Annotated in this window: 56 protein-coding genes, 1 rRNA gene and 1 riboswitch (1 of these 58 running past the window's edge); of the genes, 16 read left to right on the forward strand and 41 right to left on the reverse strand. The window is 51.2% G+C overall.

Going from position 1 to position 57,671, the window contains the following annotated elements:
• From VFA_RS20125 to VFA_RS20140, 4 genes are all read right to left on the reverse strand, one after another.
• Positions 1-456: ribosomal RNA gene (locus tag VFA_RS20125) — 16S ribosomal RNA — on the reverse strand; the annotation flags it as partial.
• Positions 457-942: 486 nt separating this feature from the next.
• Positions 943-1,467, reverse strand: coding sequence for a menaquinone-dependent protoporphyrinogen IX dehydrogenase (hemG, locus tag VFA_RS20130; RefSeq protein ID WP_004728697.1), 525 nt, complete (start codon positions 1,465-1,467; stop codon positions 943-945).
• 10 nt (positions 1,468-1,477) lie between these two features.
• Positions 1,478-2,935: a TrkH family potassium uptake protein gene (locus tag VFA_RS20135; RefSeq protein WP_004728698.1), complete on the reverse strand. Its 1,458-nt coding sequence runs from the start codon at positions 2,933-2,935 to the stop codon at positions 1,478-1,480.
• A gap of 33 nt (positions 2,936-2,968) precedes the next feature.
• Positions 2,969-3,592, reverse strand: coding sequence for a YigZ family protein (locus VFA_RS20140; protein ID WP_004728699.1), 624 nt, complete (start codon positions 3,590-3,592; stop codon positions 2,969-2,971).
• 217 nt (positions 3,593-3,809) lie between these two features.
• Between VFA_RS20140 and fadB the strand changes: the two genes are divergently transcribed.
• On the forward strand, positions 3,810-5,981 hold the full coding sequence (gene fadB, locus VFA_RS20145; RefSeq protein ID WP_004728700.1) for a fatty acid oxidation complex subunit alpha FadB: 2,172 nt from the start codon (positions 3,810-3,812) through the stop codon (positions 5,979-5,981).
• A gap of 25 nt (positions 5,982-6,006) precedes the next feature.
• Positions 6,007-7,170, forward strand: a complete 1,164-nt coding sequence (fadA, locus tag VFA_RS20150; protein WP_004728701.1) for an acetyl-CoA C-acyltransferase FadA — start codon at positions 6,007-6,009, stop codon at positions 7,168-7,170.
• Positions 7,171-7,224: 54 nt separating this feature from the next.
• On the opposite strand, the gene punR is transcribed toward fadA, so the two are convergent.
• On the reverse strand, positions 7,225-8,130 hold the full coding sequence (gene punR, locus VFA_RS20155; RefSeq protein WP_004728702.1) for a DNA-binding transcriptional activator PunR: 906 nt from the start codon (positions 8,128-8,130) through the stop codon (positions 7,225-7,227).
• A gap of 153 nt (positions 8,131-8,283) precedes the next feature.
• On the opposite strand from punR, the gene punC reads away from it, so the two are divergent.
• Positions 8,284-9,486, forward strand: coding sequence for a purine nucleoside transporter PunC (punC, locus tag VFA_RS20160; RefSeq protein ID WP_004728703.1), 1,203 nt, complete (start codon positions 8,284-8,286; stop codon positions 9,484-9,486).
• Between the two features lie 91 nt (positions 9,487-9,577).
• Here punC and VFA_RS20165 read toward each other — a convergent pair whose 3' ends face one another.
• Positions 9,578-10,351 (reverse strand): transporter substrate-binding domain-containing protein, encoded by a 774-nt coding sequence (locus VFA_RS20165; RefSeq protein WP_004728704.1) that lies wholly within the window; start codon positions 10,349-10,351, stop codon positions 9,578-9,580.
• A gap of 93 nt (positions 10,352-10,444) precedes the next feature.
• On the opposite strand from VFA_RS20165, the gene VFA_RS20170 reads away from it, so the two are divergent.
• Entirely contained in the window at positions 10,445-11,182 is a 738-nt protein-coding gene (locus tag VFA_RS20170) for an amino acid ABC transporter permease (RefSeq protein WP_014204196.1), read from the forward strand.
• 34 nt (positions 11,183-11,216) lie between these two features.
• Here VFA_RS20170 and glmU read toward each other — a convergent pair whose 3' ends face one another.
• From glmU to VFA_RS20275, 23 genes are all read right to left on the reverse strand, one after another.
• Positions 11,217-12,578, reverse strand: coding sequence for a bifunctional UDP-N-acetylglucosamine diphosphorylase/glucosamine-1-phosphate N-acetyltransferase GlmU (glmU, locus tag VFA_RS20175; RefSeq protein ID WP_004728706.1), 1,362 nt, complete (start codon positions 12,576-12,578; stop codon positions 11,217-11,219).
• 153 nt (positions 12,579-12,731) lie between these two features.
• Positions 12,732-13,154 (reverse strand): F0F1 ATP synthase subunit epsilon, encoded by a 423-nt coding sequence (locus VFA_RS20180; RefSeq protein WP_004728707.1) that lies wholly within the window; start codon positions 13,152-13,154, stop codon positions 12,732-12,734.
• Between the two features lie 18 nt (positions 13,155-13,172).
• A complete protein-coding gene (atpD, locus tag VFA_RS20185) occupies positions 13,173-14,576 on the reverse strand; it encodes a F0F1 ATP synthase subunit beta (protein WP_004728708.1) in 1,404 nt (467 codons plus the stop codon).
• Between the two features lie 34 nt (positions 14,577-14,610).
• Positions 14,611-15,477 (reverse strand): F0F1 ATP synthase subunit gamma, encoded by an 867-nt coding sequence (atpG, locus tag VFA_RS20190; protein ID WP_004728709.1) that lies wholly within the window; start codon positions 15,475-15,477, stop codon positions 14,611-14,613.
• A 43-nt stretch (positions 15,478-15,520) separates the two neighbouring features.
• Positions 15,521-17,062 carry a F0F1 ATP synthase subunit alpha gene (gene atpA, locus VFA_RS20195; RefSeq protein WP_038152645.1) on the reverse strand — a complete coding sequence of 514 codons (1,542 nt, stop codon included), beginning with the start codon at positions 17,060-17,062 and terminating at the stop codon, positions 15,521-15,523.
• A 13-nt stretch (positions 17,063-17,075) separates the two neighbouring features.
• Positions 17,076-17,609 (reverse strand): F0F1 ATP synthase subunit delta, encoded by a 534-nt coding sequence (gene atpH / locus VFA_RS20200; RefSeq protein ID WP_004728711.1) that lies wholly within the window; start codon positions 17,607-17,609, stop codon positions 17,076-17,078.
• 15 nt (positions 17,610-17,624) lie between these two features.
• The gene (gene atpF, locus VFA_RS20205; protein ID WP_038152647.1) at positions 17,625-18,095 is read right to left on the reverse strand and encodes a F0F1 ATP synthase subunit B; all 471 of its coding nucleotides are present in this window, start codon (positions 18,093-18,095) and stop codon (positions 17,625-17,627) included.
• Positions 18,096-18,173: 78 nt separating this feature from the next.
• Positions 18,174-18,428 (reverse strand): F0F1 ATP synthase subunit C, encoded by a 255-nt coding sequence (gene atpE, locus VFA_RS20210; protein WP_002540812.1) that lies wholly within the window; start codon positions 18,426-18,428, stop codon positions 18,174-18,176.
• Between the two features lie 59 nt (positions 18,429-18,487).
• A complete protein-coding gene (gene atpB, locus VFA_RS20215) occupies positions 18,488-19,300 on the reverse strand; it encodes a F0F1 ATP synthase subunit A (RefSeq protein ID WP_004728713.1) in 813 nt (270 codons plus the stop codon).
• Positions 19,301-19,308: 8 nt separating this feature from the next.
• Positions 19,309-19,698 carry a F0F1 ATP synthase subunit I gene (locus tag VFA_RS20220; protein ID WP_038152649.1) on the reverse strand — a complete coding sequence of 130 codons (390 nt, stop codon included), beginning with the start codon at positions 19,696-19,698 and terminating at the stop codon, positions 19,309-19,311.
• A 187-nt stretch (positions 19,699-19,885) separates the two neighbouring features.
• Positions 19,886-20,767, reverse strand: coding sequence for a ParB/RepB/Spo0J family partition protein (locus VFA_RS20225; RefSeq protein WP_004728715.1), 882 nt, complete (start codon positions 20,765-20,767; stop codon positions 19,886-19,888).
• Positions 20,768-20,790: 23 nt separating this feature from the next.
• Positions 20,791-21,564 carry a ParA family protein gene (locus VFA_RS20230; protein WP_014204191.1) on the reverse strand — a complete coding sequence of 258 codons (774 nt, stop codon included), beginning with the start codon at positions 21,562-21,564 and terminating at the stop codon, positions 20,791-20,793.
• A gap of 15 nt (positions 21,565-21,579) precedes the next feature.
• A complete protein-coding gene (rsmG, locus tag VFA_RS20235; RefSeq protein WP_004728717.1) occupies positions 21,580-22,215 on the reverse strand; it encodes a 16S rRNA (guanine(527)-N(7))-methyltransferase RsmG in 636 nt (211 codons plus the stop codon).
• The gene (mnmG, locus tag VFA_RS20240) at positions 22,215-24,110 is read right to left on the reverse strand and encodes a tRNA uridine-5-carboxymethylaminomethyl(34) synthesis enzyme MnmG (RefSeq protein WP_004728718.1); all 1,896 of its coding nucleotides are present in this window, start codon (positions 24,108-24,110) and stop codon (positions 22,215-22,217) included. Before mnmG ends, rsmG begins: the two co-directional genes overlap by 1 nt.
• A gap of 488 nt (positions 24,111-24,598) precedes the next feature.
• Positions 24,599-25,033 (reverse strand): FMN-binding protein MioC, encoded by a 435-nt coding sequence (gene mioC / locus VFA_RS20245; RefSeq protein ID WP_004728719.1) that lies wholly within the window; start codon positions 25,031-25,033, stop codon positions 24,599-24,601.
• A gap of 299 nt (positions 25,034-25,332) precedes the next feature.
• Positions 25,333-26,694, reverse strand: coding sequence for a tRNA uridine-5-carboxymethylaminomethyl(34) synthesis GTPase MnmE (gene mnmE, locus VFA_RS20250; RefSeq protein ID WP_004728720.1), 1,362 nt, complete (start codon positions 26,692-26,694; stop codon positions 25,333-25,335).
• Positions 26,695-26,788: 94 nt separating this feature from the next.
• Positions 26,789-28,411, reverse strand: a complete 1,623-nt coding sequence (gene yidC, locus VFA_RS20255) for a membrane protein insertase YidC (RefSeq protein WP_004728721.1) — start codon at positions 28,409-28,411, stop codon at positions 26,789-26,791.
• Between the two features lie 2 nt (positions 28,412-28,413).
• The gene (gene yidD, locus VFA_RS23550; protein WP_081454181.1) at positions 28,414-28,671 is read right to left on the reverse strand and encodes a membrane protein insertion efficiency factor YidD; all 258 of its coding nucleotides are present in this window, start codon (positions 28,669-28,671) and stop codon (positions 28,414-28,416) included.
• A complete protein-coding gene (gene rnpA / locus VFA_RS20260; protein ID WP_004728722.1) occupies positions 28,638-28,961 on the reverse strand; it encodes a ribonuclease P protein component in 324 nt (107 codons plus the stop codon). Before rnpA ends, yidD begins: the two co-directional genes overlap by 34 nt.
• Positions 28,962-29,007: 46 nt before the next feature.
• On the reverse strand, positions 29,008-29,145 hold the full coding sequence (rpmH, locus tag VFA_RS23555; RefSeq protein WP_004728723.1) for a 50S ribosomal protein L34: 138 nt from the start codon (positions 29,143-29,145) through the stop codon (positions 29,008-29,010).
• A 254-nt stretch (positions 29,146-29,399) separates the two neighbouring features.
• Positions 29,400-30,137: an amino acid ABC transporter ATP-binding protein gene (locus tag VFA_RS20265; protein WP_004728724.1), complete on the reverse strand. Its 738-nt coding sequence runs from the start codon at positions 30,135-30,137 to the stop codon at positions 29,400-29,402.
• Positions 30,134-30,805, reverse strand: coding sequence for an amino acid ABC transporter permease (locus VFA_RS20270; RefSeq protein ID WP_004728725.1), 672 nt, complete (start codon positions 30,803-30,805; stop codon positions 30,134-30,136). Before VFA_RS20270 ends, VFA_RS20265 begins: the two co-directional genes overlap by 4 nt.
• A 72-nt stretch (positions 30,806-30,877) precedes the next feature.
• Entirely contained in the window at positions 30,878-31,624 is a 747-nt protein-coding gene (locus VFA_RS20275; RefSeq protein ID WP_004728726.1) for an amino acid ABC transporter substrate-binding protein, read from the reverse strand.
• A gap of 310 nt (positions 31,625-31,934) precedes the next feature.
• On the opposite strand from VFA_RS20275, the gene dnaA reads away from it, so the two are divergent.
• The 7 genes from dnaA (at position 31,935) to VFA_RS20305 (ending at position 39,646) form a co-directional block, all read left to right on the forward strand.
• Positions 31,935-33,341, forward strand: coding sequence for a chromosomal replication initiator protein DnaA (dnaA, locus tag VFA_RS20280; RefSeq protein WP_004728727.1), 1,407 nt, complete (start codon positions 31,935-31,937; stop codon positions 33,339-33,341).
• A gap of 63 nt (positions 33,342-33,404) precedes the next feature.
• Complete coding sequence (gene dnaN / locus VFA_RS20285; protein ID WP_004728728.1) at positions 33,405-34,505, forward strand: DNA polymerase III subunit beta; 1,101 nt, start codon at positions 33,405-33,407, stop codon at positions 34,503-34,505.
• A gap of 17 nt (positions 34,506-34,522) precedes the next feature.
• Positions 34,523-35,602 (forward strand): DNA replication/repair protein RecF, encoded by a 1,080-nt coding sequence (gene recF, locus VFA_RS20290; RefSeq protein ID WP_004728729.1) that lies wholly within the window; start codon positions 34,523-34,525, stop codon positions 35,600-35,602.
• An 18-nt stretch (positions 35,603-35,620) separates the two neighbouring features.
• A complete protein-coding gene (gene gyrB, locus VFA_RS20295; protein ID WP_038152652.1) occupies positions 35,621-38,038 on the forward strand; it encodes a DNA topoisomerase (ATP-hydrolyzing) subunit B in 2,418 nt (805 codons plus the stop codon).
• Positions 38,039-38,381: 343 nt separating this feature from the next.
• Positions 38,382-38,798 carry a GreA/GreB family elongation factor gene (locus tag VFA_RS20300; protein WP_004728731.1) on the forward strand — a complete coding sequence of 139 codons (417 nt, stop codon included), beginning with the start codon at positions 38,382-38,384 and terminating at the stop codon, positions 38,796-38,798.
• Between the two features lie 258 nt (positions 38,799-39,056).
• Positions 39,057-39,179 carry a hypothetical protein gene (locus VFA_RS24180; RefSeq protein WP_004728733.1) on the forward strand — a complete coding sequence of 41 codons (123 nt, stop codon included), beginning with the start codon at positions 39,057-39,059 and terminating at the stop codon, positions 39,177-39,179.
• A 29-nt stretch (positions 39,180-39,208) separates the two neighbouring features.
• Positions 39,209-39,646, forward strand: a complete 438-nt coding sequence (locus VFA_RS20305) for an Hsp20 family protein (protein ID WP_038152653.1) — start codon at positions 39,209-39,211, stop codon at positions 39,644-39,646.
• A gap of 40 nt (positions 39,647-39,686) precedes the next feature.
• Here VFA_RS20305 and VFA_RS20310 read toward each other — a convergent pair whose 3' ends face one another.
• The 3 genes from VFA_RS20310 to glyQ form a co-directional block, all read right to left on the reverse strand.
• Positions 39,687-40,937 carry a valine--pyruvate transaminase gene (locus tag VFA_RS20310; protein WP_038152658.1) on the reverse strand — a complete coding sequence of 417 codons (1,251 nt, stop codon included), beginning with the start codon at positions 40,935-40,937 and terminating at the stop codon, positions 39,687-39,689.
• Positions 40,938-41,123: 186 nt separating this feature from the next.
• Positions 41,124-43,190, reverse strand: a complete 2,067-nt coding sequence (gene glyS, locus VFA_RS20315) for a glycine--tRNA ligase subunit beta (protein WP_004728736.1) — start codon at positions 43,188-43,190, stop codon at positions 41,124-41,126.
• Positions 43,191-43,204: 14 nt separating this feature from the next.
• On the reverse strand, positions 43,205-44,122 hold the full coding sequence (glyQ, locus tag VFA_RS20320) for a glycine--tRNA ligase subunit alpha (protein WP_004728737.1): 918 nt from the start codon (positions 44,120-44,122) through the stop codon (positions 43,205-43,207).
• A gap of 212 nt (positions 44,123-44,334) precedes the next feature.
• Positions 44,335-44,450, forward strand: a riboswitch (yybP-ykoY riboswitch).
• 90 nt (positions 44,451-44,540) lie between these two features.
• Here glyQ and VFA_RS20325 point away from each other — a divergent pair.
• Positions 44,541-45,095 carry a TMEM165/GDT1 family protein gene (locus VFA_RS20325; protein ID WP_004728738.1) on the forward strand — a complete coding sequence of 185 codons (555 nt, stop codon included), beginning with the start codon at positions 44,541-44,543 and terminating at the stop codon, positions 45,093-45,095.
• 141 nt (positions 45,096-45,236) lie between these two features.
• Positions 45,237-45,497 carry a hypothetical protein gene (locus tag VFA_RS20330; RefSeq protein WP_014204166.1) on the forward strand — a complete coding sequence of 87 codons (261 nt, stop codon included), beginning with the start codon at positions 45,237-45,239 and terminating at the stop codon, positions 45,495-45,497.
• A gap of 34 nt (positions 45,498-45,531) precedes the next feature.
• On the opposite strand, the gene tusA is transcribed toward VFA_RS20330, so the two are convergent.
• A complete protein-coding gene (tusA, locus tag VFA_RS20335) occupies positions 45,532-45,780 on the reverse strand; it encodes a sulfurtransferase TusA (protein WP_004728740.1) in 249 nt (82 codons plus the stop codon).
• Between the two features lie 137 nt (positions 45,781-45,917).
• Between tusA and VFA_RS20340 the strand changes: the two genes are divergently transcribed.
• Positions 45,918-46,103 (forward strand): hypothetical protein, encoded by a 186-nt coding sequence (locus VFA_RS20340; RefSeq protein ID WP_038152659.1) that lies wholly within the window; start codon positions 45,918-45,920, stop codon positions 46,101-46,103.
• A 104-nt stretch (positions 46,104-46,207) separates the two neighbouring features.
• Here VFA_RS20340 and VFA_RS20345 read toward each other — a convergent pair whose 3' ends face one another.
• Both VFA_RS20345 and VFA_RS20350 read right to left on the reverse strand, forming a co-directional pair.
• On the reverse strand, positions 46,208-47,704 hold the full coding sequence (locus tag VFA_RS20345) for a sensor domain-containing diguanylate cyclase (RefSeq protein WP_038152660.1): 1,497 nt from the start codon (positions 47,702-47,704) through the stop codon (positions 46,208-46,210).
• Positions 47,701-48,891, reverse strand: a complete 1,191-nt coding sequence (locus VFA_RS20350) for a sensor domain-containing diguanylate cyclase (RefSeq protein ID WP_232281757.1) — start codon at positions 48,889-48,891, stop codon at positions 47,701-47,703. Before VFA_RS20350 ends, VFA_RS20345 begins: the two co-directional genes overlap by 4 nt.
• 476 nt (positions 48,892-49,367) lie before the next feature.
• Here VFA_RS20350 and VFA_RS23945 point away from each other — a divergent pair, with 476 nt between their 5' ends.
• Together VFA_RS23945 and VFA_RS20355 are read left to right on the forward strand one after the other, a co-directional pair.
• Complete coding sequence (locus VFA_RS23945; RefSeq protein WP_004728745.1) at positions 49,368-49,508, forward strand: hypothetical protein; 141 nt, start codon at positions 49,368-49,370, stop codon at positions 49,506-49,508.
• A 173-nt stretch (positions 49,509-49,681) separates the two neighbouring features.
• Positions 49,682-50,638, forward strand: a complete 957-nt coding sequence (locus tag VFA_RS20355) for a LysR family transcriptional regulator (RefSeq protein ID WP_038152669.1) — start codon at positions 49,682-49,684, stop codon at positions 50,636-50,638.
• Positions 50,639-50,672: 34 nt separating this feature from the next.
• Here VFA_RS20355 and acuI read toward each other — a convergent pair whose 3' ends face one another.
• The 6 genes from acuI to ilvG all read right to left on the reverse strand — a co-directional run.
• Positions 50,673-51,653 carry an acrylyl-CoA reductase (NADPH) gene (gene acuI, locus VFA_RS20360; RefSeq protein ID WP_004728747.1) on the reverse strand — a complete coding sequence of 327 codons (981 nt, stop codon included), beginning with the start codon at positions 51,651-51,653 and terminating at the stop codon, positions 50,673-50,675.
• 160 nt (positions 51,654-51,813) lie between these two features.
• Positions 51,814-53,346: a threonine ammonia-lyase, biosynthetic gene (gene ilvA, locus VFA_RS20365; RefSeq protein ID WP_004728748.1), complete on the reverse strand. Its 1,533-nt coding sequence runs from the start codon at positions 53,344-53,346 to the stop codon at positions 51,814-51,816.
• Between the two features lie 6 nt (positions 53,347-53,352).
• Positions 53,353-55,194, reverse strand: a complete 1,842-nt coding sequence (ilvD, locus tag VFA_RS20370) for a dihydroxy-acid dehydratase (RefSeq protein WP_004728749.1) — start codon at positions 55,192-55,194, stop codon at positions 53,353-53,355.
• Between the two features lie 12 nt (positions 55,195-55,206).
• Positions 55,207-56,148, reverse strand: a complete 942-nt coding sequence (gene ilvE, locus VFA_RS20375; protein WP_004728750.1) for a branched-chain-amino-acid transaminase — start codon at positions 56,146-56,148, stop codon at positions 55,207-55,209.
• Between the two features lie 11 nt (positions 56,149-56,159).
• The gene (gene ilvM, locus VFA_RS20380) at positions 56,160-56,444 is read right to left on the reverse strand and encodes an acetolactate synthase 2 small subunit (RefSeq protein WP_004728751.1); all 285 of its coding nucleotides are present in this window, start codon (positions 56,442-56,444) and stop codon (positions 56,160-56,162) included.
• Between the two features lie 11 nt (positions 56,445-56,455).
• Positions 56,456-57,671 carry the 3' portion of an acetolactate synthase 2 catalytic subunit gene (gene ilvG, locus VFA_RS20385; protein WP_038152661.1) on the reverse strand. 431 nt of this gene lie beyond the right edge of the window, so 1,216 of the gene's 1,647 nt are visible here — the last part of the coding sequence; its start codon lies beyond the right edge, outside the window; the stop codon is at positions 56,456-56,458.

A 57,671-nucleotide genomic window follows, 5' to 3' on the forward strand; every position in this document is an offset into this window, starting at 1 on the left:
ACTGCTGAAAGTACTTTACAACCCGAAGGCCTTCTTCATACACGCGGCATGGCTGCATCAGGCTTGCGCCCATTGTGCAATATTCCCCACTGCTGCCTCCCGTAGGAGTCTGGACCGTGTCTCAGTTCCAGTGTGGCTGATCATCCTCTCAGACCAGCTAGGGATCGTCGCCTTGGTGAGCCCTTACCTCACCAACTAGCTAATCCCACCTGGGCATATCCTGACGCGAGAGGCCCGAAGGTCCCCCTCTTTGAGCCGAAGCTATCATGCGGTATTAGCCATCGTTTCCAATGGTTATCCCCCACATCAGGGCAATTTCCCAGGCATTACTCACCCGTCCGCCGCTCGCCGCCCAACAAATCCCCCGAAGGTTCAATGTTGTCGCTGCCGCTCGACTTGCATGTGTTAGGCCTGCCGCCAGCGTTCAATCTGAGCCATGATCAAACTCTTCAATTTAAGATTTTGTGGCTCAATGAATACTGACTTCAAATTACCTTAGTAATTCAAAGCTATTATCGTTCCAACAGAACGATAATGAATTGACTGTGCCGATACCGAAGTATCGATTGGTCACTCAGTTCATTGATACCTAAGTTGATTCTTTAGAATCATCTTCGATTATCATCAACGAGTGCCCACACAGATTGATAGGTTTATATTGTTAAAGAGCTTTGCTTTTCGAAGCTTTCTTCTCAAAGCGGACGGCCATTTTAGCGAGTTAAGTTTTAGTGTCAACCACTTTTTTCAAAACTTTTTTCATCACATTTGATGAAGCTAAATGACCCGCTAATCAAGGACTTTTCTAACGAACCGTTCCCGTGTCAGCGAGGCGGCATTATAGGGAGACCTCGATTTTTGGCAATAGTTTTTTTGCCTAATTTTATGCATTTTTTATCGTTCGACTAAAAAAGAGTCAAAAGGCCACAAATCTGCTGGTTTTCTTTACATCTTTTTAAATTTTAGCGCGAATTGACTCACTTTTTCCCAATTGGTGTACTCCACTTCTTTGGTGGTGTCCGTTTCGCCCCCAGTCATGCTCATGATGAAACGAATCATCATTTTGTCGAAGAAACGGTATCTTGGGTAATACAGCGCCCCTGCAAACACGCCAATCAGTGCAGGCTGCCAAGGTGACTTTTTCAGAAAGGTTTGGATATAGACACTGCCTTCCGGCGTATCTTTACCTTGTTCTTCTTTACGTGCCGTCAGATTCACACAGAAGAAAGCGGCTTTGCTTTGCGTCAGTTGCGTTAAATGACGTGTGATGAAGTGATAGAGCTTTTTGTTTAGGTGACCGTAACGAATAGACGCCCCAATCAAAACTTTGTCGTACGCAGCGAAATCCACGCGCTCACATTCGTGCAGATTCTGAATGTCACACTCATACTCGCTCAGCTGCGCTGCGATGGCGCGAATGATTTTTTGGGTTTGCCCTTCTCGGCTGGAATACAACAATAATGCTTTCACAACTTCTTCCTTAGCTACGCCAGAACGTTGGCGTCAGCAATATTAATAACGTGAAGATCTCTAAGCGCCCAAACAACATCGACACCACCAGAATCCATTTGGCCGTATCGTTGACGTTGGCAAAGTGCATTGAGACTTCACCCAAACCGGGACCAAGGTTATTTAGCGTTGCCGCGACTGCGGCAAATGCGCTCAATTCATCCATCCCCGTCGCAATGAGTGCCAACATGCACACCACAAATACCAATGCGTAGGCGGAGAAGAACCCCCACACCGCATCCACGACGCGTTGTGGCAGCGCACTATCGCCAATCTTGATGTGATAAATCGCGCGCGGGTGCACCAAGCGCTTCATTTCACGTGCGCCTTGCAGGGTCAGTAGGAACACACGAATGACTTTCATCCCGCCTCCCGTCGATCCGGCACAGCCACCAATAAAAGAAGAGAACAACAGTAGCACGGGTAGAAACAGTGGCCAGTCCGCAAATCCTGTGGTGGTAAACCCTGCTGTGGTTGAAATCGACACGGTTTGGAACAACGCTTGGTCAAAGGCATCGTAAAGCGAATCGTAGGAGTGATGCTTGAGTAACATCAAAAAGCAGATGGCAAACAAAATCGCTTGAATCACCACAAAGGCGCGAAACTCTGGATCTTTCCAGTAGTACTTGGGATGCACCCCCCCCGTCGCAAAAGCAGCATAGTGCAACGTGAAGTTACACGCGGAGATCAGCAAGAACACCACCGTAATCATGTTGATGGCATAACTGTCAAAATAACCAATGCTGGCATCGTGCGTGGAGAAACCACCAATCGCAATGGTCGAGAAGCTGTGACAAATCGCATCAAACAGCGTCATTCCCGCCATCCAGAACGAGCCCGCACAAGCGATGGTTAAACTTAAATAGATGTACCACAACGCCTTGGCGGTTTCCGCGATCCGCGGCGTCACTTTATTATCTTTCACCGGGCCGGGGATTTCGGCGCGATACAGCTGCATTCCCCCGATCCCCAGTACGGGTAAAATAGCCACGGCCAAGACGATGATCCCCATCCCGCCAAACCATTGTAAGAACTGACGATAAAACAGTATTGCCTTGGGAAGGTTATCCAAGCCGACGATCACCGTCGCGCCGGTGGTGGTCAATGCCGAGAAGGATTCAAAAAAAGCATCGGTGACCGAAACATTGGGATTGTCGGCCAGCAGAAATGGCAGTGAGCCAGCGCTACCGATAACCGTCCAGAACAGCACCACAATCAAAAAGCCATCGCGGGCTTTGAGTTCATGACGGTGACGTCGATTGGGAAACCAAAATACGCCACCGCACAACAGCAGCACAAAGAAAGTCGATACGAAAGGAACGCCAGCGCCGTCGCGATAGATCAAAGCCACCAGCGCAGGGGCCAGCATCGATACGCTGAACAAAGCGAGCAACAGCCCGACGATTCGAATGATTGAACGAAATTGCATGAATAGACTTAACGAAGCTGTGCTTCTGACTTCCTAATTGTTTTCCACACGGGCCACCACAATTTTGGCGCCGCTCTTATTGATCAGACTTTGAGTAAAGTCTTCGGCATGAAGACATTCCAGTTCCACCGTCAGTTGAACGCATTCTCCATACTGCGCGTCCACTTCCACCGCGTCGAATTGCGCCATGATCGATTGCGCCAATGCAACTAATCCGTAGTCTAGCGTCAGGTGTCGTTGAGTGGTGATTTTTTTCTCAATAGTTTGAAGCAACTTAAGCGCTTGTTGCACACCGCCCCCATACGCTTTCACTAAACCGCCGGTTCCCAGACGAATTCCACCATAATAACGGGTCACCACCGCTGTCATTTCCCCGACGCCCGATCCCGACAACTGCGCCAAAATCGGTTTCCCAGCCGTGCCCGAGGGTTCGCCATCATCACTGAATCCCCACAACATTGAGTCTTGTGGCCGCCCGGCAACAAACGCCCAGCAGTTATGACGCGCGTCCGCATGGCGCGCTTTGATCGCATCCACAAACGCTTTGGCAGCTTCCATATTTGGCGTATGCGCTAAATACGTAATAAAGAGGCTCTTTTTGATTTCTTCTTCAAAACGAACCGGAGCCGCAGGAATGAGATAAGGCTGAACGTTCATATTTCTCGCGCCGTGGTGAAAAGGTCGGCAAGTGTATCACGAGCTGGCAAAAAATGACCTAGGATTGGGATGAGCGCACAATGTTAAACAGATGTTTAAAAAATGTATTGAAATTAACCAATCTCAAGTTCACACTGAGTTTACTGGTCAAACCAGAACATTAATACAACAAAAACTCTCACACACAATCGCGGATTGTATGTCACGGAGATAGACAATGATTTACCAAGCCAAAACCCTACAGGTAAAGGAATTACATGATGGTATTGCGGAGTTAAGTTTCTGCTCACCCGAATCCGTCAATAAGCTTGACCTCGCCACCCTGCAATCGCTTGATGAAGCGCTGGATGCCCTGAGTGCGCATGCCGGACTAACCGGGGTTGTGTTAACTTCAAACAAAGACGCCTTCATCGTCGGTGCCGACATCACCGAATTTCTCGGCTTATTTGCCAAGCCAGAATCCGAGCTCGATGACTGGTTGATCTTTGCCAACCGCATTTTCAATAAGCTGGAAGATTTGCCCGTTCCCACCTTATCCGCACTGAAAGGCTTCACGCTCGGCGGTGGATGTGAGTGTGTACTCGCGACCGACTTCCGCATCGGCGATCAAACCACCAGCATCGGTTTACCAGAAACCAAACTCGGCATCATGCCTGGCTTTGGTGGCACAGTTCGTTTGCCACGCCTTGTAGGCGCAGACAGCGCGATGGAAATCATCACGCAAGGAAAAGCCTGCCGCGCAGAAGAAGCCTTAAAAATCGGCCTGCTAGACGCGCTGGTCGACAGCGACAAACTACTGGAATCGGCGCTGGCGACATTAACACAAGCCATCAATGAAAAAGTCGACTGGCAAACGCGTCGTCAGCAAAAAACATCGCCGCTGACGCTCAGCAAGCTCGAAGCGATGATGAGTTTTACCATGGCCAAAGGCATGGTCGCGCAATTGGCAGGCCCACATTACCCGGCGCCAATGACTTCTGTCGTAACGATTGAAGAAGCCGCTCGCTGCGCGCGCGATGAAGCGCTGGCGATCGAACGCAAACATTTCATCAAGCTGGCGAAATCTCAGGAAGCACAAGCGTTGGTCGGTATTTTCCTCAACGATCAATACATCAAAGGCCTGGCGAAAAAATCCGCCAAAGCAGCCAGCAAAGCCACAGAGCGTGCAGCGGTACTGGGTGCCGGCATCATGGGTGGTGGCATTGCTTACCAGTCTGCGAGCAAAGGCGTGCCGGTACTGATGAAAGATATCGCGCAGACATCACTGGATTTAGGCATGACCGAAGCATCCAAGCTGCTGAATAAACAGCTGGCACGCGGCAAAATTGATGGTTTTAAAATGGCTGGCGTTCTGGCTTCCATCACGCCAAGCCTGCATTACGCAGGTATCGAACAAGCCGATGTGATCGTCGAAGCAGTGGTGGAAAATCCAAAAGTTAAAGCTGCGGTATTGAGCGAAGTGGAACAAAACGTCTCTGCTGAGACCATCATTACGTCCAACACCTCAACCATTCCAATTAATCTGCTGGCCAAATCGCTGCAGCGCCCGGAAAACTTCTGTGGCATGCATTTCTTCAACCCGGTACATCGCATGCCGCTGGTTGAAATCATTCGCGGCGAGCACACCTCTGAAGACACCATTAACCGCGTTGTGGCTTACGCCGCCAAGATGGGTAAATCGCCGATTGTGGTCAATGACTGTCCGGGATTCTTCGTCAACCGCGTGCTGTTCCCCTACTTTGGCGGCTTTAGCCTGCTGATGCGTGACGGTGCGGACTTCACTCAGGTTGATAAAGTGATGGAACGTCAGTTCGGTTGGCCCATGGGGCCGGCGTACCTGCTGGATGTGGTCGGTATCGATACCGCGCATCACGCGCAAGAAGTGATGGCGCAAGGTTTCCCGCAACGTATGGGTAAACAAGGCCGTGACGCGATTGATGCCCTGTATGAAGCGAACAAATATGGTCAGAAGAACGGTTCAGGCTTCTATCAGTACACAATTGATAAGAAAGGCAAACCGAAAAAAGCGTTCTCAAGCGATATTCTGCCCGTACTGGAAACCGTGTGTGGTGAGAAAGCGGCATTTGACGCACAAACCATTATCGCTCGAATGATTATTCCGATGATCAACGAAGTCGCCCTGTGTCTGGAAGAAGGCATTATCGCCACAGCACAAGAAGCGGATATGGCGTTGGTCTACGGCCTCGGTTTCCCTCCTTTCCGCGGCGGCGTGTTCCGTTACCTCGACAGCATTGGCCTAGCTAACTATGTCGCGATGGCGAAACAATATGAACACTTGGGTGCCATGTACCAAGTCCCACAACTGCTGATCGACAAAGCGGCAAAAGGCGAAAGCTTTTACCAGTCACAGCAAGCCAGCTCGCTATAATCCCGTTTGGAAAAGGAATGACAAAATGAATAATGTAGTGATTGTTGATTGCCTTCGTACTCCGATGGGTCGCTCCAAAGGCGGGGCATTTCGCCACCAGCGTGCGGAAGATTTGTCGGCGCATCTGATGAAAGGCCTGCTATCGCGTAACCCTCAGGTAGACCCGCACGACATCGAAGACATCTATTGGGGCTGTGTACAGCAAACCTTGGAGCAAGGCTTCAATATCGCCCGAAATGCCGCGCTGCTGGCGGGGCTGCCGATTGAAATCGGCGCGGTCACCGTCAACCGTTTGTGTGGTTCATCCATGCAGGCGCTGCATGATGCCACGCGTGCGATCATGGTCGGCGATGCGGAAATTTGTATCGTCGGCGGTGTTGAACACATGGGTCACGTCCCGATGACGCATGGCGTGGATTTCCACCCGGGCATGTCGAAAAACGTCGCCAAAGCCGCAGGTATGATGGGTTTAACAGCAGAAATGCTGGGTAAACTGCACGGCATCAGCCGTGAACAGCAAGATGCGTTTGCCGCCCGCTCTCATCAACGTGCGCAGGCAGCAACACTGGAAGGGCGTTTTAAAAACGAAATCCTGCCAACTGAAGGCCATGCGCCAGACGGCACGCTGTTCACGCTCGATTACGATGAAGTGATTCGTCCGGAAACCACCGTGGAAGGCTTGTCGGAACTGCGCCCGGTGTTTGACCCGGCCAACGGCACCGTGACGGCGGGCACCTCATCGGCATTGTCGGATGGTGCATCTGCGATGCTGGTGATGAGTGAAGCCAAAGCCAACGCACTGGGCCTGACCATTCGCGCGCGCGTGAAGTCGATGGCCATTGCGGGCTGCGATCCCTCCATCATGGGTTACGGCCCAGTTCCAGCGACGAAAAAAGCGCTGCAACGCGCCGGTCTGAGCATCGACGATATGGATGTGGTGGAACTCAACGAAGCGTTTGCGGCTCAGTCGCTGCCCTGTGCCAAAGACCTCGGCTTGTTGGACAAGATGGATGACAAGGTGAACCTCAACGGCGGCGCGATTGCGCTCGGCCACCCGTTAGGCTGTTCCGGCACACGCATCTCCACCACGCTGATCAACCTAATGGAAGCCAAGAACGCCAAATACGGCTTAGCGACCATGTGTATCGGCTTGGGCCAAGGGATTGCCACCATCTTTGAACGCCCATAAGCGGCAACTGAAAAGCCAGCAAACGCTGGCTTTTTTATTTCCTGTGATTCTGGCTCAATACGCCTGCAACCAATCTTGATGTAGCTGCTCACTGCTGCCGAGATAGTTCACCATCCACTCAATCAATTTGTGATTGTCGTCTTTACGCCACACCAGACAACATTGGCTGAGCGGCAGTTCATCCGGTAAGCGCTTTTCCACCAACTGACCGCTGGCCAATAACGGCTGCGCCATATGCCGCGGCATATACCCCACACCCACACCATTTTTCAGGCATTCAATGGCGCTGTACCAATTGGGCAGCAGCAGACGTCGCTGCTGCGGATAATGACCCGTGTGGCGCTTGGGCAACACACTCGAAGTATCATCAAGGCAGATCGCCGGAAACTGGCTGACAAATGCTTCAGTGAGCGCTTGCTCACGCACACACGGATGCGCAGGCGACATCACAAATGCCCAATCCAAAACGCCCATGTCACGTACTTCGAAATCGCCCCCCACCGGTACGGCAGACGTTGCGCCGATCACGATGTCAGCGCGCCCTTGAGAAATCGCTTCCCATGAGCCGTTGAACACCTCCATGTTGATTTGTAACTCAGCAAATTCAAACGTGCGGTAAAAATCTTCCACCATCGGCTTCATCCGATCCAATTTCACCACATTGTCTAACGTAACCTTGAGCGTTTTTTGCCAACCGTGCGCCGCCCGCCGCGTTTGCGCTTTCAGCTCTTCCATCTGCCGTAACAGTTGCCGAGCCTCTTGCATAAACAGTTCACCCGCTGGCGTCAGTGCCACCTTACGGGGCAGACGGCGAAACAGCACCACACCAAGCTCAGTTTCAACCTGTCGCACGCTGTAGCTGATCGCAGAAGGCACTTTATGTAGCACATCCGCCGCCGCGGTAAAGCTGCCCAAACGAGCCACCGTATCGAGCAGCTCCAGCGAGGATTTAGAAAACATGATTTTTACCTATCAAATTTTTTGAACGATAACTAACAAATTTCGCGTTTCATTTCATCTTAAACCAAAAATAAAATAATAACGCTTAGAAATCCTGGTTGGCGCCCAAAGAGACAGGATCAAATTGAATTAATTTTTTTGATGAGAAGAACAATGAAAGTATCGCCATTACAACTGTTTTATTTAGCCGCGCTCTCCATGCTCGGCTTTATCGCCACCGACATGTATCTGCCGGCGTTCAAAATCATGGAACAAGACTTTGCCACCGGGCCGGAACAAATTGCGCTCTCTCTGACGGTATTTCTGGTTGGGATGGCTTCTGGCCAATTGCTCTGGGGCTTGGCATCGGACAAATTCGGTCATCGCAATACCCTGATCACCGGGTTGTTGGTGTTTACTCTCGCGTCGGCAGGCTTGGCGTTCTGCGATCAAGTGTGGCAGCTGCTCTCTTTACGGTTCGTGCAAGCGATCGGGGTTTGTGCGCCCGCGGTCATTTGGCAAGCCATGGTGATCAAACGTTACCCAAGCCAAACCAGCCAACAAATTTTTGCCACCATTATGCCGCTGGTCGCGCTGTCTCCGGCGCTGGCACCTCAATTAGGCGTGGTGTTGGCGGATCATTTCGGCTGGCACAGTATTTTTATCGCCCTGACAATCATTGGCCTTGCCTTGGTGATCAGTACTGGCATGCAAAAAAATGTCATCAGTGAACCCAAAACGACATCCATTACACAAGACATCAAACACCTGTTGAGCAGTAAATCTTACCTTGGCAACGTGTTGATGTTCGCCACTGCATCCGCCGCGTTTTTTGCCTACCTTACTGGTATGCCAGAAATCATGGCGCAGTTGGGCTATGAAGCAAAAGACATCGGTTTGAGTTTTATTCCACAAACCATCGCGTTTATGGTCGGTGGCTACATGGGGAAACTGTGCGTTCGTAAGTTTGGCGATGAAGCCGTACTGAAACAGTTATTGGCGCTATTCACGCTCTCCACGGTCCTGATTTTTATTGCGTCACAATGGACACTGACGTCCATCTGGCCAATTCTGGCCCCGTTCTGCCTGATTGCTGTGGCTAACGGCGCGTTGTATCCGATTGTGGTGAACCGCGCATTGTCGAGCGCGAAAGAGAGCCCAGCGACTGCCGCGGGTTTACAAAATAGCCTACAAATCTGTGTAGCCAGTTTGGCCAGTGCCTTGGTGGCCGCTTTTGCCAGCCAAGCACAGATGGTGACGGGAATTGCGATTGTGGTCAGCATGTTCGGCCTGTGGATTGGCTACATTCTGGCAAATCGCGAGTTGAACAAACACTTCACGACGCCAGACAATGCACGCGTCGTGCAGGACAAATAAAAACGCAGCGCCTCAATCGAGGCGCTTTTTTTGTTTCCGAAAATCGAGAGCTCCCGCGAATCAAAAGTTGCCGCGCATCAAGCAGCACTGTTTAGAGACTTTTCAGCCCCCACTTTTCTGCCGTTTGACGAAAAAAGCCCTGCGTCTTTTTCAGTTCCACCCAATGGTTGATGTAATTGATCCACACCTGATCATCCTGAGGTAACAGCATTGCAATCGGGGTGGGACGGCGCGCCGCTTTCACTGGCACAATCGCCAACTGGCTGAATTTGTCCACCAGCGTGGCGGCCTCTACATTGGAGGTCACCGACACATCAGCACGTTTGGCCAACAGTTCCTGATAATCACGGGCTGGCGCTTCAATCACAATGTGCTGCGCATTGGGGAAGAATTCTTTCACCATCTTCTCTTGCACCGTACCAAGCGTGGCGGCCACTTTCACGTTCGGCTGATCAAAGTCCTGCCAATCCTGATAACGGCTCAGTTCACTTTTTTGCACCACGGGCACAAACGCCAGATAGAAATAAGGCTGACTGTAACCGGCCACTTTGGCCCGCGACATGTTAAGTGAGGCGCTGCCGGTGATGTCATATTTATTGGCCGTGATGCCATTCACCAAAGTTTTCCAATCGGTGGCCACGTACTCGACCGTCACCCCAAGATCGTTGGCCAATTCAGTGGTCACATCGATATCAAACCCTCGATAACGATTGGTTGCCGGATCTTTGATGCTCATCGGATTCCAGTCACCAGTCGTTCCAACACGCAGCACGCCGGTATTCAACACCGTCTGCAGACGACTTTGTGCATAACTCGGCACGGCAACCAACAAACACAGCCCCAAGAGCGCGATTCGTTTTCTCATCATTTCATCCTTAAATAGCGGGTCATTCAATATCTTGCACTATGGTTAACATAGCAGTATCTCTGCTGTTTTTTTAGTCAACTGAGGTGGCGTGTGATTCGACAATACAGTGTTGGCCTATGTACGCTGCTGCTCACCGGATGCAGCCAATACCAATGGGGCTGGTATGTTCTCGATCCGTTCACGGCTCAAGGTGTACGGAATCTTACATTTCTCATTGCAGGCTTTGGTGACACGCTCAGTCTGTCATTGCTGAGTATGGTACTGGCCATGGGATTGGGGCTGATGGTGGCTCTACCTGCGCTGTCGCCGCGTCGCACGTTGCGCCAAGCCAATCGCGTGTATGTTGAGGTGGTGCGCGCAATTCCGCTGTTAGTGCTCCTGCTGTGGATCTATTACGGCTTGCCCGTGTTGTTTGACCTGTCACTCAACCATTTTACCGCCGGGGTCATGGCGCTGAGTCTAGCGGAAAGTGCCTTTATGGCCGAAGTGTTTCGAGGCGGGATTCAGGCCATTGATCGTGGCCAGCACGAAGCGGCCCAAGCCCTCGGGTTACGTGATTGGCAAAAAATGCGTTTGGTGATTCTGCCTCAGGCATTGCGGCACATCCTGCCGCCCTTGGGCAATCAGTTTATCTATATTCTGAAGATGTCATCGCTGGTGAGCGTGATTGGGTTGAGCGATCTGACCCGCCGCGCCAATGAGCTGGTGGTGACGGAATATTTGCCGCTCGAAATCTACACCTTTTTGGTTCTAGAGTATCTGATACTGATTCTGCTCGTGTCGTACGGCGTACGCCGCTTGGAGAAGAAACTCGCACTGCCGCAATAAATAAAAAAGCCTGCTTTACAGCAGGCCTTACGTTTTATTTTTGCTTCACTGGGCGTTGCCAGCCCGTGACAATCTTCTCTTTAGCGCGAGTGATCACTAACTCACCCTCACCCACATTGCGCGTCAATGTGGTGCCCGCACCAATCGTGGCGCCGTTCGCAATGGTGACCGGTGCCACCAGCTGGCTATCCGATCCGACAAACACATCATCGCCAATCACGGTTTTGTGTTTGTTTGCGCCATCGTAGTTGCAAGTGATTGCGCCCGCACCAATATTGACGCGTTGACCAATTTCAGCATCACCTAAATACGTCAGATGGTTGGCTTTTGAGCCCTGACCCAAACGCGCGTTTTTCACTTCGACAAAGTTGCCAACGTGCGCATCGTTTTGCAATTCAGCGCCCGGACGCAGACGAGAGAAAGGCCCCACGGTACAATCTTCACCGACAGTCGCGCCTTCAATCACGCTGTACGGACGAATCACGGTATTGTCGTCGATTTCACAATCTTTCAGAATTGAACCTGCACCGATCACCACATTATTGCCGATCGACACCGATCCTTCGATGATCACGTTCACATCGATTTCAACGTCCGTACCGCACTGCAACTCACCACGCAGATCAAAGCGCGCCGGATCGCGCAGCATCACGCCTTGCTCCAGCAGCTTGTTCGCCTGACGCGCTTGGAAAGCACGCTCAAGACGCGCCAATTGAATGCGATCGTTGACACCTTCCACTTCAATGGAACTCACGGGATGCACGGCTTCGACCGCACGGCCTTCATTGTGCGCTGCTGCAATCACGTCGGTCAGGTAGTATTCACCTTGTGCGTTGTTGTTATTTAACCCAGCCAACCAACGTTTCAGATCGCCACCTGTCGCGACCATCACACCCGTGTTGATCTCTTTAATCAGTTTCTGCTCTTCAGTGGCATCTTTCTGTTCGACGATCGCCACGACGGGGCCATTCTTACGCACAATACGACCGTAGCCGGTTGGGTTGTCCAGCACTACTGTCAGTAGCGCAATGCCGCCTGTTGGCTGAGCATCCAATAAACTGTCAATGGTCTCTTCTGAAATCAGCGGCACATCGCCGTACAACACCAGAATCTTTTCATCATCTTCAAACTGAGGCGACGCTTGATCCACCGCATGCCCGGTGCCCAACTGTTCTGCCTGCAATACCCAGTTGACGTTTTCATCCGCCAGCGCTTGCTTCATTTGATCGCCACCGTGGCCATACACCAGATGGATGTTGTGCGCACCTAAGCTATTACAGGTGTCGATGACGTGTTTCGCCATCGGTTTGCCCGCAAGCGTATGAAGCACTTTGGGCATGTTGGAATGCATACGGGTGCCTTTACCCGCAGCAAGAATCACTGCACTAAATTTCATTGGGAACCTAACTTACCTGACGTAAACACAAATAATGTCAGCATTTTAGCGGCTTAATTTGAGGGTGTTAAATGATTGACGTAAATTTCTGATAAAAATTAAGCAAAAAGGCGACCGAGCGGTCGCCTTTGGGTCTCAACATCGTTAATGGGATTAACGACGTTTCTTTGTCAACTCGATCACTCGAAGCTGAGCAATGGCTTTAGCCAGTTCACTGGCCGCTTGCGCGAAGTCCATGTCGCCATGCTGATTCTGAATGTGTTCTTCAGCGCGACGTTTGGCTTCTGCTGCCTTCGCTGCGTCTAGGTCTTCACCACGGATTGCTGTATCAGCCAGCACAGTCGCTGTGCCAGGCTGAACTTCAATGATACCACCAGAAACATAAATGATTTCTTCGTGGCCGTGCTGTTTCACAATACGCACCATTCCCGGCGTAATAGCGGTCAGCAGCGGAGTGTGGCCGTGGAAAATACCCAGCTCACCTTCGCTACCGGTCACCTGGAACGTTTCAACGAGACCGGAGAAGATTTTCTTCTCAGCACTCACAACATCCAGATGAAAGGTTATTGCTGCCATATCGCCTCCTAGTTAGCCTTATAGCTTCTTCGCATTCTCAAGAGCATCTTCGATTGCACCGCAGTACATGAACGCTTGCTCTGGAACATCGTCGTAGTCACCAGCTAACAGGCCTTTAAAGCCACGTAGAGTTTCTTTTAGTGGTACGTAAACACCTGGGTCGCCTGTAAAGACTTCCGCTACGTGGTAAGGCTGAGTAAGGAAACGCTCAATCTTACGCGCACGAGCCACAACTTGCTTATCGGATTCAGACAGTTCGTCCATACCCAAAATCGCAATGATGTCTTTCAGCTCTTTGTAACGTTGCAGTGTTTGCTGCACGCCACGCGCGATGTCGTAGTGCTCTTGACCCACAACCAGTGGATCAAGTTGACGAGATGTCGAATCCAATGGGTCGATCGCTGGGTACAGACCCATCGCTGCGATGTTACGGTTCAATACAACCGTTGCATCCAAGTGCGCAAATGTGGTTGCTGGTGACGGGTCGGTCAAGTCATCCGCAGGTACGTATACCGCCTGTACAGACGTGATAGAACCTTTCTTAGTTGACGTGATACGTTCTTGAAGTACACCCATCTCTTCAGCCAGTGTTGGCTGGTAACCTACCGCAGATGGCATACGACCCAGAAGTGCCGATACCTCTGTACCCGCAAGGGTATAACGGTAAATGTTATCGATGAACAGCAGTACGTCACGACCTTCGTCACGGAAGCGCTCAGCCATCGTCAGACCAGTCAGAGCAACACGCAGACGGTTGCCTGGTGGCTCGTTCATCTGACCGTAAACCATCGCTACTTTTGATTCTTCAGGTTTCTCGATGTTAACAACACCCGCTTCCTGCATTTCGTGGTAGAAGTCGTTACCCTCACGAGTACGCTCACCAACACCCGCAAATACAGACAGGCCGGAGTGTTGCAGTGCGATGTTGTTGATAAGTTCCATCATGTTAACGGTCTTACCTACACCTGCACCACCGAACAGACCGATTTTACCACCCTTCGCGAATGGACAAATCAAGTCAATGACTTTTACACCCGTTTCAAGCAGCTCAGTTGCGTTAGACTGCTCTTCGTAGCTTGGTGCTTCACGGTGAATCGAGTAAAGCTCTTCAGCACCGATTTCACCGCGTTCATCAATCGCATCGCCAAGGACGTTCATGATACGACCTAGCGTTTTAGTCCCTACTGGTACTGAAATTGGAGCGCCAGTGTTTTCAACTGACATTCCACGACGTAAACCATCCGAGCTACCCATTACGATTGCGCGTACTACGCCACCGCCAAGTTGTTGCTGAACTTCAAGAACCAGACGTTCTTTTGCTTCTGCAACTGTCAGAGCATCGTAAACACCTGGTACTGCGCTCTGTGGGAACTCTACGTCGACTACTGCACCGATGATCTGTACGATCTTACCTGTAGCCATCGTTAATCCTCTAAACTGTTTGTTTTACCTAAGCTTAAACCGCTGCTGCGCCGCTCACGATTTCCGACAGTTCTTGTGTAATCGCCGCCTGACGGGCTTTGTTGTACACAAGTTCTAAGTCATCAATCAGATTTGAGGCGTTGTCTGTTGCAGCCTTCATCGCAACCATTCGAGCCGCTTGCTCACAAGCAAGGTTCTCCACCACACCTTGGTAAACCTGAGACTCTACGTAGCGCAGTAGTAGCGCATCCAGCAGAGGTTTTGGTTCAGGCTCATAGATGTAGTCCCATGAATGCGCACGCTGCATATCTTCGCTGTCCGATTTAGGCAAAGGTAGCAATTGATCGATCTTTGGTTGTTGTACCATGGTGTTCACGAATTCGTTGAACACTACGTACAGACGATCCAACTCGCCGTTATCATATTTCTTCAGCATCACGCCAACAGAACCGATCAGGTCTTCCAGCGTTGGGCTATCACCCAAACCAGACACTTGAGCCGCTACTTTTGCGCCGCTGTTGTTGAAGAATGCAGTTGCTTTAGAGCCAATAATGGCCAACTCCAGCTCTGCACCCTTCTCTTTCCACGTTTGCATGTCTGTGATCGCTTTTTTGAACAAGTTAATGTTCAAGCCACCACACAAACCGCGGTCAGTTGAAATAATGATGTAACCAACACGTTTCGCTTCACGCTCTTCTAGATACGGATGACGATACTCTAGATTCGCGTTGGCGACATGACCGATCACTTTACGCATAGTTGCCGCGTATGGACGAGAAGCTTCCATGGCGTCTTGAGAACGACGCATTTTTGAAGCTGCTACCATTTCCATCGCTTTCGTAATTTTCTGAGTGCTTTTCACACTACCGATTTTATTACGTATCTCTTTTGCGCCGGCCATCGTTACTCTCCATTAGTTGGTGGCAAAATTTGCCACCGACCTATTACCAAGTTTGGGTTGCTTTGAAATCGTCAACCAGCTTCTTCAGCTGTGCTTCGATGTCATCGTTGTAAGCACCCGTCTTGTCGATCTGCGCTGCAAGTTCAGCGTATTGACCGCGAGCGTACGATAGTAGAGCTGCCTCGAAATCTAGAACTTTGCTCAGTTCTACATCGGCAAGGTAACCGCGCTCTGCTGCGTAGATAGTCAGAGCCTGATCAAAAACAGACATTGGAGCGTACTGTTTCTGTTTCATCAGTTCTGTTACTTTCTGACCGTGCTCCAGCTGACGTTTTGTTGCATCATCCAGATCCGATGAGAACTGCGCGAATGCTGCCAGTTCACGGTACGCTGCAAGTGCAGTACGGATACCGCCTGACAGTTTCTTGATGATTTTCGTCTGTGCTGAACCACCTACACGAGAAACTGAGATACCTGGGTCAACTGCTGGGCGAACACCCGCGTTGAACAGTTCAGTTTGTAGGAAGATCTGACCATCGGTAATCGAGATTACGTTAGTCGGTACGAATGCGGATACGTCACCAGCTTGGGTTTCGATGATCGGCAGCGCCGTTAGAGAACCGGTCTTGCCTTTCACTTCACCGTTCGTGAAACGTTCTACGTAATCAGCGCTTACGCGAGCAGCACGCTCAAGTAGACGTGAGTGGAGGTAGAAAACGTCACCAGGGAATGCTTCACGGCCTGGCGGACGACGTAGCAGTAGAGAAATCTGACGGTAAGCAACAGCTTGCTTAGACAGATCATCGTAAACAATCAGTGCATCTTCACCGCGATCGCGGAAGTATTCACCCATTGCACACCCAGCGTATGGCGCAAGGTATTGCAGAGCTGCAGACTCAGAAGCAGACGCTACCACAACGATAGTGTTCTTCAGAGCGCCGTGCTCTTCAAGTTTACGAACTACGTTTGCGATAGTCGAAGCTTTCTGACCGATCGCGACGTAGATTGAGTAAATACCTGAATCTTTTTGGTTGATGATCGCATCGATCGCCATCGCTGTTTTACCAGTTTGACGGTCACCGATAACCAGCTCACGCTGACCACGGCCGATTGGAATCATCGCATCCACTGATTTATAACCAGTTTGTACAGGTTGATCGACTGATTGACGGTCGATTACGCCTGGTGCAATCACTTCTACAGGAGAAGTTAATTTTGCTTCGATTGGACCTTTACCGTCGATTGGCTCACCCAGTGTGTTCACTACGCGGCCTAACAGTTCAGGACCTACTGGTACTTCTAGAATACGACCTGTACCAGTAACTTTTTCGCCTTCCTTCAGGTCAGCATATGGACCCATGACAACTGCACCAACCGAGTCACGCTCAAGGTTAAGTGCGAGTGCATAACGGCCACCCGGTAATTCAATCATTTCACCCTGCATCACGTCCGCTAGGCCGTGAATTCGGATAATACCATCGCTTACCGAAACGATAGTACCTTCATTGCGAGCTTCACTAACAACGTTGAAAGACTCAATACGCTGTTTAATTAGATCGCTAATTTCCGTGGAATTAAGTTGCATGCTCCAATCCCCATTAAGACTGCAAGGCATCGCTCAGGCGGTTCAAACGACCACGCGCTGAGTTATCGATGACTAAGTCTCCGGCTCGAATTACTACCCCACCAAGTAGGGTCTCATCTACACTGCAATTCAGCTGAACTTTGCGTTCCAGACGCTGCTCAAGTTTGTTGCTGATGTCTGCCAGTTGCTGCTCTGAAAGTTCAGATGCTGAAATCACTTCAACGTCGACTTTCTTCTCATGCTCTTGTTTCAGAGCATGGAATTGAGCACAAACATCCGGAAGGGCCTGTAAGCGGCCATTCTCAGCCATTACCTTCAGCAGGTTCTGACCATGTGCATCAAACTGTTCGCCACAAATTGCGACAAAGATTTCTGCCATTTTATCGGCAGAGGTCGAGCTGGTTAACAGCTCTTTCATCTGGTCGTTCTTTGCGACTTCGGCAGCGAAAACAAGCATCTGGCTCCATTGATCCAGTTGTTGTTTTTCCACCGCAAATTCAAATGCTGCTTTAGCATAGGGGCGTGCAATTGTAGTCAAATCAGACATTCGGCGCCCCCAGACTTAAAGTTTTGCAGTAATGTTGTCGAGAATATCTTTGTGCGCATCTTTATCGATCGTACGCTCAAGGATCTTCTCAGCACCAGCAATCGCCAGAGTTGCAACTTGTTTGCGCAGCTCATCGCGGGCACGGTTACGTTCGGCGTCAATCTCAGCATCAGCTTGAGCAAGGATTTTCTGGCGTTCTGCCTGAGCTTCCTCGCGCGCTTCATCCAAAATTTGCGCTTTACGTTTGTTCGCTGCCTCAATGACCTCAGTTGCTGTGCGCTTCGCTTCTTTCAGTGAATCAGAAGCGTTGGCTTGTGCTAGGTCCAAATCTTTCTTTGCACGCTCAGCAGCTTGCAAACCGTCAGCAATTTTCTTCTGACGCTCTTCAATCGCTTTAATGATTGGCGGCCATACATATTTCATGCAGAACCACACAAACAGTGCGAATGAAAGTGCTTGACCTAGCAGAGTTGCGTTCATATTCACAACAGCTACCCCTCTATATGGACTTCGTGTTAATCAAAGACAAACCACCTTGCGGGGTTTGTCGCTGGCAAAACGTGATTAACCTAGTTGACCAACAAATGGGTTCGCGAATGTGAATAGCAGTGCGATTACGATACCGATCATTGGAACCGCATCCAGCAGACCTGCAATGATGAACATCTTAACTTGCAGCATAGGAGCCATTTCTGGTTGACGAGCAGCGCCTTCCAGGAATTTACCACCTAGAAGTGCGAAACCAATCGCAGTACCAAGAGAAGCAAGACCGACGATGATACCTACGGCGATTGCAGAAAAGCTCAGTAAAGTTTCCATTACTATCTCCAATTATTGTTGTTGGCTTATGAGCCCAAATAAAAGCTAAATATTTTTTATTAATGATCACTATCTTCATGTGCCATAGACAGATAGACGATTGTCAACATCATGAACACGAAAGACTGAATCAGAATTACCAGAATATGGAAGATAGCCCACGGTAGTGAACCCAACCATTGTAGCCACCATGGTAGCATCGCTGCGATAAGAATAAATACAACCTCACCCGCGAACATGTTACCGAATAGACGCATACCCAGTGAGAGTGGTTTAGCCAGTAGCGACACCACTTCAATAAGCAGGTTAAACGGAATCATAATTGGGTGATTGAATGGGTGTAACGCCAATTCTTTCGCAAACCCACCTAGACCTTTCACTTTGATGCTGTAGTAAATCATCAGAGCGAACACGCCTAGAGCCATAGCCATGGTGATGTTCACATCAGCAGACGGGACCACTTTTAAGTAAGGGATACCGAGCCAATGCTGTGCTGGATACGGCAAGAAATCAATTGGCACTAAGTCCATGATGTTCATTAGCAATACCCAACAAAAGATAGTCAGTGCCAGCGGTGCTATTAGCGGATTGCGTCCATGGAAGGTGTCTTTGACGTTGGTATCGACAAATTCAACCACTATTTCAACAAAACACTGTAGCTTGCCTGGTACACCCGCTGTTGCTTTCTTGGCCACAGAACGGAACACCCAAAGGAAGATCAGTCCAGTAAACAAAGAAAAAAACAGGCTATCGATATGTACGTTCCAGAAACTTGTCTCCTCCGCAACCAGACCTAACTTGTACAACGATAGGTTGGAAAGGTGGTGTTCAATGTATCCGGACGATGTTAGCGCTTCACCTGGCGCAGCCATAACTCATCCTATTTTTTGTTGTTAATGAAAAGCACTGGCGCACAGATATTAATACCTAGAGCCAGCAAATAGGTTAGTTTTAGGGGAACAAGTTCCACCTGCATATACATGTAGGCGACAGAGAACAGTGCGATAGTGATGAGGATTTTAAGTGTTTCACCTGTGTAGAAAGAGGCCGTAATTCGCTTTGCAGCACGAGCTCCACTAAACATAAAAGCACACAGCGCAAAAACTGCATTAGCGAAGACAAAAATGCCCCCACCAATCAGCGCTGAAATTCCCCATTCAGCATTTACGGCAATCGCCATCCCTGCTGCCACAACCATAACCGCGCCGAACTGGATCATTAACAATTGCTTTGCAAGCGCTCGTCCTGGCCTAGCTAACGCAGCTACCATGTATTCGTACCTCTAGTAATGTCCAACACACAACATATTGCTGGAGCCGGAAATTGGCGAAAATTATACGGTGACATCAATTGATTGCAATTACAACGCTGCAAAAAGTTACAATTTTGTTTACACACCGACATATTTCGCTAAAGAAATCTTATTTTTCACAATTGATTTAAATCAATTATCTCACTTAGCCTTGTAGCTTGGCAATTAGTTGCTCGAATTTGTGAGGCTCATCAAGACTTATCGTGACTTTTGACTTTCCGCTTTTTGAACGGACGATTGACACTTTTGCCCCGAGTTTTTCACTCAGATTTTGTGACATTTGTTGTATTTCTACGTCTTCTGGCACATTTTTTACATCAGAGTCCTCTGAGAGGCATTTTTTTACGAGTTGTTCGGTTTGGCGCACCGTCAGTTGTTTCTTCGCGACCCGAGCAGCCACTTCAATTTGCTGTTCACCGTCGAGCATCAACAACGCGCGAGCATGGCCCATTTCTAACTGACGCGTCTCCACCAAACGTTTCACGCTGTCGTCCAGCTGGTTCAAACGCAGCAAGTTACTCACCGTGGCGCGCGACTTACCGATCACATCCGCAACTTGTTGATGAGTCAGTTTGAATTCATCCTGCAAGCGTTCTAGCGCTTGTGCCTCTTCGATCACATTCAGATCTTCACGCTGAATATTTTCGATCAACGCCATGGCGATCGCCGCACGATCGTCGACGCGCTTCACCAAACACGGCACTTGCTTGAGGCCGGCTTGACGCGCCGCTCGCCAGCGACGTTCACCGGCAATAATTTCGTAACCACCCAACGCCAGTGGACGCACCACGATCGGCTGAATGATGCCTTGAGATTGAATGGAGGCAGACAGTTCTTCCAGCGCCTCCGGCGACATATCTTTACGGGGTTGGTACATACCCGGCTTCAGGTTGGTGATCACAAGATCGGTCAACTCACCCTCGCTAGACATAGCTTGGCTTTGAGAGGCCACGTGTTGTTTCTCACGAGCCAGAGAGCTGGTGGACAGCAGTGCGTCCAGCCCTTTTCCTAAACCACGTTTAGTCATGCACACGAATCCTTTAGTTGGTGTTATGCGGGTACTTCTTCACGACGTAACATTTCGCCTGCCAACGCGAGATACGCTTTGGCTCCGGCCGAATACTTGTCGTAATACATGGCAGGTTTGCCATGACTTGGCGCCTCAGCGAGGCGAACGTTGCGAGGGATAACTGTGCGGTACACCTTGTTGCCAAAGTGTTTTTTTAATTGATCAGAAACTTCGTTAGCGAGTCGGTTGCGTGGATCGTACATGGTACGAAGCAGACCTTCGATCTTCAGATTGTCATTCACCACCGCAGCTAACTTACTGATGGTATCCATTAACGCCGTTAAACCTTCCAAGGCAAAGTACTCGCATTGCATCGGTACTAAAACCGAATCGGCTGCCGCCATCGCATTGATTGTAAGGAGGTTTAAAGAAGGAGGACAATCGATAAAGATGAAATCATAGTTATCACGAACTGACGCGAGAGCGTTCTTCAAACGCACCTCACGCGCAAACACTTCCATCAGTTTGATCTCGGCTGCCGTCACGTCGCCATTGGCTGCAATCAGGTCGTAATGACCTGTGGTCTTACGACACACCACTTCTTCAAATGGGGCTTCTTCGACCAACAGCTCGTACGCAGTGGCATCAACCTGATATTTATCCACACCGCTGGCCATGGTTGCATTGCCTTGCGGGTCGAGATCAATCACCAGCACTTTGCGTTTGGTGGCCGCCATTGAGGCCGCCAAATTAATACAAGTTGTTGTTTTTCCTACGCCACCCTTCTGGTTAGCGATCGCTACGATTTTACCCACGGTCGTGCCTCGTTATTATCCCTTGCGCGATAAGATTACAAGATGACGCTCACCTTCCAACTCAGGAACTTTCAAAGCTTTGATATCGATCACAGAACACCATTCCGGCAGCTGTTCAATCTCATCTTGCGGTAATTGCCCTTTCAGCGCTAAGAAGACACCGGTTTTAGCACGCGGTAAGTGATGGCACCACTCCACCATGTCCGTGATGGAAGCAAACGCACGACTCAACACACCGTCAAAACCGTCTTCACCACCGTCAAACTCTTCCACGCGGCTCTGAACCGGCGTGACATTGGTGATGTTCAGTTCATGCAAGACCTGTTTGATAAAGCGAATCCGCTTGCCCAAACTATCCAGCAAAACAAAGCTCTTGGTCGGGTTCATGATCGCCAAAGGAATCCCCGGCAGACCTGGCCCCGTCCCAACATCAATAAAACGCTCCCCCACCAACAGCGGGCTCACCACAATACTATCCATAATGTGCTTCACGAGCATGTCAGACGTGTCGCGTACGGATGTCAGATTATAGGCTTTGTTCCATTTGTTGAGCAGCTCGACATAACCAACCAGCTGCTCACGTTGACGCTCAGACACGTCAAGGTCGGTCTGAGCAATCAGGGCATCAAGTTTAACGCGTAGCGAATTCATTACGCGGCTTCTCCTTTCTTGAGTAGGCCGTGTTTTTTCAGGTGCACCAGCAGAATAGAGATCGCCGCAGGAGTGATTCCCGAAATGCGTGACGCAATACCGATACTTTCCGGTTTCGCGTTATTGAGCTTCATCACCACTTCGTTCGACAAGCCTTTGACCGCTTTGTAATCGAGGTCGATAGGCAGTTTGGTGTGCTCATGACGCAGAGATTTTTCGATCTCATCTTGCTGACGCTGAATGTAACCGTCGTATTTCACCTGAATTTCAACTTGTTCCGCGGCTTCACGATCCTCAAGCGCAGGAGCAAAGGCCGACAACGAAGTCAGCAAGTCGTACGTCATTTCAGGGCGACGTAGCAGATCTTCACCGCTGGCTTCACGCGACATCGGCGTTTTCAGCAGTGCGTTAAGTGCGTCAACACCGTCAGAATTCGGGTTCATCCAGGTCTCTTTCAGACGTTGACGTTCGGTTTCCATGTGTTCAATCTTCTGATTGAAACGTGCCCAACGCGCATCGTTGATCAGGCCCAGTTCACGGGCTTTTTCAGTCAAACGTAGATCGGCATTGTCTTCACGCAGCAGCAAACGGTATTCCGCACGCGATGTGAACATGCGGTACGGTTCTTTGGTGCCCATGGTTGATAAATCGTCAATCAGCACGCCGACATACGCTTGGTCACGACGTGGGCTCCAGCCCTCTTTGTCTTGACTAAACAAGCTCGCGTTCAGACCCGCCATCAGGCCTTGCGCTGCCGCTTCTTCGTACCCGGTGGTGCCGTTGATCTGGCCAGCGAAGAACAAACCTTGAATAAACTTGGTTTCAAAGGTCTGTTTTAGATCGCGTGGATCAAAGAAATCGTATTCGATCGCATAGCCCGGACGGACAATATGCGCATTCTCAAACCCTTTCATCGAACGCACGATCTGCACTTGCACGTCAAAAGGCAAACTGGTTGAGATGCCGTTTGGATACAGTTCTGTGGTTGTCAGACCTTCCGGTTCGATGAAAATTTGGTGGCTGTTTTTATCCGCAAAACGCATGACTTTGTCTTCAATCGACGGACAGTAACGTGGCCCAATCCCTTCAATCACACCCGCATACATTGGGCTGCGATCGAGGTTGGCACGAATCACGTCATGCGTTTTCTCATTGGTGTGCGTGATGAAACATGGAATCTGACGCGGATGATGCTCGCGTTTGCCCATGAATGAGAACACCGGTGTTGGATTGTCACCGTGTTGCGCTTCCAATATCGAGAAATCGACACTATTGGCATCGATGCGAGGTGGAGTGCCGGTTTTCAGACGATCCACGCGGAATGGCAATTCACGCAGACGCTGTGCTAAGGCGATCGATGGTGGATCGCCTGCGCGGCCACCAGAGAAGTTTTCCAAGCCAATGTGGATCTTTCCGCCCAAGAAGGTGCCCACGGTCAATACAACGGCTTTGGCGCGGAATTTGAGCCCCATTTGGGTCACCACACCACGCACTTGATCGTTTTCAACGATCAGATCATCCGCCGCTTGTTGGAACAGCGTCAGATTGGGGGTGTTTTCCAACGTATGGCGAACGTACGCTTTGTACAGTGCACGGTCGGCTTGAGCACGTGTCGCACGTACCGCAGGCCCTTTTGAGGCGTTCAGTGTGCGAAATTGAATACCCGCATGATCGATGGCTTCTGCCATCAGACCACCCATCGCATCCACTTCTTTAACTAAGTGGCCTTTACCAATACCGCCGATTGCTGGGTTACAGGACATCTGTCCCAGCGTGTCGATATTGTGAGTGAGAAGTAACGTACGTTGGCCTGTACGAGCGGCTGCGAGCGCGGCTTCCGTTCCTGCGTGACCGCCACCAACCACAATGACGTCAAATGTTTCGTGATAAAGCATGAACGACCTCAGGTATTCATTGAGCGAAGAGATAAAATAAAAGAGACGTATTCTACCTTCTTTCCATTGGCTAGAAAATCGCTTTTCTGCTTTTTTCCATCCCGAGTGTTTAACTAAATAATATATAAAGATCTATTTAGAGATCTTTTATTGGATCTACTATTAGGATCGACGATCTCTGTGGATAAGTGAAAAATGATCAACGAGATCATGGATCTTCTCTTGATCAGAACATGTGATCATCACCTGATCTGATCGAGGATTAGCTGGGATCAAAAATGGCAGTTATTCACAGGGGGTAATTTGGATCTAAGTTGTTATTTGGATAACTATAGGTTGATCACCGGATAAGCGCAGAGTTATGCACAGCCCTTCGCGTGAATCCATACTGCCTTTTTCTGACGAAAGCGTGAAAAAACATTCACAACGGGGCACGTTCCCTTTCTTGAGATTGAAAAAAAGCGACCGATGGCCGCTTCACAGATCGATTAGAACGCTGCAATGCGCTCATTGAGCCACACTTCGGCGGCATCTTCCGGCACGGGATACTCTTGCACATCGATGGTAAAGCAGTCCGCCAGCGGTGTTGCCCCAATATCTTCGAGCAAATCAAACGCGTGTTGGCCCGCGGCACAGAACGTGTCATAACTTGAGTCGCCTATGGCCACCACGGCAAATGTCAGATCGCGGGTGTTGGGGGGGGTGGCTTGTAGCGCCTGAATAAACGGTTGGATGTTGTCTGGGTAATCGCCTGCGCCGTGCGTCGATGTGATGATCAACCACGTTCCTTGCGCAGGAATCTCTGCCAATTGTGGCTGATTGTGAATCGTGGTCTCTTTTCCCTGCGCCTGCAGCAAATCGCTGAGGTGATCTCCGACGTATTCTGCGCCGCCTAAGGTACTGCCTGTGATGATGTGAATCATATAAAACCCCGAGCTGTTTCGTCTTAAACGAAAGAAGTGAATAATCGACTTGGGTGAGAAGAATACAGGGGTAAGCTGTGGATAGTAAAGGGCAAGATCGTGTCCCCACGCTATCAAGAAAGGATCCTGCCTGTGCACAAGCTTCTCCACAAGGGGGATCGCGCCTAAGGGATCATACTCGGTCAAAGGTCATGTGGTGCAGGGAAGGCGGGGAAAATGAGTTGACAAAAAGGCAAAGAAACGCGGGCGTATCACAAAAAAAATAGGCTAAGCGTTGAGTCACGCTTAGCCTTCATCAATTACTTGCCGATACAGAATGAGGAGAAGATGCGCCCGAGTAGGTCGTCTGAACTGAATTCCCCGGTGATCTCATTGAGATGTTGCTGCGCCAGACGCAGCTCTTCTGCCAGAATTTCTCCCGCCATGTAGCCTTCCAGTTGCTGCTGACCAATGCTCAGGTGTTCTGCGGCACGTTCCAGCGCATCGAGGTGGCGGCGGCGCGCCATAAAGCCGCCTTCTTGATTGCCGGTAAAGCCCATGCATGCTTTTAAGTGTGAACGCAGCGCATCGACGCCTTCACCGGTTTTCGCCGATAGGCGGATCAGCGTGGGTTGATTCACGTGGCAGATCCCCAGCGTTTCGCCGGTTTGATCGACTTTATTGCGGATCACGGTCATGCCCATGCTGTCGGGTAGGCGATCGACAAAATCGGGCCAAATGTCTTTGGGATCGGTGGCGCTGGTGGTGGTACCGTCAACCATAAACAGAACACGGTCCGCTTGCGCGATTTCGTCCCACGCTCGCTCGATGCCAATTTTTTCCACTTCATCCGACGCTTCCCGCAAACCGGCGGTGTCGATGATGTGCAGTGGCATACCGTCGATGTGAATGTGTTCACGCAAGACATCGCGCGTGGTGCCGGCAATATCGGTCACAATCGCAGACTCTTTGCCAGACAGCGCGTTCAGCAGGCTGGATTTCCCGGCGTTCGGACGGCCTGCAATCACCACTTTCATCCCTTCACGCATGATGGCGCCTTGATTGGCTTCTTGGCGCACCGCGTTGAGGTTGTCGATGATGGCTTGTAGGTCGCCGGAGACTTTGCCGTCGGCAAGAAAGTCGATTTCTTCTTCCGGAAAATCAATTGCTGCTTCGACGTAGATGCGCAGATGGATCAGCGATTCCACCAGCGTATGGATGCGTTTGGAAAATTGACCCTGCAGCGATTTGAGCGCCGATTTGGCTGCTTCTTCGGAGCTGGCGTCGATCAAGTCGGCAATCGCTTCCGCTTGTGTCAGGTCCATCTTGTCGTTAAGAAACGCGCGCTCAGAGAACTCGCCCGGACGCGCCGGACGCACGCCAGGAATCATCAGAATGCGTTTGATGAGCATATCCATGACCACGGGGCCGCCGTGGCCTTGCAGCTCCAGTACGTCTTCACCGGTAAACGAGTGCGGGTTTGGGAAGAAGAGCGCGATGCCCTGATCCAGTTCCACCCCCGACTCTGTTTTGAAAGGCAGGTATTCTGCGTAACGTGGCTTGAGCGTGCGGCCGGTCACTGCCAGCGCCACTTCCGTGGCTTTGGGACCTGAAACGCGAATAATGCCAACGCCACCACGACCCGGAGCCGTGGCTTGCGCGACGATAGTATCGGTAGTCATAACCTTACCTGTAAAAAAATCGAATTAGCGTCATTGTAATCAGCAAGCAACAAAAAGGCGACCTTTTGGCCGCCTTTGCTGATTCGCTTCGTGCTTACTTGGAGTGTAAGCCTTTTTTCTCCAGACCTTTGTAAATCAAAGTCTGTTGAATCAGAGTCACGATGTTCGATACCAACCAGTACAGTACCAAACCTGACGGGAAGAACAGGAAGAAGAACGTAAACATAACCGGCATAAAGGTCATGATCTTCTGCTGCATTGGATCCGTCACGGTGGTTGGGCTCATTTTCTGGATGAAGAACATACTTGCACCCATCAACAATGGCAGGATGTAGTACGGGTCTTGTGCTGACAAGTCGTGAATCCAACCAAAGAATGGTGAGTGACGCAGTTCAACCGATTCCATCAGGGCCCAGTACAGCGAAATGAAGATCGGCATCTGTAGGAAGATAGGTAGACAGCCGCCCAGCGGGTTCACTTTCTCTGTCTTATACAGTTCCATCATTTCTTGGCTCATGCGCTGACGGTCATCGCCGATGCGCTCACGCATGGCTTGCAGTTTTGGTTGCAGCATGCGCATTTTCGCCATGGAGGTGTACTGCGCTTTAGTCAGCGGGTACATCGCACCACGTACGATGAAGGTCAGACAGATGATTGCCACACCCCAGTTACCAACGAATGACTGAATAACAGACAGTAGCCAGTGCAGTGGTTTCGCGATGAACCATAGCCAGCCGTAGTCAACCACGAGGTCCAGGTTTGGCGCAGTGGCCGCCATTTGGTCTTGTAGTTTAGGACCGACCCACAGGGTGGCTTTGAAATCAGCTTGTTGGCCATCTGCGATGGTTTTGTTTGGCATGCGGACGCCAATGTCACCCAGGTTGCCGATCACGCGAGAGTACAGGTTGGTGCCTGGCTCGTTGCGTGGAATCCATGCAGACGCAAAGTAGTGTTGGATCATCGCTGCCCAACCTTGACCGTTGGCGAGGTTCATCGCAAGGTTGCGATCCTGCATGTCGTCAAAGCTGTATTTTTTGTAACGCGTATCTTCAGTTGAGTAAGCGCCGCCACGGTAAGTTGGCATCGCTAGGCTACCGCCAGAATCGAGCAGGTTTTGACGCAGGTGTGCGTACATGCCCAGAGTGGCGTTGTTGCCTGAGTGGTTCACCACGTTGAATTCAACGTCAACCGCGTAGTTCCCACGTTTGAGCACGAATGTTTTGGTGTATTCAAGGCCGTTGGCTTGGTAAGTCATCGGAATACGCAGTTCATCTTGGCCGTCAGCCAGCGTGAAGCTGTCTGCGTCAACCGTGTAGGTTGGGCGATTGTTGCTGCTCAGATCGATCCCTTGAGGGCCGATCAGGCCGCTTTGCGCGATGAATTGATGACCTTGTGTATTTTTCAACAGGACGAATGGGTTTTCTGAGTCCAATTCGTCAGAGTATTGGTTCAGTTTTGCTGTGACCACATCACCACCAACTGTGTCGATAGACAGAGTCAGTACATCTGTAGTGACGGTAATCACTTTGGCCGCAGCACTGTTTTGCGATGGTGCTGGATCGAACTCATCGGCTAAAGACGGTGCAGGGACGGCACTGCTGGTTTGAGCCTGCTCAACCGCTTGAGGTGCTGGGTTCTTCGCTACTTGCCACTGTTGGAAAAGTAAAAAAGAAACCAGAGCCAAAGCGATTAACAGGATATTACGTTGAGAATCCATCGTTATTTATCTCTGTCGTGTTTTTGGACTGGTGGAACGGGGTCAAATCCCCCTTCGTTCAAAGGGTGGCATTTTAATAGACGTTTGCCGGATAACCAACACCCTTTTACAAATCCGTGAGCTCTCAACGCTTCTATCGCATAAGTAGAGCAAGTGGGCGTAAATCGGCAACGCGGGCCGATCAGCGGACTAATAAACCACTGGTATAGTCGGACTAAACCAATGGCTAGCCACGTGAAGGGCGTGAAAGGCGATGCCATAACTTGTCGAACAAAGTGAACATTTCCTCATTGCTCAAATCTTGGGCGCTTTTCTTCGCAATGACAACATAATCTTTGTGTGCAAGTTTGTGTTGATTGAGACGAAAGCTTTCGCGGGCCAAACGCTTGAAGCGGTTACGACCAACGGCTGTCTTGATTTGTTTCTTAGGAACCGCTAACCCTAAACGAGGATGAGAAAGGTTATTATCGCGTGCAATGATGGTGAAATGGGGGGAGCCTGCTCGGTGAGCTTGCTGAAAGACATTTTGATAATGCTCGGGAGTTAACAAACGTAACTCCCGATTAAATGCGTACGTACTCAAAATAAGCTAGCGATTATTTTGACAGGCGCTTACGGCCTTTTGCACGACGTGCATTAATTACTTTACGACCGTTCGCAGTCGCCATGCGTGCACGGAAACCGTGAGTACGCTTGCGCTTTAGAACTGTAGGTTGAAAAGTGCGTTTAGACATGGTTATTACCTTTACTGATCAGTAGTTTTTAGGTTCATAAAACCCGGCGTGGGCAATACGTCTTCTCTGTATATAAAAGAAAGGACATTCCGACGCCTCTCAACAAAGAGGCGGAATTGTAATCACAGTCACAAAAGGTGTCAATGATTGGGTTTGCCGAAACTCGATTCCAACGAACGAAAAACGTTCAGGCTCGGGCTTCATACTTTCCGGTCGGCCGATTATACGGAGTCTCGATAAAATCTCAAGGATCCTTAATCGATCCCGACCTGATTCAGGAATTTTCTGAGGCGTGGATCCTGTGGATGGTCAAAGATATCCTGTGGAGAACCTTGCTCAACAATATTCCCTTCCGCCATAAAGATCACGCGGTCGGCGACCTCTTTGGCAAATTGCATTTCGTGAGTCACCACCAGCATGGTTTGGTGCTGGGTGGCGAGTTTTTTCATGAGCCCCAGTACTTCGCCCACCCATTCTGGGTCCAGCGCAGAGGTGGGTTCATCAAACAGCAGCAGTTCCGGTTGCAGCGCCATCGCACGGCCAATGCCGACGCGTTGCTGCTGGCCGCCAGAGAGCGCCGCTGGGTAGCTGTCGCCGCGATCGCCCAGACCAATGTCTTCGAGGATCTGCTGCGCACGCTGTAGCGCTTGATCTTTTTTCCAGCCACGCACGGTGATGAGGCCTTCCGCAATGTTCTGACGTGCGGTGAGGTGAGCAAACAGCGCGTAGTTCTGAAACACGAATCCGGTTTTGCGGCGCAGGGCCAGCACTTCGGCTTTGGTGTGTTTTTGGGTATCGACGCTGACATCATCAATGGTGATGGTGCCTTGGTCGGCCTGCTCAAGAAAGTTCACGCAGCGCAGTAGGGTGGATTTACCGGTGCCGCTAGAGCCGATAATCACAATGATTTCACCCTGATTGATGGTGATATCGATGCCTTTTAGTACCTCGGCATCGCCAAAGCGTTTATGAATGTTGGATAACGTGATCATCGTACATACGCCTTATTCAGTTTATTCTCTGCCCAAATCTGCACGCGGGTCAGAACCATCACGACCGCCCAGTAAATCAGTGCTACGGCCAGGAAGGCTTCAAAGAAGCGAAAGCTGGAGGAGGCTTCCATCTGCGCTTTGGCCATGATTTCCGCCACGCCGAAGGTAAATGCCAGTGAGGTCGATTTGATCATGTCGATGAAGTAGTTCATCAATGACGGCAGCGCGACGCGGCTGGCTTGCGGCAAAATAATGCGGCGCATCGCTTGCCCCGTGGTCATGCCGACCGACAGGCTGGCTTCCATCTGGCTGCGGTCGATACCGATGATCGCCGCGCGAATGGTTTCGGCCATGTAGGCAGCAAAGTGCAGCGTCAAACCGATTACGGCCGCGCTAAACGCATCAATGCCGATTAATAGTGGGAAAATCTGCGGTAGGCCGTAGTACAACAGAAACATTTGTACCAGCAGCGGTGTGCCACGAAAGAAGCTGATGTACAACTGGCTCAGGGCGTTCAACACCGGCACTTTGAACACGCGGATGTTGGCCAGCAGCACGGACAAAATCAGCGCAAAGAACATGCCCCACACCGCCATTTCCATGGTGGTGCTCAGATACTTGAGCAGGATCGGCATCAGCCCCAGCATGTATTGAAAATCAAACCCCATTTACGTCCCCCTAAAGACAACAAAAGGCGGAATCCTGCGATTCCACCTTATTGATTCGGCTATTGGTCTCAGTTATTTGGTAATATCCGTACCGAACCATTTCTCAGAAATCTGGCTCAGTGTACCGTCTGCACGCATCGCAGCAAGTGCTTGGTTCACTTCCGACTGCAATTTATGGCCTTTCTCGTTGTTCAGGAATGGCCACGCGTTGGCGATGGTTTCAAATGGAGACCCTGCCAATTGCAATGGCAGACCTGTTTTATCAATCACTTCCAGCACAGAGAGGCGGTCCATCACGAACGCATCGATGCGGCCCAGTGCGACATCACGTTCAAAACCGGTATCGTAGGTTTTGATGTTGATTTTGCCGTCTTTGTCGTGCGCACGCAGCAGTTGTTCGAAGTTTGACCCCAAGTTCACTGCCACGGTTTTACCGGCCAGGTCTTCGATGCCTTGGATGCTGTCGTTGCCTTTACGCACGGCAATTTGCGCGCCATCGATGACATACGGTGCCGAGAACAGGTATTTCGCCTGACGCTCTTTGGTCATGGTGATCTGATTCGAGATGGTGTCAATGCGGCCAGTTTCCAGCAAACCAAACAAACCTGAGAAGTTTGAGGTCACATATTCCACATGGTAATCGTTGCGTTTACCGATCTCGTTCCACACATCCACTTCAAAACCTTGCAGTTGGTCTTGCTTGACGAAGGTGAATGGGAAGTAACGACCCGACATCCCGACTTTGATGTCTGTTGCGGCTTGTACAGTCGCGGCGGATAGAGCAAGCGCGGCCACTGCCAATTTAATCCAGTTTTTCATCTTGTGACTCCTTATGATTATAGGGCGTGATATTACTGGTAAATAACTTAATAGAATAAATAACCAGTTGTTATTAACCATAACTGGACGATCACCCATTTTTGGGGATAACTCCGGTTGATCATTGAATCTGTGGATCACTGTGTGAGTAAATTTAGGACGTGCTGTGTGGATCTTGCCAACTGATGAGAAAATATTGTGAATAACTTGGATCTTATTCACTGGAACGTGGATCAATCGCTGGCGATCTGAGTTATCAACAGGTAGAATTGCCAATCTTTACCGATCATTGATTTAGAGTGAGAGAATCGTGTCATCTTCGCTTTGGTTGCAGTGCCTGCAACAGCTTCAAGAGGAGCTACCAGCCGCAGAATTCAGCATGTGGGTTCGTCCGTTACAAGCGGAGCTCAATGACAATACTCTCACTTTGTTTGCACCCAACCGCTTTGTTCTCGATTGGGTTCGCGACAAATACATCAACAACATCAACCGCCTGTTGAAAGATTTTTGCGGTCATGATGTGCCGAGCCTACGGTTTGAAGTGGGCAGCCGCCGGGTGGTGGCGCCAAAACCGACTCAAAAACGCACCGCTGCGGATGTGGCGGCAGAGTCTTCTGCGCCTGCGCAACTGGCGCAACGTAAACCGATTCACAAAACCTGGGATGATGATGCGGCCAATGCGCCGGAAATTACCTATCGTTCCAACATGAATCCAAAGCACAAATTCAATAACTTTGTCGAAGGTAAGTCGAACCAGCTCGGCCTTGCGGCCGCGCGTCAGGTCTCCGACAATCCGGGGGCGGCCTACAACCCACTGTTTTTATACGGTGGGACCGGTTTGGGTAAAACGCACTTGCTGCATGCGGTGGGCAACGCCATCGTCGACAACAACCCGAACGCCAAAGTGGTCTACATGCACTCGGAACGTTTCGTGCAGGACATGGTGAAAGCGCTGCAAAACAACGCGATTGAAGAATTCAAACGCTATTACCGCAGTGTGGATGCACTCCTGATCGATGACATTCAGTTCTTTGCCAATAAAGAGCGTTCGCAAGAAGAATTTTTCCATACTTTCAACGCGCTGTTGGAAGGAAACCAGCAAATCATTTTGACATCCGACCGTTATCCAAAAGAGATCAACGGGGTGGAAGATCGCCTCAAATCCCGCTTTGGCTGGGGGCTGACTGTTGCGATCGAGCCACCAGAGCTGGAAACGCGCGTCGCAATCTTGATGAAAAAAGCCGAAGATCACCAAATTCATCTGCCGGATGAAGTGGCGTTCTTTATTGCAAAACGTCTGCGTTCAAACGTGCGTGAGTTGGAAGGGGCGCTGAACCGCGTGATTGCCAACGCCAACTTTACCGGTCGCCCGATCACCATCGATTTCGTGCGTGAAGCACTGCGCGATTTGTTGGCGCTGCAAGAGAAACTGGTCACCATCGACAACATTCAAAAGACCGTTGCCGAATACTACAAGATTAAAGTCGCGGATCTGCTCTCCAAACGTCGTTCACGCTCAGTGGCGCGTCCTCGTCAATTGGCGATGGCTCTGTCGAAAGAGCTGACCAACCACAGCTTGCCGGAAATCGGCGACGCGTTTGGGGGCCGTGACCACACGACCGTGCTGCATGCGTGTCGTAAGATCGAACAACTGCGCGAAGAAAGCCACGATATTAAAGAAGACTATTCGAACCTGATTCGAACCCTGTCTTCGTAACATCACGCGATACTGAGCGTGGATGTGTCACGTCGTTTATCCAATCTCGTTTAAGAGCACACTATGAAATTTACGATTGAACGTAGTCACTTCATTAAACCATTGCAACAAGTCTCCGGCACATTAGGCGGGCGAGCAACGTTGCCGATTTTGGGTAACTTGCTGCTAAAAGTGGAAGACAATCAGCTCTCCATGACCGCGACGGATCTAGAAGTTGAACTGGTCAGCCGCGTGACGCTGGAAGGTGATTTCGAAGCGGGCACCACCACGGTGCCAGCGCGCAAATTCCTCGACATCTGCCGTGGCCTGCCGGATGCGGCGGTGATCACGGTGGTGCTGGAAGGCGATCGCGTGCAAGTGCGCTCAGGGCGCAGCCGCTTCTCTTTAGCAACCTTACCCGCCAGCGATTTCCCGAACATTGAAGATTGGCAAAGCGAAGTGGAATTGTCGCTGACCCAAGGCGAACTGCGTGGCTTGGTTGAGAAAACACAGTTTTCGATGGCCAACCAAGACGTGCGCTACTACCTCAACGGCATGCTGTTTGAAATTGACGGCAGCACCTTGCGCAGCGTGGCGACCGATGGTCACCGTATGGCGGTGTCGCAAACCGAACTGGGCGCAGATTTCGCCAACAAACAAATTATCGTACCGCGCAAAGGGGTACTGGAACTGGTGAAACTGCTGGATGCGCCTGAGCAACCAGTGGTGCTGCAAATCGGTAGCTCAAACCTGCGTGCTGAAGTGAACAACTTTGTGTTTACTTCCAAACTGGTTGATGGCCGTTTCCCGGATTATCGCCGCGTATTGCCGCAAAATACCAACAAAACGCTACAAGCGGGCTGTGATGAATTGCGCCAAGCATTTTCGCGTGCGGCGATTCTGTCGAACGAGAAATTCCGGGGCGTACGCGTCAATCTGGATGGTGGCGAAATGCGCATTACCGCCAACAACCCAGAACAGGAAGAAGCCGAAGAGATGCTTGACGTCAACTTCGACGGCGAAGCGATCGAAATCGGTTTTAACGTCAGCTACGTGCTGGATGTACTCAACACCCTGCGGTGTGAAAACGTGCGTGTCTCGATGTCCGATGCAAACGCCAGTGCGCTGATTGAAAACGTCGATGATGACAGCGCCATGTACGTGGTGATGCCCATCCGCCTGTAATTCATGACGATTGCGCTATGCCGCTTACTCGACTGATTGTTCAGCAATTTCGCAACATTAAAGCCTGTGATATTCCGCTATCATCAGGCTTTAACTTTCTTATTGGCCCCAACGGCAGTGGCAAAACCAGCGTGCTGGAAGCCATTTACCTGCTCGGTCATGGCCGCTCGTTCAAGAGCACGCTGACGGGGCGTGTGATTCAGAATGAGTGCTCAGAACTCTTTGTTCACGGTCGTTTTTTGACCTCGGATCAATTTGAGCTACCGATTGGCATTAATAAGCAGCGCGATGGCTCAACAGAGGTTAAAATAGGCGGTCAATCTGGGCAAAAGTTAGCTCAACTGGCTCAGGTGTTACCGCTGCAATTGATTCACCCGGAAGGGTTTGAATTGCTGACGGACGGACCGAAACAACGTCGTGCGTTTATCGACTGGGGCGTGTTTCACACTGAAGTGGCATTCTTTGATGCCTGGGGCCGATTCAAACGGCTCAACAAACAGCGCAATGCGCTGCTCAAGACCGCGAGCAGTTATCGCGAGCTCAGCTATTGGGATCAAGAACTGGCCAGACTGGCGGAAAACATCGACCAGTGGCGCGGGGCCTATGTTGAGCAGATGAAACGTGTGGCAGAGGAGTTATGTCGCACATTTTTGCCGGAATTCGAAATTACATTGAAGTATTATCGAGGCTGGGAAAAAGAGACGCCGTATCATGAGATACTGCAAAAAAACTTCGAACGTGATCAATTGCTTGGATACACGTTCAGCGGTCCTAACAAAGCAGATTTAAAGATAAAAGTGAACGGAACACCAGTGGAAGATGTTCTGTCACGAGGCCAGCTCAAATTGATGGTCTGCGCCCTGCGTGTCGCGCAAGGGCAGCATTTGACCGAGCTGACCGGGAAGCAATGCATCTATTTGATTGATGATTTTGCTTCCGAACTCGATAGCCAACGTCGTAAGCGTCTCGCTGACTGCTTGAAAGCGACGGGGGCACAAGTTTTTGTAAGTTCTATTACTGAAAGCCAGGTTGCCGACATGGTCGAGCCGAACAGCAAGATGTTTCATGTGGAACATGGCACAATAGGGCAAGGATAAATAGTGAGAGAGTAACTCATGTCGAATAATTACGATTCATCGAGTATTAAAGTACTGAAGGGTCTAGACGCGGTACGTAAGCGTCCGGGTATGTACATCGGCGACACTGATGATGGCACCGGTCTGCACCACATGGTTTTTGAGGTGGTGGATAACTCGATTGATGAAGCGTTAGCGGGTTACTGTAAAGACATCATCGTGACCATTCACGAAGATAACTCGGTATCGGTCAGCGATGACGGTCGTGGTATTCCGACCGAGCTCCACCCTGAAGAAAAAGTGTCTGCGGCAGAAGTCATCATGACGGTTCTGCACGCCGGCGGTAAGTTTGATGACAACTCCTACAAAGTATCCGGTGGTCTGCACGGGGTTGGTGTGTCGGTGGTGAACGCCCTGTCGGAAAAAGTGGTCTTGACCATTCACCGCGGTGGCAAAGTGCACACCCAAACCTACCGTCACGGTGTTCCTGAAGCGCCATTGGCGGTGGTGGGTGATACCGATCGCAGCGGCACCATGGTCCGTTTCTGGCCAAGCGCTGAAACCTTTACCAACATCGAATTCCATTACGAAATTCTGGCGAAACGCCTGCGCGAGCTGTCGTTCTTGAACTCTGGCGTGTCCATCAAGCTGGTGGATGAGCGCGAAGACAACAAACAAGATCACTTCATGTACGAAGGCGGTATTCAAGCATTTGTAAACCACCTGAACCGCAACAAAACGCCCATCCACGAGAAAGTATTCCACTTCAACTCTGAACGTGAAGATGGCATCAGCGTGGAAGTGGCGATGCAGTGGAACGATGGTTTCCAAGAAAGCATTTACTGTTTCACCAACAACATTCCACAGCGCGATGGTGGGACGCACTTGGCCGGTTTCCGTGCGGCGTTAACGCGTACACTGAACACTTACATGGACAAAGAAGGCTATAGCAAGAAAGCCAAAACCGCGACGTCGGGTGACGATGCGCGTGAAGGGTTGACGGCGGTCGTGTCGGTGAAAGTGCCTGATCCAAAATTCTCAAGCCAAACCAAAGACAAACTGGTGTCTTCAGAAGTGAAATCTGCGGTTGAATCGGCCATGGGCGAGAAGTTGAATGACTTCTTGGCAGAAAACCCATCGGAAGCGAAAATCGTGTGTAGCAAAATCATCGATGCAGCACGTGCGCGTGAAGCGGCACGTAAAGCACGTGAAATGACACGTCGTAAAGGCGCACTAGATCTCGCGGGCCTACCCGGCAAACTGGCGGACTGTCAGGAAAAAGATCCAGCGTTGTCTGAACTCTACATTGTGGAGGGTGACTCAGCGGGCGGTTCTGCAAAACAAGGTCGTAACCGTAAGAATCAGGCGATTCTGCCGCTGAAAGGTAAAATCCTTAACGTAGAAAAAGCACGTTTTGACAAGATGTTGTCATCGCAAGAAGTGGCCACGCTGATCACAGCGCTGGGCTGCGGTATCGGCCGTGACGAATACAACCCAGACAAACTGCGTTACCACAACATCATCATCATGACCGATGCGGACGTCGATGGTTCTCACATTCGTACGCTGCTGCTGACGTTCTTCTACCGTCAAATGCCGGAGCTGATTGAACGTGGCTACATCTACATTGCTCAGCCACCTTTGTACAAAGTGAAGAAAGGCAAACAAGAGCAGTACATCAAAGATGAAGAGGCGATGAACCAATACCAGATCGCACTGGCGATGGACAACGCAGAGCTGCACGTGAACGCTGACGCACCAGCATTGGCGGGCGCACCGTTGGAGAAATTGGTTCAGCAATACAATGCTGCCATCAAACTGATCGAACGCATGAGCCGTCGTTACCCGCATTCTCTGATCCATGAATTCATCTACATGCCACGCATGACGGCTGAAAAATGTCAGGATGAAGCCGGCGCGCAAGCGTGGACGCAACAACTGATTGATCAGTTGAACGCCAAAGAAGTGGGCGCGAGCCAATACAGCTTCACACTGGAACATAACGCAGAACACAACGTCTACTCACCGCGCATCAAAGTGCGCACACACGGTGTGACGCATGAATACCTGCTGAGTGTGGATCTGCTGAACTCCAAAGAGTACGGCAAGCTGGCTGAATTGTCTGAAGCGATGCATGGCCTGATCGAAGACGGTGCATACATCAAACGTGGCGAGCGTACACAACCGGTGGCGAGCTTTGCAGCGGCCCTTGATTGGCTGATCAAAGAATCACGTCGTGGCTTGTCTGTACAGCGCTACAAAGGTTTGGGTGAGATGAACCCGGATCAGCTGTGGGAAACCACCATGGATCCAGAAACACGTCGCATGATGCAAGTCACCATCGATGATGCCGTGGGTGCAGATGAGCTGTTTACCACACTGATGGGGGATCAAGTCGAACCTCGTCGTGCGTTCATCGAAAACAACGCCCTGAAAGTGGCGAACCTCGACGTATAGTCGGTTTAATCCAGGCACAAAAGCAGCGACAGGTTCGCTGCTTTTTTTATTTCTTGTCGCAGACAAATTGCAACTTTATCCCTCTTTTCACCCCTTTTCGATGCTTCCTCCTTCCTTTCTGAGCCCAGTTACCACTTTGTGTCTTTTCTTAGGGTGGGGCGCCATTTTGTTCCGCTGGGCGCTTTTGCTTTCTATGGTGAACTCGCTATAGTGCAATGAGTTGGATAACAAAGCATCAAGGAGGCAGCAGATGGTTACGTTCCTGGCTTAAGCCGGGAGTGGCGTCACTTCCGGTTTACCTACCCAAGATTGTTGAATCGGTAATGCGTTCAAAGGAGCCATCATGTTCGCTCGTTTTATCATGGCATGTGGTGATGCCATACGCACTTGGTGGCTGACCAGCCGCTTTGTGACGTATCAGTCACCGCTGCGTTTGTTGCAACTGCAACACACCTGCGCGCTGCAGAAACGCTGTCGCAATACCACGCGTATTGCGCTGGGAGATACGGTGCATTTGGTGGATACCGAACGTTATCATCAGTATCGCATGACGCTGGTGGCGTCTCATCAGCATCAACCGCTGTCCGGCCAGTTGGCTTGGGATTCGTACCTAGGCTCTGCGCTCATGGGGCGGGCGCGCGATGACGTGTTGGAACTCCGTATTCTCGGTCGTTCTCGCCGATATGCGATTACCGAAATTGTCTATGAAGTTCAGCCGCCAGCTCGTCCTTTGCGATGTGGCTGCGTCTTATGTCAGTGAACGGAGATCCTCATGAGTAAGCAGATGCAAAAGAAACCTCAAATGACCCTGAAAGAAAAACGTCGCCAGAAGCAGGAAAAAGCGCAGGAGAACGGCGTGATTAAATTGCGTAAATCACGCGGTTAATCGCCTCGAGTCTGGATAAAGTGCGAGAAGCCCGATCAATGATCGGGCTTTTTGATGATTGAAAAAAATTTTTGGTACATGGCTTGAAAGTACGCTGCGCGACCTTATATATGAAACTGAAGGGGATGCCGAATGGATTCCCACACCGTGGTGACGCGGGATCGCTCCGATGAGGATCAACGCCACTACACCATTAACCAATCAATGGCCTCATGTCTGAAGAATGAGGACCGTGCCTTAACCGATCAAGGTTAAGACTATTGCTTAATCAAGAGGATAGTATGATGAGAACTGTAGATTTCACGCCTTTATACCGCAACGCAATTGGCTTTGACCGTCTGTTGAACATGATGGAAGCCAACACCGCCAAAAACACACAGGGCGGTTACCCTCCGTACAACATTGAACAGCAAGAAGAGAACAAATACCGCATTACCATGGCGGTGGCTGGATTTGCGGAGGATGAACTGGACATTACGCAGCAAGAAAATACGCTGATTGTGCGTGGTGAACGCCAGCCGGAAGAGAATAAGAACTACATCTACCAGGGCATTGCGGAACGCGATTTTGAGCGCAAGTTCCAACTGGCAGATTACGTCAAAGTGATTGGCGCAGTGATGGAAAAAGGGTTACTGCACATCGACTTAGAACGTGAAATTCCGCAGGCAATGCAACCGCGTAAAATTGCCATCAACGGCACCCAGTTGCTTGAGAATCAATAATGAAAAAGCCCGCTTCGGCGGGCTTTTTTATGCGCGGTGGTTAACCTTCCAAGTACGCCTTTTTCACTTCCTCGGCGATGATGGCAATGCCTTGTTGCATCGCGTCATCGTTCTGCACGTAGTTCATGCGCAGGCACTGATGGGCATGCGCCCAGTCTTCTTTTTGGCCGATGAAGAAATACTCTCCCGGCACGATCAGCACGCCACGTGCTTTAAGGCGACGGTAGAGTTCTAGGGTCGTGATGGGCAGTTCATCAAACCACAGCCACAGAAAAATCGCGCCTTCAGGCTTATGAATGCGAAAACGTGGGTCGTCGATCGCCTGTTGCAGCAAGGTCACCGCGCGCTGCGATTTCTGGCGGTAGAATGGCTTGATCACATCTTGGCTAAGACGCAGCAGATCGCCTTTTTCAATGATACGATGCGCCACTGCTGGGCCGACACTCCCCGGCGCCAAACTGATGATGCCATTCATGTTGGTCAGCGCTTGGGTGACGGCTTCGCTGGCAATCACAATGCCGCAGCGCACGCCCGGCAGCCCTAGCTTGGATAGGCTCATGCACAAAATGGTGTTGTCGTTCCAAAAGGGTTCCACATCTTCAAAAATGATGTTGGGAAACGGCACGCCGTAAGCGTTGTCGATGATAAGCGGAATGTTGTTGTCGCGCGCCAGTTGGTCCAGCTTATGGATTTCTTCTTCCGTCAGCACGTTGCCAGTTGGGTTTGTTGGTCGGGAGGCACAAATCGCCGCCACCGATTCATCGACGGAAAGCTGCTCAAAATCGACGTGGTATTTGAACAGGCCGTTATCGAGTAGTTCGATTTCTGGGTGGTAGGAGACAAAAATATCCTCGTCAATGCCCGCATCACCATAGCCGATGTATTCTGGGGCCAGTGGCAGCAAAATTTTCTTGAAGCTGCCGTCCGGTTGGCGCCCGGCCAGCAAATTGAACAGATAGAAGAAGCCGCTTTGGCTGCCGTTGGTCAGGCTGATGTTTTTTTCGCTGATGTCCCAGCCGTACGTGTCGCGCAATAGTGTGGCCAGTGCTTTGACCAGCACATCTTTGCCTTGTGGGCCGTCGTAGTTGGTCATGGCAGCAATCAGAGAGCCGTCGGCCAGCATCTCTTCACTGGTGAGTTTAAAATAATCGAGCATTTCCGGAATCGCGGCCGGGTTGCCGCCACCGAGCATGATGGCGCCTGGCGTGCGCAGACCATCGTTTAAATCGTCCATTAACTGGGTTATTCCGGAGTACCGATTAAATTTCTCGCCAAAAGTAGAAAACTGCATGATTCGACTGCCTAAAGTGTTGTGTTTGTATCTTGTTGGTTAGCGGGAGGAATCTCCGCCATTTAGAGTAGTTCTTGAACATACCGCAATGTTTTTGACAGGCAAAGTACTATTTTGTTTTCGATCAAAAAACAAAGCCCGACTCCAGAGAGTCGGGCTTTGAACAAACCAAGTCGAAGAACGACGTTATTTCTGCAACAGGGAGATATCCGCGATTTGCAGGAACAGGTTACGCAGGTTATTCAGCAGCGTCAGACGGTTTTTCTTCAGCGCTTCATCATCGGCCATGACCATCACGTTGTCGAAGAACGCATCGACCGGTTCACGCAGACCCGCCAGTTGGCTCAGAGCCTGCTGGTAGTTGCCAGTAGCAAATGCCGGTTCCAGAGCTTCAGTCATCACTTCGACCGCTTCTGCCAACGCTTTTTCTGCGTCTTCTTGTAGCAGCGCCAAGTCAATCTCTTGCGCCAGCTCGCCGTCGAATTTCGCCAGGATGTTACCCACACGTTTATTCGCCGCTGCCAACGCTTCGGCCGCATCAAGGTCACGGAAGTGCGACACCGCTTTCACACGGCGGTCAAAGTCAGCCGGTTTGGTTGGGTGACGTGCCAACACCGCTTGAATGATGTCCACGCTGAAGCCTTCGTCTTGGTACCAAGCACGGAAACGGCCCAGCATGAATTCAATCACGTCTTGCTCAACATTGTCGTTGCTCAGGCGATCACCAAACAGTGATTTCGCTTTGGCGACAAGGTCGACCAAATCCAGGTTGTAACCGTATTCCACGATGATACGCAGTACACCCAGTGATGCACGGCGCAGGGCAAACGGGTCACTGCCTTTCGGCGCTTGGCCAATACCAAAGATACCCACGATGGTGTCCAGTTTGTCTGCCATCGCGACAGCGGCAGACACGCCATTGGTTGGCAGGCTGTCGCCAGCGAAACGTGGCATGTACTGCTCGTTCAGTGCCACAGCCACTTCTTCGGCTTCACCGTCGTGGCGGGCGTAGTGCATGCCCATCACACCTTGGGTATCGGTAAATTCGAACACCATGGATGTCATGAGGTCACACTTGGCCAGCAGACCAGCTCGTTTGGATTTCTCGACATCGGCACCGATTTGCTCAGCAATGTAACCTGCAAGCTCGGTGATACGGTCGGTTTTGTCTTTGATGGTGCCCAGTTTTTGCTGGAAAATTGCCGTTTCTAGCTGAGGCAGGCGATCAACCAGTTTGCTCTTCAGGTCGGTGTTGAAGAAGAACTCGGCGTCAGCCAGACGTGGGCGAACCACTTTCTCGTTCCCTTCAATAACATGGCGAGGCTCTTTGGACTCGATGTTGGACACGAAGATGAAGTTAGGCAGCAGGTGCTTGTTGGCGTCGTAAACTGGGAAGTATTTCTGGTCACCTTTCATGGTGTACACCAGGGCTTCCGCTGGCACTTTGAGGAATTTCTCTTCAAATTTCGCCGTCAGGACCACTGGGAATTCAACCAACGAGGTCACTTCTTCAACCAGATCGTCTTCCAGATCGGCGATGCCGCCCAGTTCTGCAGCCGCTTTTTGGGCGCCGTCGATGATCATCGCTTTACGGGTTTCGTAATCGGCAATCACTTTACCGCGCTCTAGCAGGATCGCAGGGTACTGCGCTGCCGAATCGATGGTGAATTCAGGTTCACCCATGAAGCGGTGGCCACGGATGATGCGGCCTGATTTCACGCCGAGAATTTCGCCGTCAATCAGGGTGTCGCCAAACAGAATGGTCAGGGTTTTGACCGGACGGATGAATTGCGTTTCTTTATCGCCCCAACGCATCGGTTTGGCGATCGGCAGATGAGCCAGTGCTTTGGCAGCCATGTCGACAACCACGGCAGCGGTGTCTTGGCCTTTCACTTGCTCTTTAAACAGCAGCCATTCACCTTTGTCGGTGACGAGGCGTTCAGCTTGCTCAACGGTAATGCCGTTGCCGCGTGCCCAGCCTTGTGCTGCTTTGGTTGGGTTGCCGTCGGCATCAAACGCGACGCTGACCGCTGGACCCCGTTTTTCAACCACTTTGTCCGGTTGACCTTCTGCCAAGTTGGCCACTTTCAGTGCCAGACGACGTGGGGTGGCGTACCAAGTCACGCCATCGTGTGCGATGCCCGCATTGTTCAGTTCTGCAGTAAAGTTTGCTGCAAACGCTTCTGCCAGTGTACGCAGTTGTTTTGGCGGCAGCTCTTCCGTACCCAGCTCAATCAAAAATTCTTTTGCCATGTGACGTCTTCCCCTTACTTCTCTTCGGACTTTTTGCACATTGGGAAGCCCAGTGCTTCACGGGATGCGTAATAAGCTTCAGCCACTGACTTCGTCAGGTTACGAATACGCAGGATGTAGCGTTGACGTTCCGTGACGGAAATCGCTTTGCGTGCATCCAGCAGGTTGAACGCGTGTCCGGCTTTCAGAATGCGCTCGTATGCTGGCAATGGCAGTGGTTTTTCCAGTGCTAACAGGTGGAGACACTCTTTTTCGCATTGGTCGAAGAAGGTGAACAGGAAGTCGACATCGGCGTGTTCGAAGTTGTACGTGGACTGTTCGACTTCGTTTTGGTGGTAGATGTCACCGTAGGTCACTTTACCTAGTGGGCCATCGGTCCATACCAAATCATACACAGAATCTACGCCCTGAATGTACATCGCTAGACGCTCGATACCGTACGTGATTTCGCCGGTAACCGGCTTACACTCAAGACCACCCACTTGCTGGAAGTAAGTGAACTGCGTCACTTCCATGCCGTTTAGCCACACTTCCCAGCCCAGACCCCAAGCACCGAGTGTTGGGTTTTCCCAGTTATCTTCCACGAAGCGGATGTCGTGTACTTGTGGGTCAACGCCCAGCACTTTCAGAGAACCGAGGTACAGCTCTTGAATGTTGTCTGGTGACGGTTTAATGATGACCTGGAATTGGTAGTAGTGTTGCAGACGGTTCGGGTTTTCACCGTAACGACCATCTGTTGGACGGCGTGAAGGTTGAACATACGCTGTAGCGATTGGCTCTGGGCCAAGAGCTCGTAAGCACGTCATTGGGTGAGACGTACCTGCGCCCACTTCCATATCTAATGGTTGAACAATGGTACAGCCTTGTTGGGCCCAATAATCCTGCAGCGCGAGGATCATACCCTGAAAGGTTTTGATATCGTATTTTTGCATAGTCAGGTTCGCGCGATTCTTCTGTCTGAATTGATAAAAAATAACGATCAAGTATACCGAGTTATTCCCCGACAAAGTAGAGGAAATCTTGCTTAATTAATCGGCGAAATTCTCTTTTCATGGAGTTTTTTGCCTTTAAGCTGCGCAAATTTCCTCGTGTTGACGCTTTTCGTCATCTTGGGGTTGAGAAATGTGCCGAGGCTGGATAGAATTCCCCCGTCTTTGGGGAGTAGCTTCTCGATCAAATGTCCTCATTTGATCGGTTCGTTCGTCAACACAATTGGTGCACAATCACCATGGCGTTCGAGACTCGGTGCCGACCGGGTTTAGCAAGACCTTAGACAAACATCACGAACCGGGGTGGGGCGTGTCTGTTTGTCTATGGTTATATAATTATCCCTGCCCCAATGAGCAAGTCGTGAGCGTTTTAGCTATCTCTATTACTACTGTTGCACTGGCCGAAATCGGGGATAAAACCCAGCTTTTGTCGTTATTACTCGCCAGTCGATACCGTAAACCGATCCCTATTATTGCTGCTATCTTTCTGGCAACGATTGCCAACCATGCTTTGGCGGCGTGGCTTGGGGTGGTCGTGGCCGATTATCTGTCGCCTGAGGTGTTGAAATGGGTGCTGGTGGTGAGCTTTTTGGCGATGGCCGCCTGGGTACTGATTCCCGATAAAATCGATGATGACGAAGAGATTTCCAATCGGGGACCGTTTGTGGCCAGCTTCATTGCCTTCTTTGTGGCGGAAATTGGCGACAAAACGCAAATTGCGACCTCCATTTTGGGCGCGCAATACGCCGATGCATTGTCGTGGGTGGTTCTGGGCACCACCATCGGTATGCTGCTGGCAAACGTGCCCGTGGTGCTGATCGGTAAATTATCGGCCGACAAAATGCCACTGGGTCTGATTCGGAAAGTGACTGCGGCGCTGTTTGCGGCATTGGCCGTGGGCGCGGCGGTGTTCTAACCGACAAATATTCTGTGAAACAAACGATTAGCGACGGTCAGGCGCACGCAATTTCCGCTCCATAGCGTGATATTCGCCATATTCGTGTCATACTTGTCATGCTAGTGTAAAGGGCAACCATCATCGCGAGAGGGTAGGTGTATGCTGACACGTTATATGGGTATGAGCGCCAAAAGTCAGAGTTACCTGTTTACTTTGGGTCTGGCGTTAACTTTGCTTGGCATGTCGCTAACGGACATGTGGTTACCGATGGTGGCGGGGGCCATCATTATGACGGGACTCACGGTGGAGTCGTGGATTCGTGTAGCGCACATCATTCCGTTGCATGAAGAAGTCCGTGCGATGCAAAAGCAGATTCATCGATTGCAAGCGGAAGTCCGCGCCATCGAACATCAGGAATAAATCAAAGGCTGCCTCGGGCAGCCTTTTTTGTCTGCTAGTCCAGCCCTTTCTTAATCAGGTACTGGTACGGCAGTTCGTCGGTTTTCGCACCGAGCAACTGATGATCCATAAATCGGCAGAAGCTTGGAATGTCACGCGTGGTCGAGGGATCGTCGGCCTTAATCAACAGGACGTCACCGTCGTTCATGGTACGAATTGTCTTCCTGACCATCATCACTGGCTCTGGGCAGCGTAATCCTTCCGCTTCTAACACCAATGTGGCTAATTCAGGATTAAAAGTCATGGTCAAACCTAATGGATGTCACAAATCAGGTCTAGATAATACTGGCGAAGAAAAAATATTCAATAAGCGCTTGGCAAAGTGATCTTTTTGTTTTAATTTAGTTAACAAGTTGGTAACAAATAACGAGGGAGTGCAATATGTTGACAGCACTAGACAGACTGACCATCTACTCGGTTCTGTGTTTTATTTCCTTTTGCGCCCTTGTGATGCGAACGCCAACCGAAACCTCATTGATGCCGCTACTCGGCGTGAGTGCTTCGCTATTTGGGATTTGGCTCGAGATGCATCGCTGGCAAGGTGCATCTGGTGAGCAAGAACACTAACACACACTTGTCAAACTACGCTCAATTACATTCCGACACTATCCCCATTTTTCTTGGGCTTCCCCGCTGAAAGGCGGGATTTTTTTTGCCTGCGATTCGGCGTTTTAACCAAGGGACAGTTCATCGCCCGGCCTCGAGACGTCGTCATAGATAATGCGGTTACGGCCGCTGCGTTTGGCCTCATATAAGCGCGCATCGGCAAGGGCGATGGCATCAGCATCGGCGCAGGAGGCGAGCCCTGCACTGAACGTCACTTGGTGCGGGCCTTGATGCCACTGGTATTGCGCGATGCTCAGGCGCAGTTGCTCCAACATCTCCAGCGCTTGCGATGGGGTCACGCGCACAAACACAATGACGAACTCTTCGCCGCCGTAGCGATAAATGCGCGTACTTTGCGGGGGGAGTTGTGCCTCGGCAATCGCGGCAAATGTTTTGAGTACGGTGTCGCCGGTCTGATGGCCATAGGTATCATTGATGGACTTGAAATAATCGATGTCCAACATCGCCACGAGCGTTGCCCCATCCTCGATGAGCGATGGCAGGTCGTTGTCCAGCGCGCGTCGATTGTTCAGGCCGGTTAAGCCGTCGATCAAACTCTCTTTCCTCAACGTGTTGCGTCGCTCAGAAAGCAAGTGAATGGCGTCGGCGATATTCAGATTGCCGGGCACCGGCGTAGCTTTCATTAAGCCGGTCACGAGATGCTTTTCGACCTGCTGGATTCTTCTTCTCATATACAGCCAGCACAGGGTGTTGATTGTCAGTGAGAAGGTCAGAAAATAGACAATGCTTTTGCTCTCATGAAACACAAAGCGGTTTAAGCTGCGTTTGGGCACTTCGTAGATCACATACCATTCCGGATTGGAGAGGTTGGAATAGTAATAAAAGGCGCAATGGCCCTCATGAATGCCGGAATAGGCCGTGAGATCCGCGGCGGTGAGCGATGCGGCTGGGGGAATGCCCGCAATCAAGGTGCCTTCGGTGTCACTCAAGGACAAGCGTCCGCTGGAGGGGCCTTGAATGGTCTGAAAAAAGTGGGTGATCAAGGATGGGCGAATCGATAACGCAATCATGCCTTTGGGTTTTAAGGCCTGAGAATAAATCGGCAAAGAGACGTGAATGGCATGACCGCCTACGTCACTCGCGCGCGTGGAAAAGCTAAACTGCGCAGGCGAGCCATACGAGATGACCTTTTTAAACCACGGCTGCTGCTGAGGCGCGTCATTGTGCGGGGCGGCGGCGTTGGGTAACGCTGCCGTCATGAAGGTTTGCCCCTGTAGATCGCTAACCGTGATCGATTCGACATACGGTAATAAATGCAATGCATCTTGCATTTTCGCGTGGTGATGGCTGTTTGGGTCGGGGATCAACGTCTCGCGCAATTGGGTGGTGATCAGCACTTGATTGAGATTTTTTTCGTAGATCGACAGTTTGCGCGCGGTGGTTCGGCTCAAGTCGAGGACGAAATCGAGATTCAAGTTGTGGTAAGAATCGACAATCACTGCACGCTGAATCCAATAGGCACTGATGCCGCCGATAATGAGTATTGAGGTCATCAACCCAAAGAGTTTGTTCACCTTAGTGGAAATGCTTAAGTGTTTCATGATTGCGCGCTCGGGGTTATCGCCGACCCGTTAATGTTGTTTTTGCCGGACTGTTTCGCGTGATAGAGCAATTGGTCCACCGCCGAGAGAAATTCGGGGAGTGTTTCGCCATCCCATGATTTGAGGCCGGCGCTAAACGTAATGCTGGGCATGCCTTCACGCCATGCACGTGAGGCAAATGAGTGGCGGAAATTGTCCAACAAAGCGTGCGCGCGTGCGGCGCTGATGCCTCTGAACAGAATGGCGAACTCCTCTCCACCATAGCGATAACTGCGCACCTGAATGTGATCAAAATAGCTTTTGGCCATGGCGGCAAACGCACGTAAAACGTCATCGCCGCACTGGTGGCCAAAGGTGTCGTTGATGCGTTTGAAGTTATCAATATCGATCAGCGCCAGCAACGTCCCCCCTTCATCAGACAGGGCGCTGGCGAGGTCTTTGTCAAAGGCGCGGCGATTGAGGGCGCCAGTCAGTTCATCGAGCAACACACGGCTGGCCATCAGATCTGCGGCTTTATGGCTGTCATTGATGGTGGTGTCGACGAATTTATCAATCGATTGATTGTTGTCGTTGAGTTTTCGAATCACGTGGAAATAAAACAGCTTTAATTCTTCACACAGACTCCACCAAAAAAAACACAGCAGCGAAAGAGTGATCCCGACGACCACAAACAGAATGAGGCTCTCTTTGAACAGTGAACTGGTGAGTACGTCACCGTCCACGGCCATGATGATCGTCCAGTTGAGGTGATTTAATCGACTGTAATAGATTTTTTTGTGCTGTTGGTGATCAAAATACGCGCCGTCCTCACCGAGTTGGGTTTGGCTTAAGTCGAACAGGGCATTTTTGCTGCCCCAAACCACGGCACCGGCGTTATCGACGACATACACATTGGTGGGTATGGTTTCTTGCATTTTGTCGAACAAGACATTCAGCCGCGCGGGCACGATATCAATCCCGATCACCGCGTAATGGGATGGCTCGTTAAAGATCACTTTGGAGAGCGTGGCGATACGTTCTTGAGAAAATTTATCCACGTAGAGATTGGTGTATTTAATCTGCTGATGATTTTCTGTGGGATCAATAAACCAAGGCCTGGACGCATGAGCATATATTTTATTGCGATTGATGATGGGTGCGTTGCCAAGCATTTTTTCTTTATCACTAATATATATCGCTGACGCCATGGGAATTAAATCCAAATAAAACAACAGCAATTCATTTAAATGAATGGCATTGTCTGTTGGGCCATATTTTGATTCCAATAAATGAATCATGACCTCAAGTTTCATTTCAATGTTAGAAAAAACATGTTCAACTTCAACTTTATAATCATTCAGCATTCGATGGGAAATATCATCATAAATACGTTGTTGATGATGCCATTGAAATAAGCTGGACGTCACACCAACCGTCACGGTCAGGACAAGTAGACTTAGAAAAAATCTGCTCTTCATTTAGGTCGTTAATATGTTTTTAAGCGTCGATAAAAACCACGCATGATATTTAGTTTCATGTGTGGCGTACTCTTTTTCGAGTGGAGAAAAAGGCGGCGAATATAAACGAATTTTGGTGATTTTAGAAACATTATCGATCGATATTCGCTATTTTTTGCGTGATATTAATAACTCCTATTGATCATATGGGGGCATGTAATTTGATTATGAAACGCACAGCATTCGATGTGGTGATTGATGGCGTTTTCATCATTTTTAGACAAGATATTGCGCATGATGATCCGTATTTGTCGCTGGTTAAAACGGCTACTCATGTGACGGTTTTACACGGTGTACTTGATGATTGAGCGCTGATTCACGTCATCTGTAGAGGATTGTGCGCGTTATCGTTTGCGTAGCGAAAAATACATGTCGCAGGGCGATGAGACTGAAGCCGCTTTTTACCCAACGTAAGGTTGCGTGGTTTTTTCTACGCGATTGGTTACACTCGAGTCAATCGAACTTGATGCTGGAAAAGAGTGTGGAATTAGAAGACATCTACCGTCGCGATCTCAATTTGCTGGTGGCGCTGCGCGTGTTGGTTGAAGAGTGCAGTGTCAGCAAAGCGGCGGAGCGACTGAACCTCAGCCAATCGGCGATGAGTCGTGTGCTTGGCCGTCTGCGTGAGCTGCTGGGCGATCCGCTGTTTACTCGTCAAGGACAGCACCTGATCCCGACGGAAAAGGCGTTGGCGTTTAATCGTGAACTTGGTGAGCCGCTGGAAAGCCTGCGTCAGTTGTTGTCACCGACGGAGTTTAATCCGACATCCTGCGATCAAACCTTTACCATTGCCACCACCGATTATGCGATGCAGACCATTTTGCCGTTTGCGTTGCCGCGTATCTATCAGGAAGCGCCCAATGTGGCATTTGAGTTTCTGCCGCTGCAACACGAGCGCTTGGTGGATCAGCTGACTTACGATGGTGCCGATCTGGCGATTTGTCGTTTGATTCGTTCGGTCGAACCACTGCAAAGTGAAGTGTTGGGGCGTGTCGGGGTGTTGTGCTTGCTTTCGCGTCATCATCCGTTGGCACAGCAGTCGATGACCTTGCAAGATTACCTCGATTTTCCCCATGCGATGATTGCCATCAGTGATGGGGTGAAAGCGCTGCTTGATCAGGCGTTGGAAGGATTGCCCCCGCGGCGTATGGTGCTCAGGGCGTATCACTTGGAAGCGGCGCTGGCGATTATCGACACCATGCCGCTGATCATCACGGTACCGGCAGACTTGGCATATCTGGTTGCGGAACGCTATGACTTGGTGGTGAAGCCGCTGCCGTTTTCCTTTACGCCGTTTGATTATTCGATGATTTGGCACCCGCGCTGTGAGCATTCGCCCGCGCAGGAATGGCTGCGTAGTATGGTGAAGGAAGAGTGCAGTAAATTGATTGCCAAGCGGGTTGAAGACATGGGCTTGGACGAATCAAGGCCCGATTAGGGCCTTGAGATAGAGAATGTCGCGAGCGCGCAGATTACAGCTTAATCACCACGCGACCGGTCACTTGACCCTTGGTGATGTCTTCCGCGTATTGCGGTGCTTGCGCTAGGTTAATTTCAGTGCAGGCTTGCTCGAAGTAACTTGCAGGCAGCAGCTCAACCAATTTTTCCCAAGCGGCGATGCGTTTTTCGCGTGGGCAGTTCACGGAGTCAACCCCTTGCAGGCGAACGTTGCGCAGGATAAATGGCATCACCGTGGTGGGCAGATCAAAGCCACCCGCCAGGCCACATGCGGCCACGGCGCTGTTGTAGTCCATCTGCGCCAGCACTTTCGCCAGCACTTTGCTGCCGACGGTATCGACGGCGCCTGCCCACACTTGTTTTTCCAGCGGGCGTGCTGGCTCTTCAAATTCACTGCGGTCGATGATGCGAGCTGCGCCCAGTTTTTGCAGCAGCGGACCGTTTTGTGCCACGCGACCAGTCACTGCAGCCACTTGATATCCCAATGAGGCCAGCAGGGTGACGGCAACCGAACCCACGCCACCACTGGCGCCAGTCACCAACACTTCGCCATCTTGAGGTTGAATGCCCGCATCAAGCAGGGCTTGGACACACAACATCGCGGTGAGGCCTGCGGTGCCGATCATCATCGCTTGTTTACCATCAAAGCCTTGTGGCAGAGGCACCAGCCAGTCGCCTTTCAGGCTCGCTTTTTGCGCCATGCCACCCCAATGGTTTTCACCCACGCCCCAGCCGGTGAGGACCACATTGTCGCCCGCCTGATAGCGTGCATCTTGTGAGCGGATCACTTTGCCTGCCAGATCGATACCCGGCACCATCGGAAACTGACGAATGATTTTGCCTTTGCCTGTGATGGCCAACCCATCTTTGTAGTTCAGAGACGAGTAGTCGACAGCGATCAGCACGTCACCTTCCGGCAATTGCGCTTCATCAATCTGCTCAATACTGGCCAGCGTACGTTTATCTTCTTGATTCAAAATCAGAGCTTGAAACATGGGGGTCTCCACACATGGTAAACATTGACTGTAGTCTAAATCTGATAGGTCTATGAAATAAATGAAACTTTAGCATGATATCTATGCGCAAAAAGCATAGTCAAAGTAAGGATATGGCGAAGAGAGAAAAAACAAGCCACCGCAGTGGGTGGCTTGAGTCTTATTTAGCGAGGAAGAAACGATAGGCTGGGTTGTCGGTTTCATCTTTCGATTGATAGCCCAGTTCCACCACGTGCGCTGAGAAGCGCGCCAGATCGTCGTCACTGAGTTCAAAACCACATAACACGCGGCCGTAATCGGCGCCATGGTTGCGGTAGTTGAACAGGCTGATATTCCAGTGAGTCCCCAACGTGCTGAGGAACTTAAGTAGCGCGCCCGGGTATTCCGGAAATTCAAAGCTGTACAAACGCTCTCGAAGGGGTTTGGACGGACGTCCGCCAATCATGTAACGAATGTGCAGTTTGGCCATTTCATCATCGGACAGATCCTGCACCGGATAACCGGACTGACGCAGTTCGTGAATGATGGTTTTCAGCTCTTCCTGACCGCCCATCAGCCGCACACCAACAAAGATGTTGGCGAGTTGGTCATCACTGTAGCGGTAGTTGAACTCGGTGACCGCACGGCCGCCGATGATTTGGCAAAATTCAAAGAACGCGCCTTTGCGCTCAGGAATGGTCACCGCCAGCAGGCCTTCCCGTTTTTCACCCAGTTCGCAACGTTCGGACACGTAACGCAACCCGTGGAAATTGGTGTTGGCGCCGGACAGCACAGTCGCCAGTTGCTGGTCTTGCAGCCCATGTTGCTCGGCAAATTTCTTCAGGCCCGCCAGTGCCAGCGCGCCAGACGGTTCGGCAATCGCACGTGTATCTTCAAAGATGTCTTTGACTGCTGCGCAAATCTCATCGCTGGACACGGTAATGTGGCCATCGAGGTATTTCTGGCACAGACGAAACGTTTCATCACCGATGCGTTTGACTGCCACGCCGTCGGCAAACATGCTGACTTGATCGAGCACCACCGGTTCACCGGCATCGAGCGCAGCTTTGAGGCAGGCTGAATCTTCCGGCTCGACCGCAATCACTTTGATTTCCGGCATCAGCTGTTTGACCAGCACCGCGACACCCGCCGCGAGGCCGCCACCGCCAACCGGTACAAAGATATAATCGAGATGGCCGTTTTGCTGCAGCATTTCCATGCCGATGGTGCCCTGACCGGCAATCACCAACGGGTGATCGAACGGCGGCACAAAGGTATAGCCAAATTCTTCAGACAAACGTTCCGCTTCGGCTTTGGCTTCATCGAAGTTGCTGCCAAACAGCACCACGTTGCCGCCAAATCCGCGTACCGCCTCGACTTTAATGTCCGGCGTGGTGCGCGGCATGACGATGGTGGTTCGAATGCCGAGTTTGGTGCCCGACAGCGCCATGCCTTGCGCGTGGTTGCCTGCCGATGCGGCGATCACGCCCGCATTTTTCTGCTCTTCCGTCAGGCTGGCCACCATGTTGTAGGCGCCGCGTAGTTTGAATGAATGCACCGGCTGGCGGTCTTCCCGTTTGAGTTGCACCTGATTGCCAATGCGCGCCGACAGACGCGGCATGGCTTGCAGGGGGGTCACGTTCGCGACTTCATACACTGGCGCGCGCAGGATCTGGCGCAGGTAATCTGCGCCAGTTTGTTGAGTGAGCGTCATAGATGATTAGCCCTCAAGTTTGGATTTATCGCGCACCGCTCCTTTGTCAGCACTGGTTGCCATGCTGGCGTAAGCTTTAAGTGCAAATGAAACTTCACGTTGACGATCGACGGGTTTCCAGCCGAGTTGGTCTTGCGCTTCACGACGCGCCGCCATCTCTGCATCAGAAATCTGCAGCACAATCGAACGATTGGGAATGTCGATCGCGATGGTATCGCCGTTTTTCACCAAACCAATTGCGCCGCCGTTGGCCGCTTCCGGAGAGGCGTGACCAATCGATAGGCCCGACGTCCCGCCGGAGAATCGACCGTCGGTTAGCAGCGCGCACGCTTTGCCAAGGCCCATGGATTTGAGGTAGGTGGTCGGGTAGAGCATTTCTTGCATGCCCGGGCCGCCTTTGGGGCCTTCGTAACGAATCACCACCACATCACCGGCTTTGACTTTACCGCCCAAAATGCCTTCAACCGCATCTTCTTGGCTTTCAAACACCACGGCTGGGCCTTCAAACTTGAGAATGCTCGCGTCCACGCCGGCGGTTTTGACGATACAGCCATCAAGCGCAATGTTGCCTTTCAGCACGGCCAGACCGCCGTCTTGGCTGAAGGCGTGTTCTTTGGTGCGAATACAGCCTTCCTGACGGTCATCATCCAGCGTGTCCCAACGGCAATCTTGCGAGAATGCCTGCGTGGTACGAATGCCTGCCGGGCCCGCGCGGAAGAAGGTTTTCACCGCGTCAGAGTCGGTTTGTTTGACGTCGTATTGCGCCAACTGCTCGGCCATGGACAATCCCAGCACGGTGCGCGTGTCATCGTGCAGCAGGCCCGCGCGTTGCAGTTCACCCAGAATGCCCATTACGCCTCCGGCGCGGTGCACATCTTCCATGTGATATTTCTGTGTCGACGGCGCCACTTTACACAGGTGTGGCACCTGACGTGACATGCGATCGATGTCGGTCATGTCGAAATTCACTTCACCTTCTTGCGCTGCGGCTAGTAGGTGCAGCACGGTGTTGGTCGAGCCGCCCATCGCGATGTCCAGCGCCATGGCGTTTTCAAACGCATCTTTGGTGGCGATGTTGCGTGGCAGTGCGGTGGCATCGTCTTGCTGGTAGTAACGCTTGGTCAGATCGACGATGCGACGACCCGCGCTCAAAAATAGTTCTTTACGGTCTGCGTGCGTGGCCAGCAGAGAGCCGTTGCCCGGCTGAGAAAGACCCAGCGCTTCGGTCAGACAGTTCATGGAGTTGGCGGTAAACATGCCCGAGCACGACCCACATGTTGGACACGCAGAGCGTTCCACTTGCTGGCTCTGCTCGTCTGAAACGTTTGGATCGGCACCCTGAATCATGGCATCGACCAGATCGAGCTTGATGATTTGATCGGACAGCTTGGTTTTACCTGCTTCCATTGGACCGCCAGAGACAAAAATGGTTGGAATGTTGAGGCGCATGGACGCCATCAGCATTCCCGGGGTGATTTTGTCACAGTTGGAGATACACACCATGGCGTCAGCGCAGTGGGCGTTCACCATGTATTCCACCGAGTCGGCGATCAGTTCACGGGAGGGCAGCGAGTAAAGCATGCCGCCGTGGCCCATTGCGATGCCGTCATCGACCGCAATGGTATTGAATTCTTTGGCGATACCGCCCGCGGCTTCGATTTCACGCGCCACCATCTGACCAAGGTCTTTGAGATGGACGTGGCCCGGCACGAATTGGGTGAACGAGTTCACCACGGCAATAATCGGTTTCCCGAAATCTTCTTCTTTCACACCGGTTGCGCGCCACAGTGCGCGTGCACCGGCCATGTTGCGTCCATGGGTGGTGGTGGCCGAACGATACTTAGGCATAATCTTGTCTCCTTACTTCGCTTGCTCTGGGTATACGTAATCCAACCAGCCCCACTTGTCTTCGGTGGTGCCGTTGAACAGGCCGAAGTAGGCCTTCTGCATCGCTTCGGTCACCGGACCGCGTTTGCCGATGCCCACGGTGATTTGGTCAATGCTGCGTACCGGGACGATTTCCGCCGCCGTGCCGGTCATGAACACTTCGTCGGCTAGGTACAGGGCTTCGCGGGAAATATTGGCTTCACGCACGTTGTAGCCCATATCTTTGGCCAGCGTCATGATCGAATCACGCGTGATGCCCGGTAGGATGGAGCTGGTGGTCGGTGGCGTGAGGATCTCGCCGTTTTTGACCACAAAAATGTTCTCGCCTGCGCCTTCAGACAGGTAACCATCCACGCTCAGTGCAATCCCTTCTGCGTAGCCGTGACGACGCGCTTCGCCGCCCACCAGCAGAGAAGATAGGTAGTTGCCGCCCGCTTTGGCCGCAGTTGGAATGGTGTTCGGCGCAGCGCGATGCCAGCTGGAGATCATCGCATCGACGCCGTTTTCCAGCGCTTCTTCACCCAAGTACGCGCCCCAAGGGAACGCTGCAATGATGACATCCATTTCGGTGCCGGTTGGCGGACATACGCCAAGGCCCACGTTACCGACAAACGCCAGCGGACGAATGTAGGCGCTATCGAGTTTGTTGGCGCGCAGTGTTTCGCGGGTCGCTTCCATGATCTCTTCTTGAGAATACGGGATTGGGAAGCGGTAGATCTTGGCCGAATCAATCAGGCGCTGAGCATGCTCACGGTGACGGAAAATGATCGGACCTTTAGGCGTGTTGTAGCAGCGCACGCCTTCAAATACGGAGGTGCCATAGTGCATGGCATGGGTCAACACGTGAACGGTCGCGTTGGCCCATGGCATCAGTTCTCCATTGAACCAAATGTAATCTGCAGTTTTTGTTGCCATGATTGCCTTCCTTAAGCACAAATCTTTTGTTGTAAGTTGTTATTGGGGAGCTCGTTGCCCTTGATGGGCGTCACATCAACGCTGCGAATGTCCCATAATTTTTCAATCTGATTAATCAGTGTCGAGATCGGACGATCGCTGTCGACGATGATCTCGACACTGGCAATTTTGCTTTCGTGGTTTTGCGTTGCCGCAACCTGCTTGATGATGAAGCCACGGTGACGAACCACACGCAGAACACGCTCCAGCAGCACCGGTTTATCGTCTGCTTTGATGTCGAGTAAATATCTTTGCATGAGGGCGTCTCCTAGGTGTTCTCTAACATATCATTGTTGGACGCGCCTGGCGGGACCAACGGCCACACGTTCTCTTCTTCATCGATCGCAACGTGCAACAGGTAAGCGGTTTTGCTGGCCAGCATCTCTTTCAGCGCCGGTTCGACTTCCGCTTTCGTGGTGATGGTTTTACCCGGAATATCGAAGGCTTTCGCCAGCATGATGAAATCTGGGTTGTCATCGAGAATGGTTTCACTGTGGCGACCATCAAAGAACAGCGATTGCCACTGACGCACCATGCCCAGACGTTGGTTGTTCAGCAGCACCATCTTGACCGGGATCTGGCGACGCTTCAGCGTGCCCAGTTCCTGAATGTTCATCATGAACGAGCCGTCACCAGTGATGAGAATCGATGGGTCATTCGGGCGAGCCACCGCCGCGCCCATCGCGGCTGGCAGGCCAAAGCCCATGGTGCCAAGACCTGCCGATGAGATGAAGTTTTGCGGATCGCGTGGCTGAATGTGCTGCGCGGCCCACATTTGGTGCTGGCCGACGTCGGTCGAGACGATGGCGCTGTCTGGCATCATGTCTGACAGTTGTTTGAGCAGTAGTGGGGCAAAAATCGCATCGCCCGGGTGGTCGTAACGCCATTTGAATCCGCTGCGCAGGCTTTCACTGTGGTGAACCCAAGGCGAGATATCGTGGCTCAGTTCAAGCTGAGGCAAAATGATGTTGATGTCGCCGCGCAGTGCCGCATTGGCCTGACGCAGTTTGTTAAATTCCGCCGCATCGATATCGATATGAATGACTTTGGCGTGGGGCGCAAAGGTATCCAGCTTTCCGGTCACGCGGTCATCAAAGCGCGCGCCGACGACGATCAACAGATCGCTTTCCTGCACCACTAAGTTTGCTGCCTTGGTGCCGTGCATGCCCAGCATGCCCAAATAATGTGGGTCGTGACGCTCGATGGTGCCGAGGCCTTTCAATGTGCTGACGGAGGGCATCGGGTTCAGGCGCAAGAACTCGCGCACGGTGTCGGTGGCTTTGGCCAGTTGCACGCCGCCGCCGACATATAACACCGGGCGCTCGCTGTGTGCTAATAACTGCTGCGCGTTCGCCAGTTGCTGGGCATCGACCTGCGGGATCGCAGGTGGCGTAAACGCCGGCAAAACGGAAACTGGCGCTTGCCCCAATTGCACATCTTTGGCGATATCGACGATCACAGGGCCGGGACGACCTGCTTTGGCG

Source organism: Vibrio furnissii CIP 102972, from assembly GCF_000176175.1.
Taxonomy (GTDB): domain Bacteria; phylum Pseudomonadota; class Gammaproteobacteria; order Enterobacterales; family Vibrionaceae; genus Vibrio; species Vibrio furnissii.

What these genes read in the sequence shown, in the direction of transcription:
- VFA_RS20135 (WP_004728698.1), bottom strand. Translation starts at nt 2,935, where the DNA reads ATGCAATTTCGTTCAATCATTCGAATCGTCGGGCTGTTGCTCGCTTTG.
- VFA_RS20140 (WP_004728699.1), bottom strand. Translation starts at nt 3,592, where the DNA reads ATGAACGTTCAGCCTTATCTCATTCCTGCGGCTCCGGTTCGTTTTGAA.
- fadB (WP_004728700.1), top strand. Translation starts at nt 3,810, where the DNA reads ATGATTTACCAAGCCAAAACCCTACAGGTAAAGGAATTACATGATGGT.
- fadA (WP_004728701.1), top strand. Translation starts at nt 6,007, where the DNA reads ATGAATAATGTAGTGATTGTTGATTGCCTTCGTACTCCGATGGGTCGC.
- punR (WP_004728702.1), bottom strand. Translation starts at nt 8,130, where the DNA reads ATGTTTTCTAAATCCTCGCTGGAGCTGCTCGATACGGTGGCTCGTTTG.
- punC (WP_004728703.1), top strand. Translation starts at nt 8,284, where the DNA reads ATGAAAGTATCGCCATTACAACTGTTTTATTTAGCCGCGCTCTCCATG.
- VFA_RS20165 (WP_004728704.1), bottom strand. Translation starts at nt 10,351, where the DNA reads ATGAGAAAACGAATCGCGCTCTTGGGGCTGTGTTTGTTGGTTGCCGTG.
- glmU (WP_004728706.1), bottom strand. Translation starts at nt 12,578, where the DNA reads ATGAAATTTAGTGCAGTGATTCTTGCTGCGGGTAAAGGCACCCGTATG.
- VFA_RS20180 (WP_004728707.1), bottom strand. Translation starts at nt 13,154, where the DNA reads ATGGCAGCAATAACCTTTCATCTGGATGTTGTGAGTGCTGAGAAGAAA.
- atpD (WP_004728708.1), bottom strand. Translation starts at nt 14,576, where the DNA reads ATGGCTACAGGTAAGATCGTACAGATCATCGGTGCAGTAGTCGACGTA.
- atpG (WP_004728709.1), bottom strand. Translation starts at nt 15,477, where the DNA reads ATGGCCGGCGCAAAAGAGATACGTAATAAAATCGGTAGTGTGAAAAGC.
- atpA (WP_038152645.1), bottom strand. Translation starts at nt 17,062, where the DNA reads ATGCAACTTAATTCCACGGAAATTAGCGATCTAATTAAACAGCGTATT.
- atpH (WP_004728711.1), bottom strand. Translation starts at nt 17,609, where the DNA reads ATGTCTGATTTGACTACAATTGCACGCCCCTATGCTAAAGCAGCATTT.
- atpE (WP_002540812.1), bottom strand. Translation starts at nt 18,428, where the DNA reads ATGGAAACTTTACTGAGCTTTTCTGCAATCGCCGTAGGTATCATCGTC.
- atpB (WP_004728713.1), bottom strand. Translation starts at nt 19,300, where the DNA reads ATGGCTGCGCCAGGTGAAGCGCTAACATCGTCCGGATACATTGAACAC.
- VFA_RS20220 (WP_038152649.1), bottom strand. Translation starts at nt 19,698, where the DNA reads ATGGTAGCTGCGTTAGCTAGGCCAGGACGAGCGCTTGCAAAGCAATTG.
- VFA_RS20225 (WP_004728715.1), bottom strand. Translation starts at nt 20,767, where the DNA reads ATGACTAAACGTGGTTTAGGAAAAGGGCTGGACGCACTGCTGTCCACC.
- rsmG (WP_004728717.1), bottom strand. Translation starts at nt 22,215, where the DNA reads ATGAATTCGCTACGCGTTAAACTTGATGCCCTGATTGCTCAGACCGAC.
- mnmG (WP_004728718.1), bottom strand. Translation starts at nt 24,110, where the DNA reads ATGCTTTATCACGAAACATTTGACGTCATTGTGGTTGGTGGCGGTCAC.
- mioC (WP_004728719.1), bottom strand. Translation starts at nt 25,033, where the DNA reads ATGATTCACATCATCACAGGCAGTACCTTAGGCGGCGCAGAATACGTC.
- mnmE (WP_004728720.1), bottom strand. Translation starts at nt 26,694, where the DNA reads ATGACTACCGATACTATCGTCGCGCAAGCCACGGCTCCGGGTCGTGGT.
- yidC (WP_004728721.1), bottom strand. Translation starts at nt 28,411, where the DNA reads ATGGATTCTCAACGTAATATCCTGTTAATCGCTTTGGCTCTGGTTTCT.
- yidD (WP_081454181.1), bottom strand. Translation starts at nt 28,671, where the DNA reads ATGGCATCGCCTTTCACGCCCTTCACGTGGCTAGCCATTGGTTTAGTC.
- rpmH (WP_004728723.1), bottom strand. Translation starts at nt 29,145, where the DNA reads ATGTCTAAACGCACTTTTCAACCTACAGTTCTAAAGCGCAAGCGTACT.
- VFA_RS20265 (WP_004728724.1), bottom strand. Translation starts at nt 30,137, where the DNA reads ATGATCACGTTATCCAACATTCATAAACGCTTTGGCGATGCCGAGGTA.
- VFA_RS20270 (WP_004728725.1), bottom strand. Translation starts at nt 30,805, where the DNA reads ATGGGGTTTGATTTTCAATACATGCTGGGGCTGATGCCGATCCTGCTC.
- VFA_RS20275 (WP_004728726.1), bottom strand. Translation starts at nt 31,624, where the DNA reads ATGAAAAACTGGATTAAATTGGCAGTGGCCGCGCTTGCTCTATCCGCC.
- dnaN (WP_004728728.1), top strand. Translation starts at nt 33,405, where the DNA reads ATGAAATTTACGATTGAACGTAGTCACTTCATTAAACCATTGCAACAA.
- recF (WP_004728729.1), top strand. Translation starts at nt 34,523, where the DNA reads ATGCCGCTTACTCGACTGATTGTTCAGCAATTTCGCAACATTAAAGCC.
- gyrB (WP_038152652.1), top strand. Translation starts at nt 35,621, where the DNA reads ATGTCGAATAATTACGATTCATCGAGTATTAAAGTACTGAAGGGTCTA.
- VFA_RS20300 (WP_004728731.1), top strand. Translation starts at nt 38,382, where the DNA reads ATGTTCGCTCGTTTTATCATGGCATGTGGTGATGCCATACGCACTTGG.
- VFA_RS24180 (WP_004728733.1), top strand. Translation starts at nt 39,057, where the DNA reads ATGGATTCCCACACCGTGGTGACGCGGGATCGCTCCGATGAGGATCAA.
- VFA_RS20305 (WP_038152653.1), top strand. Translation starts at nt 39,209, where the DNA reads ATGAGAACTGTAGATTTCACGCCTTTATACCGCAACGCAATTGGCTTT.
- VFA_RS20310 (WP_038152658.1), bottom strand. Translation starts at nt 40,937, where the DNA reads ATGCAGTTTTCTACTTTTGGCGAGAAATTTAATCGGTACTCCGGAATA.
- glyS (WP_004728736.1), bottom strand. Translation starts at nt 43,190, where the DNA reads ATGGCAAAAGAATTTTTGATTGAGCTGGGTACGGAAGAGCTGCCGCCA.
- glyQ (WP_004728737.1), bottom strand. Translation starts at nt 44,122, where the DNA reads ATGCAAAAATACGATATCAAAACCTTTCAGGGTATGATCCTCGCGCTG.
- VFA_RS20330 (WP_014204166.1), top strand. Translation starts at nt 45,237, where the DNA reads ATGCTGACACGTTATATGGGTATGAGCGCCAAAAGTCAGAGTTACCTG.
- tusA (WP_004728740.1), bottom strand. Translation starts at nt 45,780, where the DNA reads ATGACTTTTAATCCTGAATTAGCCACATTGGTGTTAGAAGCGGAAGGA.
- VFA_RS20340 (WP_038152659.1), top strand. Translation starts at nt 45,918, where the DNA reads ATGTTGACAGCACTAGACAGACTGACCATCTACTCGGTTCTGTGTTTT.
- VFA_RS20345 (WP_038152660.1), bottom strand. Translation starts at nt 47,704, where the DNA reads ATGAAACACTTAAGCATTTCCACTAAGGTGAACAAACTCTTTGGGTTG.
- VFA_RS20350 (WP_232281757.1), bottom strand. Translation starts at nt 48,891, where the DNA reads ATGGCGTCAGCGATATATATTAGTGATAAAGAAAAAATGCTTGGCAAC.
- VFA_RS23945 (WP_004728745.1), top strand. Translation starts at nt 49,368, where the DNA reads ATGAAACGCACAGCATTCGATGTGGTGATTGATGGCGTTTTCATCATT.
- acuI (WP_004728747.1), bottom strand. Translation starts at nt 51,653, where the DNA reads ATGTTTCAAGCTCTGATTTTGAATCAAGAAGATAAACGTACGCTGGCC.
- ilvA (WP_004728748.1), bottom strand. Translation starts at nt 53,346, where the DNA reads ATGACGCTCACTCAACAAACTGGCGCAGATTACCTGCGCCAGATCCTG.
- ilvD (WP_004728749.1), bottom strand. Translation starts at nt 55,194, where the DNA reads ATGCCTAAGTATCGTTCGGCCACCACCACCCATGGACGCAACATGGCC.
- ilvE (WP_004728750.1), bottom strand. Translation starts at nt 56,148, where the DNA reads ATGGCAACAAAAACTGCAGATTACATTTGGTTCAATGGAGAACTGATG.
- ilvM (WP_004728751.1), bottom strand. Translation starts at nt 56,444, where the DNA reads ATGCAAAGATATTTACTCGACATCAAAGCAGACGATAAACCGGTGCTG.